The sequence below is a fragment of the Paracoccus sp. TRP genome (assembly GCF_000185925.1).
Classification (GTDB): domain Bacteria; phylum Pseudomonadota; class Alphaproteobacteria; order Rhodobacterales; family Rhodobacteraceae; genus Paracoccus; species Paracoccus kondratievae.
Map to the genome: position 1 here is coordinate 1 of NZ_AEPN01000029.1, position 51,849 is coordinate 51,849.

The following is a 51,849-nucleotide window of genomic DNA, read 5'->3' on the forward strand; positions in this document are numbered from 1 at the left end:
CGGGTCACGTCTCGACGGAAATCAACATGTCGGCGGAAATGGTCCAGCGGTACTGCCGTCACGAGGACACGAAGGCCGACGCTCACACCATTCTGAGGGATTATCGTGAACGCAAACGGTAAAACTTCGCAAAACTGGACAGCAGAAGCCCAAGGAAAACAGCGCCGCATGAGGGGAATAATAAAGTGCAGGATTCTGTTGCCAGGCTCCTGCGGGCCCCGCCTTACGCTGCTAGGCGCAAGGGCTTAAGTTTCGGTTACCCGAGCTGCTTACGCAGCCAGAGCGACCGGAGCACGGTTGTCGTTGGCAACTGTACTTTTTGCACCGATAACGGTGGTAGCTCACCGAGACAAAGCAACAGCTTTAGACGTTCGTCGATCCTGTTTCGGCCCCAGATGCCCCCAACGAGGGTTTTTGGTGGAGCCGCCGGGTACCGCCCCCGGGTCCGATCCGCTTATTACCTGCGCGTTTATGCCCATAGCCCGGGCGAACCCGAGCAGGCGGAATATAGGCGCGGCCCAGCAGACACGCAAGGGAGCGGATGTCAGGGAGATGGGGCCGACCGCCGCTGCATACCTGACTGGCCGGTCATTACCGCATAGGGAGGAACACGTGCCGGTGAGTTCCGTGCTGAGGAAATCGACCGTCGTCCACACGGGCACCCATCTGTGGCGTGATCCCGCTCACATCGTCCGGGATCCCATCCCGCGTTTACGTCGAACGTGTGGGTGATGCGCGCGGCCAGGATGCGCTGACCGGTCTATCGCCACGCGTGCGGGGAACATTCTGCAAAATCACCGCTTGGGCGGCGGTTATTTGGCTTGTTCCCGCGCGGTAGCTGATGCGCCCTGCCGGGGCAGAGCGCATCAGGCGGCGATCAGAAGCCGGCCTTGATTTTTTCGAACTCTTGCAGCTGACGCTCGCGCTGCTGGGGATCGTTCGGGGTTTGCGAAAGAATCGGGGCGTCGACGGGCGAAAGCCCCTCTTGCACCGCAGGCTCGTCCTTGATCGTCTCCATGGCGACGTTGGAGGTGTGGCCATAGCCGATCGTGTCAAGCAGGCCCTTGCCTGCCTCGGGTGCCAGCCAAGCGTTGATAAAGTCATAGGCCTTGTCTTCCTTGCCCGGCCCGTTCTTGAGGTTGATGAACCCGCAGAAGAAGGTCGAGCTGCCTTCTTTGGCCGCACGCTGGAAACCGACCGGGAAGCCGTCGTTTTCCAGCAGAACCACCGCGTCGTTCCAGGACCAGGCCACATCTACCGCGCCCGATGCCATCAGCTGTGCCTGTTCGGCCGGATCGGCCCAATAGGCGGCGACGTTCTGATGGGCCTGACGCAGCCAGTCGGCGGCCGCCTTGAACTGTTCATCCGTCACCTGCGTCCAATCCGTGGTGCCGGTGGCGAGATAGGCCAGCGCCCAGGTATCGTCGGCCGAATCGGGCAGCGAGGTGCGGCCCTGATATTTCGGGTCGATAAAGACGTTCAGGCTGGCGACATCCTCGGCCGGGACGGTGTCCTTGTTATAGGCGATGGCGGTCGCACCCCAGTCGGTCGGGATGTACCAGACGCCCTGATCGTCCTTGAAGATCGGAGAATTCAGGAACTTCGCGTCGATGGTCTCGAACGCAGGGATCTTCGAGACGTCCCAGGGCTCGATCAGGCCGGCATCACGGTATTTCGACACCATCTGCGAGCAGGGGTGGGCGACATCCGCCTTGAAGCCGGACGAGAGCTTTTGATAGGCCTCGTCATCATCGCCGTAAAAGGCGAAGGTCGGGCTGTCGCCATGCTGGTCGATATAGCCCTGAAAGATCACCGGCTCTTCGAACCCGGCCCAGTCAAAGACCGTCAGTTCAGGATCGGCGGCCCATGCAGCGGTCAGGCTGGAACTGGCCAGCGCAAGGGCAAGGGCGGGGAAGCGGAGAGGTTTCATGTCGGAGCTTTCCTTGAGGCACTCTGGCTTGACGCTAGCCGCCTCACGCCAAGCTCGCAAGCATGACAGAGCCTACCAGCGGCCCGAGGCCCCGCCACCGCGCGATGAGCCGCCGCCAAAGCCCGGGGACCCGCCCGAGTGGCTGCGATAGCCCGGTGTCCGCTCGCTGCGCAGCACGGTGCCGGTCGGTCCATACCAGACGGTCTGCGGGCGCAGACGCTCACGGCTTTCGGACCAGCCGCAGGCCGGGCACCGCCGCGTCACGGTTTCATGCGAGACCATATGCCCGCCTTCCGGCAGCGGGGTCTCAAGGGGGGTGGCCTGTGTCTCCAGTCCACGCCGGCGGCATTGCGGGCAGCGATTGCGCCGCCATGCCTGCCGCGCAATGCCGCCAAGGATCACAAGCCACGCCCCGCCGAACAACAGTGGCACGATGCGGTCGACAATGCTTGTTTTCGGGGCGCGGACCGGCTGTCCTGCCGCTGTCGGTCGGGCGATCAGGTCGATTGCTGCCAAGGTGCCTTCGCGGATGCCGCGCGACATTTGCCCGTCACGAAAGGCAGGCAGCATGGTGTTGCGCATGATTTCCTGGGCAAGGATGTCGGCGTCGTTTTCATAGCCGCGTCCCAGCTCGATCCGCGCTTCGCGGTTTTCAGACAGCACCAGCACCATGAAGCCGTCGTTGCGGGTCGCGTCGCCGACGCCCCAATGGTTGAAAAGCCGGGTGGCAAAGGCTTCAAGCCCGTCCGTGCCGCCGTAGCGGGCGCGGTCAGGCAGGGTGACGACCGTGCCCTCGACCCCGGTTTGATCGCGCAGGGCGGTCAGCGCCCCATCAAGCGCCCGGGCATCTTCGGGTGTCAAAAGCCCGGCAAAGTCGTTGATCTGCGGGTCCTGCCAGTCAGGCAGCGTTTGCGCCCCGGCGGGTGTCAGCATCGCAAGCCAGAGGGCCGCCATCATCCATGCTGCCACCAGAAAAAGGCGCGGCCTGCGTTCGGGGGTAAGCGTCCGATCCGGCATCCGCGCGCCCCTCATTCCGGCAGGATCTCGGGTCCGCCGGTGATCTGCGGGTCGGGCTGGCCAATCAGTCGATCGTCACGGCCCCTGAACTCGACCGACCGCAGGATGGTCTGGATTGCGGCAATCCGGGCGCGGCGTTTGTCATCGGCGCGGATTACCGTCCAGGGCGCGATGCCTGAGTGACTGCGCAGCAGCGTGTCGCGGATCGCCGCGCTGTAATCGTCCCATTTCGCCAGCCCGTCGACGTCAATCGAGCTGAGCTTCCATTGCTTCAGCGGATCACGCTCGCGCGCCAGGAAACGGCGCAGCTGCTCGGCCCGGCCAACCTCGAGCCACAGTTTGACCAGGATAACCCCGTCATCGACCAGCATGTTTTCAAACAGCGGCAGTTGGCGAAAGAAGGTCTCACGTTGCGCATTCGAGCTGAAGCCAAAGACTTTTTCGACCACACCGCGGTTGTACCAGCTGCGGTCGAAAAGCGCGATCTCGCCCCGGGCGGGCAGCCAATCGACATAGCGCTGGAAATACCACTCATCCGCCTCGCGCTCGTTGGGTTTCGGCAGCGCGACGATATAGGCTGAGCGCGGGTTTAGGTTCTCGCGCACGCGCTCGATCGTGCCGCCCTTGCCGGCAGCGTCGCGCCCCTCGAACAGCACGATCATGCGCTTGCCCTCGCGGATGACGTCATGCATCAGCCGCACGAGCTGCAATTGCAGCCCGGCCATCTGTTCATCATAGTCCTTGCCCTTCATTTCCTCGGGGTAAGGATATGATGGGTCAAGCACCTGTTTGTCCTTGCCTGCCGCGATGGCCTTGCGCAGCGCGGCGGGGGCGTCCTTTTCCAGATAGCGCGTGATGGCGCCGACGAAAGGCAGGTCCGGCAGATTGTCATTTGCGTCTTTGCCGTTCCGTGTCATGGGATCATGCCTCGCCGATGCGGTTCAGGTCAAAATAGGTCGTCTGATAGATCTCGTTGATCCAGTTACCGTAAAGCAGATGCGCATGGCTGCGCCAGCGGTTCATCGGTGCCTGCGACGGGTCGTCGTCGGGGTAGTAATTCACCGGCACGTCGATCGGCTTGCCTGCCGCGACGTCGCGGTCGTATTCGTCCTTCAGCGTCGTGCTGTCATATTCAAAGTGGTTAAAGACATAGAGCGCGCGATGCGCCGCATCCTCGATCAGGCAGGGCCCGACCTGATCTGATGCGATCAGCGTCTTTAGCCCCGACCTTGCATCGACGTCGGCCTGGCTTACCTCGGTCCAGCGGCTGACAGGGACCAGCACATCATCGGAAAAGCCCCGCAGATAGGGGCTGGCCGGCGCAAGGTTGCGGTGGCGGAAACAGCCAAAGGCCTTTTCCTGCAATATGTGTTTCGGCAGCCGGTTAAAGTGCCATGCCATCGCCATGCCGCCCCAGCAGACGCCAAAGGTCGAATGCACATGGGTCTGGGTCCAGTCAAAGACCCGCTTCAACTCATCCCAATAGGTGACTTCTTCAAAGGGCAGGTGCTCGACCGGCGCGCCAGTGATGATCAAGCCATCGAATTTTTCGCCCGTCGCCTCGACCTCGCAAAAGCGGCGGTAGAAGGCTGCCATGTGATCAGCGGCGGTGTTGCGGCTTTCATGATCCGACATGCGGATCAACTGAAAGTCGATCTGCAACGGCGTCGCGCCGATCAGCCGGGCGAACTGGTTCTCGGTCTGGATCTTTTTCGGCATCAGGTTCAGCAGCCCGATGCGCAGGGGCCGGATATCCTGGGTCGCGGCCCGGCCCGGCGACATGACCATGACGCCTTCGTTCGACAGGATGTCAAAGGCAGGCAGGTCATTAGGCAGGGTGATGGGCATCATGCGTCCTTTCAGTCGGTGACTGTCTTTCGATCGCCTGGCCGATCAGGGCGATCAGATCCTCCGGGGTTTTTACGGTCGCGACCTCTTCGGCCAGCAGCGTCACGCCGCGCCGGGCCATGGCCTCGTAACGGGGCTGGCGATGCGCAAGCGCCCGGGCATAGGTCCAGCGGATAAAGTCGTCGGGGTTGACCTGATCCTCGCGCAGGCCCTTTTCGACCCGGTAATCGGTCCAGGCGCGGTCAAGGAACGCGGGCTGGTAATACATCGGTTTCGGCGCGCGGTCGAAGCGGCGCACCAGTTCCTCGGTATGCGCGTCCGAACCCTTGATCCAGATCAGCAGTAACTCCCGTTCCAGCGCATCAAGCACCGGGTCGCCATCAGCGAACGGCTCCACCACTTCGCAGACCGAGCCGCCAGAGTCGCAAACGAAATGCTCAAGCCCGTAGATTTCTTCGGCACGGCGGATGAAATGCCCGGTGTCCAGCAATGCCGCGATCTCGGCGGTGCGGTGCTGGGCCTGGCGGCGCATGTATTCTTCGAACTCAAGTCCGCCGCGGGTGACGCTGCCCGGTTTGCCCAGATAGGTCGACAGCGGCGCAAGGTTCTCGAAGGTGATGTTCGAGGCGATATAGACCGAATCCGACAGCAGCAATTCGCGCAGAAAGGGGACCTTCATCGCCTCGCGCTTGAAGTTGTCGGCAATAAGCTCGCCCATGTAGCGGGTGCCGATGCGGTAATCGACCGAATAGTGGAACCAGTCACCCGAGGCGCGCAGCATCGAGGCAAGGAAAGTCTTGCCCAGACCCGACATGCCAAAGAACAGCACGCGCTTTTTCGGGGCGGCCAGCCATTCGGCTTTGGTCTGGTACAGCATGGGCCTTCCTTTTGCTGGGCTTGGCGATAGTTAGTCCCCCAAGGGGCCGAGGAAAAGGGGGCCGTGCAAGCTGGCCCTGATCCTGCGGCGGGGGTGCCGCACAGACCTGCGGCCTGTCACCTGCTGGCGGGCTCAGCGCGATGTGATCCGCCCCTGTCGCCGCGTCAGTGAATCCGCAGTAGCGTCGGACGGCCAATCGCGCTATGCTTTCAGTCAGACCCGGCAAACGGGCGATCAATTCGAGGCAGTGACGGCGGTATCCCATGACCGAGATGGTCTTTGGCACCACGCCCGTGCGGGCTGGTGATCCGATTCTTCCCCGATGGTGGCGCACGGTGGACCGATGGTCCCTGGCCTGCGTGCTGGGGCTATTTGCGGTGGGGCTTCTTTTGGGGCTGGCGGCTTCGGTGCCGCTTGCCGAAAAGAACGGCCTGCCGCAATTCTATTACGTCAGCCGTCAGGCGGTCTTTGGTGCCATGGCGCTGGGGGTGATGTTGGTCGTCTCGACCTTTTCGCCCCGGCAGGTGCGTCGGCTTGGGGTCCTGTGCTTTGCCGTTGCAATGGCGGCGATCCTGCTTTTGCCCTTTATCGGCACAGACTTCGGCAAGGGCGCGGTGCGCTGGCTGCGGCTGCCGGGTGGCATGTCGGTGCAGCCGTCCGAGTTTCTGAAGCCCTGCTTTGTCGCCATCTGCGCATGGTTCATGGCAGCAAGCCAGGAGGTCGGAGGTCCGCCCGGCCGTGCCTATTCGGCGGTGCTGGCAGGCGTGGTCGTGGTGCTGCTTGCGCTGCAGCCTGACTTTGGTCAGGCCTCGCTGGTGCTCTTTTCGTGGTGCGTGATGTATTTCATCGCCGGCGCGCCGCTTTATCTGCTTTTCGGCGTGCTTGGCATGGCGATGATGGGGGGCGTCTTTGCCTATGGCGCCTCTGATCACTTTGCCCGCCGGATCAACGGCTTTCTTGCTGCCGAGGTCGATCCGCGCACCCAGCTGGGCTATGCGACCAACGCCATTCAGGAGGGCGGCTTTTTTGGCGTTGGCGTGGGCGAAGGCTCGGTCAAATGGTCGCTGCCGGACGCGCATACCGACTTTATCATCGCCGTCGCGGCCGAGGAATATGGCCTGATCCTGGTGCTGATCATCATTGCGCTATACGCGACCATCGTTATCCGTTCGCTTCTGCGCCTGCAGAATGAACGCGACCCCTTTGCCCGTATCGCCGGGACGGGACTTGCCTGTGCCTTTGGCGTGCAGGCGCTGATCAACATGGGGGTTGCGGTGCGGCTGCTGCCTGCCAAGGGCATGACGCTGCCCTTTATCAGCTATGGCGGCAGTTCGGTCATCGCTTCGGGGATTGCGGCGGGGATGCTGCTTGCGCTGACCCGCACCCGTCCTCAGGGTCGCATTGGCGACGTGCTGGGCCGAGGTCGGGGATGAGCGCCGTACAGACTCAAGGCCAGCCGCTCTGCCTGATTGCAGCAGGCGGTACCGGAGGCCATATGTTTCCCGCTCAGGCGCTGGCCGAGGTCCTGCTGGAACGCGGCTGGAGGGTAAAGCTGTCCACCGATGAACGCGGCGCGCGTTATGCCGGGGCCTTTCCGCAAGAGGTCGTGCGCGAGGTCGTCAGCTCGGCCACCACCGCACGTGGCGGGGCGCTGGCCAAGCTGGCCGTGCCGTTCCGCATTGGGGCGGGGGTCCTTGCCGCTATCCGCGCGCTGCGTGCCGACCGGCCCGCCGTGGTCGTAGGCTTTGGCGGCTATCCGACCATTCCGGCCATGTCGGCGGCGCTGGCGCTGCGGATCCCGCGCATGGTTCATGAACAGAACGGCATCATGGGGCGCGTCAACGCAGCTTTTGCCCGCCGCGTTGATCGCGTCGCCTGCGGCACCTGGCCGACCCGGTTGCCATCCGGGGTGAAGGGCCTCCATACCGGCAACCCGGTGCGACAGGCGGTGCTGGATCAGGCGGGGGCTGCCTATACGCCTGCCTCCGAAGAGGGGGCGCTGAACCTTCTGGTCATTGGCGGCAGTCAGGGCGCGCGCGTGCTTTCCGACACCGTGCCCGCTGCCGTCGCCGGCCTGCCTGATGCGATGCGCGCCCGGCTGTCGGTCAGCCATCAGGCCCGCGCCGAGGATGTCGAGCGCGTGACCGCTGCCTATCTAGCCGCCGGCATTCCCGCCGAGGTGCGCCCGTTTTTCGAGGACGTGCCGCAACGGCTTGCCTCGTGCCAGTTGGTGATCAGCCGAGCCGGCGCCTCGTCGATTGCGGATATCACTGTGATCGGCCGTCCGGCCATCCTGATCCCTTATGCCGCCGCCACCGGGGACCACCAAAGCGCCAATGCCCGTGCGCTGGCGGATTCGGGCGCGGCGATCCTTTTGCCCGAATCCGTGCTTGACGCCGAAAGCCTCAGGCGCGACATGCGGGATATCCTTTCCGACAGCGCCCGCGCCACCGGCATGGCAGCGGCGGCGCTTTCGCTGGGTCGCCCGGATGCGGCGCAGCGCCTTGCAGATCTAGTGACGGAACTGACCCGATGAACGCAGCGACCAAACTTCCCGGCGAACTGGGCCCCATCCACTTTATCGGCATCGGCGGCATCGGCATGTCTGGTATCGCCGAAGTGCTGATGACGCTGGGCTATACGGTTCAGGGGTCGGATGCGAAACGCTCAAGGATCACCGACCGGCTTGAGGCCCTTGGCGCCACCGTTTTTGAAGGGCAGAGAGCCGAGAATATTGGCGATGCGGGCGTCGTCGTCATCTCGACCGCGATCAAGAAGGGCAACCCCGAACTGGAAGAGGCGCGCCGCCGCGGTCTGCCCGTCGTGCGCCGGGCCGAGATGCTGGCCGAACTGATGCGGCTGAAATCCAACGTCGCCATTGCCGGGACCCATGGCAAGACCACGACGACGACCATGGTGGCGACCCTGCTGGACGCCGGCGGTTTTGACCCGACCGTCATCAACGGCGGCGTGATCCACGCCTATGGTTCGAACGCCCGTGCCGGGGCTGGCGAATGGATGGTGGTCGAGGCTGATGAATCGGATGGCTCGTTCAACCGTCTGCCCGCGACCATCGCCATCGTCACCAATATCGACCCCGAGCATATGGAGCATTGGGGCAGCTTTGACGCGCTGCGCAAGGGCTTTCAGGATTTCGTCTCGAACATTCCCTTTTATGGCCTTGCCGTCTGCTGCACCGATCACCCCGAGGTGCAGGCGCTGGTCGGCCGGTTGACGGACCGCCGCGTTGTCACCTTTGGCTTTAACGCTCAGGCCGATGTGCGGGCGATGAACCTGCGCTATGAGGACGGAGTAGCACATTTCGATATCGCTCTGCAGGCCGAGGCCGATCTGAATGGCGGCGATGTCCCGGTGATCGAGGGCTGCACCCTGCCGATGCCGGGCGATCATAACGTCTCGAATGCGCTTGCGGCCGTGGCGGTCGCCCGCCATCTGGGCATGAAGCGTGCCCAGATCCGCGAGGCGCTGGCCCGGTTCGGAGGCGTTGGCCGCCGCTTTACCCGCGTTGGCGTGGTGAACGGGGTCACGATCATTGATGATTATGGCCATCATCCGGTCGAAATCGCGGCGGTGCTCAAGGCCGCGCGGCAGGCGACCAAGGGACGCGTCATCGCAGTGCACCAGCCGCATCGCTATTCGCGGCTGTCGAGCCTGTTTGACGATTTCTGCACCTGCTTCAACGAGGCCGACGTCGTTGGCATTGCCGAGGTCTATGCCGCGGGCGAGGACCCGATCCCCGGTGCCTCTCGCGATGATCTGGTTGCGGGGTTGATTGCCCATGGCCATCGCCATGCCCGGGCTGTGATCGACGAAACCGATCTGGCGCGGCTGGTCCCCGAACAGGCGCGGCCCGGCGATATGGTGGTCTGCCTTGGGGCGGGCACTATTTCGGCCTGGGCGAATAATCTGCCCGAACTTCTGGCGGAGAAAGCGGCGTGATCGCCCTTGCAAGCCATCCTGCCACAGCGGCGCTTGCTGCTGTCCTTTGGGGCGTGATGGCCTGTCTCTTGCCCTTTGTGCGGCTGCGCTGGCGCTATTCGGCCTTTTGGACGCTGGTTCTTTGCGGGGTGCCGGTGCTGGGCTGGCTGACCTATCTGTGCGGGCCGGGTTTTGGCGTGCTGTTCTTTGCACTTGGCCTGTCCCTGCTTGTCTGGCCGCCGTTTGACCCCCGGCGTCGGCGCCGTGCGCTGGTCCAGCGCGGTCTGCGCTGAGCGCGAGGCTATGGGAGAGGTCTGGCTGATCGTCGCCGGGGTCGTGGTGCTGACCGGCATCATTGGCGCATTGCGGGTTGCCGCCCGGACCGGAGGCAAGCTTGCGATCGACTTTGCCTTGCTGCTTGGCTCGGCCCTGTTGTGCTACATGATCGGCGCAAGCAAGACCGGCGGTCATTTGCCCGGCCTTGCGGGCATGCTGATGAGTCTGCTGATGCTGATCGCGGCAGGTGGGCTGCTGCTGGGGGCAGGGGTGCGCTGGCTCTTTGACGGGATCGCCCGGTCAGCGCCGAAACGCCCACCCGTCGGCAGCTGGGACATCTGGCTGTTGCTGGTCCTGTCGACCCTGGCGGTGGGTTTCAGTATCGCTGAGTGACTGCTTTCCCCTGGCTGCATTGACGGCATCCGCAACGCTGATTAACGAACCGACATGACCCAGACGCTTCCTTCGCCGCGCGGCGCACTGACCCCGAACCGAGTTCTTGCCGATCTGACCTGGCTGCGCGTCGGGGGCCCTGCCGATTGGCTGTTCCAGCCCGCGGATGAGGCCGATCTGGCCGATTTCCTGGGTGATCTCGATCCCGAGTTGCCGGTTTTCCCGATGGGCGTCGGATCGAACCTGATCGTGCGCGACGGCGGTATTCGTGGTGTGGTGATCCGGCTGGGACGTGGCTTCAACGCCATTTCATGCCAGGACGGGACTGTTACCGCCGGGGCAGCCGCGCTTGACGCCCATGTCGCGCGCCGCGCGGCCGAGGCGGGGCTGGACCTGACCTTTCTGCGGACCATTCCCGGCAGTATTGGCGGTGCGGTGCGGATGAATGCGGGCTGTTATGGTTCTTATGTCGCAGATCACCTGATCTCGGTCCGTGCCGTCGCCCGTGACGGCAGTCTGCACGAAATCCCGGCCGCGGATCTGCGCCTGGCCTATCGCCATTCGGAAATTCCCGAAGGCTGGGTGATCACCGAGGCCCGCTTTCGCGCCGGGCAGGGTGACCCGCAGGCACTCGCGGCCCGGATGGATGAGCAGCTTGCCCGTCGTGACGCAAGCCAGCCCACGCGCGACCGCAGTGCTGGCTCGACCTTCCGCAATCCGGCAGGCTATTCCTCGACCGGCCGTGCCGATGACAGCCATGAATTGAAGGCATGGCGCCTGATCGACGAGGCGGGCTTGCGCGGCCACCGCCTGGGCGGTGCGCAAATGTCTGAAAAGCACCCCAATTTCCTGCTGAATGCCGATGGCGCCACGGCCGCCGACCTTGAGGCGCTAGGCGAGCTGGTGCGCCGGAAGGTGCGCGAGACGAGCGGCCATCAACTGGAATGGGAAGTCATTCGTATTGGTGAGCCGTAACTTGCCTGCCTGTCCCGAAATATCGCGCCCGATGCGAAAAGGGACTTTTGTGATTCGGCCATAACAGCTATCCTCACCGAACAAATACCCGGATCAACCGGGGACATGAGGCGGAAATTGGCGGGCAGGTCGAGCAGGACAGCCCCGAAAGTCGTGGTCCTGATGGGCGGCCCCTCGGCAGAGCGCGAGGTGTCACTGTCCTCTGGGCGTGAATGCGCGAAGGCGCTGCGGCAGGCGGGCTTTGAAGTCGTGGAACTGGATGCGGGCAGGGATCTGCCCGCGCGTCTGGCCGAGTATGCGCCTGACGTGGTCTTTAACGCGCTGCACGGCCGCTGGGGCGAGGATGGCTGCGTTCAGGGCCTGCTAGAGTGGCTGGGCTATCGCTATACGCATTCGGGCGTGCTGGCCTCGGCGCTGGCCATGGATAAAAGCCGCGCCAAACAGGTGCTGCGCCTTGCCGGGCTGCCGGTCATGGATAGCGTGATCGCCTTGGCCGATGAGGTGCGCACCCGTCATGTCATGGCCCCGCCCTATGTGGTTAAACCGAATGACGAGGGCTCTTCGGTCGGCGTGTATATCGTGCACGAGGCCGCGAACGGTCCGCCACAGCTCTCGGACCAGATGCCCGCGCGGGTGATGGTGGAAACCTATGCCCCGGGCCGGGAACTGACCGTCGCTGTGCTGAGCGACCGTGCGCTTGGCGTCACCGAGATCGTGACCAGAGGCTGGTATGATTATGATGCCAAATACAAGCCCGGCGGTTCGACCCATGTGATCCCGGCTGATATCCCGGCCGAAATCGCCGCCGCCTGCCGCGACTATGCCGTCCGCGCGCATCAGGCGCTTGGCTGCCGGGGGCTTACCCGGACGGATTTCCGCTGGGACGAAAGCCGCGGGCTGGACGGGCTGATCATCCTTGAGGTGAATACCCAGCCCGGCATGACGCCCACCTCTCTGGCCCCGGAACAGGCGGCCCATACTGGTATGGACTTTCCCGCGCTTTGCCGCTGGATCGTCGAGGAGGCGCTGTGCAGGGCCTGAATCCCTTTCACCGTGGGCATGGTGACGGTGGCCGTCCGGCCCCGGTGCGGCACGTTCCTGCGCGTCCTGCCCCGGCGCTGAACCGCGCACCGCGTCGCGATCCTGCGCCTTCGCGCCTTGCCTATCGCCTGAACCGGATGATGCTGCGTCCGCTGGTGCGGCGGCTTGTCCATATCGGCCTGCCGGCCTTTCTGGCGGCAATGGTCGCGGGGCTGTGGCTTTCCGATGAAACGCGCCGCGCCAATCTGACCGGTGGTATCAACGCCATCGTTGATCGCATCCAGCACCGCGAGGAGTTCATGGTCAAGATGATGACCATCGAAGGGGCCTCGCCGGTCGTGGACAAGGGCTTGCGCGCCATGTTGCCGGTCGATCTGCCGGCCTCCAGCTTTGACATCGACCTTGAAAAGCTGCGCGAGCGGGTGCTGAAGCTTGACGCGGTCGAGGCGGTTGATCTGCGCATCAAGCCGGGCGGGGTGCTGTCGGCGGTGGTGACCGAACGGGTGCCGGTGGTGCTGTGGCGCCATGCGCGGGGGATCGAGCTGCTTGACAAGACCGGGCATCGCGTTGCCTCGGTCACCTCGCGTGAGGTGCGGGGCGATCTGCCGATCATCGCGGGTGAGGGCGCAGACCTTGCCGCCCCCGAGGCGCTGGCCCTGATCGACGCGGCCGGGCCGATCCTGCCCCGTCTGCGCGGGCTGGAACGTATTGGAGAGCGGCGCTGGGACTTGGTTCTGGATCGCGGCCAGCGCATCAAGCTGCCCGAAGACAAGGCCCTGCAGGCGCTTGAGCGTGCCATTGCGCTGGACCGCGCCCAGGACATGTTTGAACGCGACATCGCGGTGATCGATCTGCGGCAGGAGGCACGGCCGGTGGTGCGGCTGGGGCTTGAGGCCCAGAACGCCATTCGCCGCGCGCGCGGCCAACCCGAGATCGGGCCTGACGGCAAACCGGTCGAAGCCGCCGGAGAATCCGGTGGAAAGAGCACGAAAAAGAGCGGCTAACAGCTTGGAGAGGCAGGAAGATATGAAGGATCTGTATCAGGGCCAGCGGGCAATGCGAAACATGCGCCGCCAGGCGATGCAGCGCGGCGTCATCGCGGTTCTGGATATCGGGACCTCGAAAATCGCCTGTCTTGTCCTGCAATTCGACGGTCCAAGTCAGTTCCGCGAAACCGATGGCGTCGGCCCTATGGCCGGTCAGTCGAATTTCCGGGTTATCGGTACCGCCACCACCCGTTCGCGCGGGATGCGCTATGGCGAGATCGAGACCATGGCCGAGACGGAACGCGCCATCCGCACGGTGATCCAGTCGGCGCAAAAGGTCGCCGGAACCCGGGTAGATCACGTCATCGCCTGTATCTCGGGCGCGCGTCCGGCAAGCTATGGGCTGGCGGGCGAAATCACGCTGCCTTCGGGCAAGGTCACCGAAACCGACGTGGCGCGGGTGCTGGCCTCATGCGACGTGCCCGATTTCGGGCGCGGGCGAGAGGTGCTGCACGCCCAGCCGGTGAACTTTGCCATCGACGGGCGTTCTGGTCTGTCGGACCCGCGCGACCAGTCGGGCAGCCGCCTGGCCTGCGACATGCATGTGCTGACCATCGACGGTGATGCTGCCGGGAACCTCGTCCATTGTATCCGGCGCTGCGACATGGAGCTGGCGGGCGTGGCCTCGGCCTCTTACGCCGCAGGGCTTGCTGCGCTGGTCGAGGATGAGCAGGAACTGGGCGCGGCCTGTATCGATCTGGGCGGCGGTACCACCGGCGTGTCGGTGTTCATTAAAAAGCACATGATATTTGCCGATGCGGTGCGCTTTGGCGGCGATCTGATCACCCAGGACATCGCCAAGGGTCTGCGCGTCAGCTACGCCGTGGCCGAGCGGCTGAAGACCCTGCATGGCGGGCTTGAGGCCACCGGCCGTGATGACCGCGAAATGATCGAACTGGGCGGTTCGACCGGGGACTGGGATACCGACCGCCGCAGCGTCAGCCGTGCCGATCTGATCGGCATCATGCGCCCCCGCGTCGAAGAGATCCTTGAGAAAGTGGGTGAGATCCTTGAGGCAGCGGGGTTTGATTGCATGCCCGCGCGTCAGATCGTCCTGACCGGCGGGTCAAGCCAGATCCCGGGGCTGGACGTCCTTGCCTCGCGCATTCTGGGACAGAATGTCCGTATCGGCCGGCCGCTGCGCATTCAGGGCCTGCCGCATAACGCGACCGCGCCGGGCTTTTCCTCGGCCATCGGGCTGGCGCTGCTGACGGCCCATCCGCAGGATGAATGGTGGGATTTCGACATGCCCGCCGAACATTATCCGGCGCGCAGTCTGCGCCGGGCCTATCGCTGGTTCCGCAACAACTGGTGATCAGGCAGAACCCGGATGCGGTGGTGTGGGCGGGCGTCCCCACCACATGCTGGAGTTTGGGCAAGATACCGCCGAGAACCCCGGCGATTACCGCCATATTTGGTATGCGACCTGTGTTTTTCGGGTGACGCTCGGAGAGAATCTGGCTAGGCTGAGAGCCATAGGGGATTCGACCGGACTGCGCAGATGTCCGGCGCAACAGATGTAAGGCAGGCGAGACATGGAACGGCAGATCCACCTGATGCTGAATGATGACCAGGAACTGAAGCCGCGCATTACCGTCTTCGGCGTCGGGGGCGCGGGCGGAAACGCAGTCAACAACATGATCGAAAAGCAGCTTGAGGGCGTCGAATTCGTCGTGGCGAATACCGATGCGCAGGCGCTGCAGCAGTCCAAGGCTGAAAGCCGCATCCAGCTGGGCCCGAAAGTGACCGAAGGTCTGGGCGCGGGCGCCAAGCCGACCATCGGTGCCAAGGCGGCCGAAGAAACGATCGAGGACATCGTCGATCACCTCATGGGTGCGCATATGTGCTTTATCACCGCCGGTATGGGCGGTGGCACCGGCACCGGCGCTGCCCCGATCATCGCTCAGGCCGCGCGTGAGATGGGCATCCTGACCGTCGGCGTTGTGACCAAGCCCTTCCAGTTCGAGGGCACCAAGCGGATGCGCCAGGCCGAGGAAGGGGTCGAACAGCTGCAGAAAGTTGTCGACACGCTGATCATCATTCCCAACCAGAACCTGTTCCGTCTGGCGAATGAAAAGACCACCTTCACCGAAGCCTTCGCCATGGCTGACGACGTGCTTTATCAGGGCGTCAAAGGCGTGACCGACCTGATGGTGCGTCCGGGCCTGATCAACCTCGACTTCGCCGACGTGCGCGCGGTGATGGACGAGATGGGCAAGGCGATGATGGGCACCGGCGAGGCCTCGGGCGAGAACCGCGCCGTTCAGGCCGCCGAGAAAGCCATCGCCAACCCGCTGCTGGACGAAATCAGCCTCAACGGCGCCAAGGGTGTGCTTATCAACATCACCGGTGGCTATGACCTCACCCTGTTCGAAATGGACGAGGCGGCCGAGAAGATCCGCGAGAAAGTCGATGCCGATGCCAATATCATCGTCGGTTCGACCCTCGACCCCCAGATGGAAGGTTCGATCCGCGTTTCGGTCGTGGCGACCGGCATCGACGCTTCGGTGGCCGAAATCCCGGCCCCGCGCCGTGGTATGCGCGAGCCGCTGACCCAGACCCCTTCGGTCACGCAGAAAGCGGTCGAAGAAGATATCCCGGTTCCCCCGCGCCGTACCGCTCCGGTCGCCGAATCGACCCTGCACCAGCCTGTTGCGCGCCCTCAGCCCACCGCGCCTGCCGCGCAGCACGAAGACGACGACATGCCGCGCCCGGCCTATCAGCCGGAACTGCGCCAGACCCCCGCTGCGCCTCAGGCCGGCGATGTTCTGAACGGTGACGCTGGCGGTTTTGTCGCGCCGACCCGCCGCCCGCAGGCCCCGGCCGGTACCCCGTCGGACGAGGTGATGCAGCGTCTTGCGCGCGCCGTGCAAAAGGCGCCTGAGCGTCAGGCCGCCCAGCAGGCGGCCGCCGAGCAGCCGCGTGGTCAGGGCCGCATGGCCGGTCTCAGCCGGATGCTTGAGCGCATCTCGGGTCATACCGAACAGGCGGAAAAGCCCGCGCCCTCGACCATCGCCGAACGTGTCAGTGAGCGTGTGGCTGCGCGGAATCGCAGCGGTTTTGATGCTGGGTTCGATGATCTGGCCAGCCCGGATCGTTCGGACGACAATGTTGAAATTCCCGCGTTCCTGCGCCGTCAGGCCAATTGAGCAGATCACAAAATTTCTGTGGCAGAATCATGGGGGACCGCTTCGGCGGTCCTTTTTATTTGCAAAATCAATGGTCTGCCCGGGTCTTGAGGCTATGTTACAGTCCGGGGGAGTGATTGTTTCACGCCGTTACAAAACGTTAATTGAGCAATCTGCAGGGCGTGCCTAACTCAATCTGGCGGCCGTGGGGAGATTCTCCCGGCGCGGGTCGTCAACAGAGAACGGCGGGGAAGAACATGCAGATCACCATTGCTCAGAAAGCGCAGTTCCGTGGCGTCGGGCTGCATTCCGGTGCAGCCGTGCGGCTGGTGATCCTGCCTGCGCCGGTGGATCATGGCATTGTGTTCGTGCGTACCGATCTGGACGGCGCCCGCATTCCTGCCCGTTGGGACCATGTGACGCCCTCGCAGCTTTGCACCCTGCTCGACAATGGCGAGGGGGCGACAGTCTCGACGGTCGAGCATGTGATGGCGGCGCTGACCGGGACCGGAATCAACAACGCTGTGGTCGAGGTGAACGGACCCGAGGTGCCGATTCTGGACGGTTCCTCCGCACCCTTCGTGCGTGGCATTCTTGAGGCGGGTCTGCGGCAGCAGAACGCCCCGCTGCGCGCCATTCGCGTACTGCGCGAGGTCGAGGTTCAGCAGGGTGAGGCTTATGCACGCCTGTCTCCTGCCGATCACCTTGAGATCCATTTCGACATCGACTTTGTCGATGCGGCCATCGGCCATCAGGAAAAGCGACTCGACATGGCCAACGGCACCTTCGTGCATGAGCTCATGGACAGCCGCACCTTTTGCCGCAAGGCAGACGTGGTGAAGATGCAGGAAAGCGGTCTGGCGCTTGGCGGTACCTATCTGAACGCCGTGGTTTTTGATGGCGACAAGGTGCTGTCGCCGGGTGGGCTGCGCCACCGGGACGAGGCTGTACGCCACAAGATGCTGGATGCGGTCGGCGATCTTGCGCTGGCCGGGGCGCCGCTGCTGGCGCGCTACACAGGCCACCGCGCGGGCCATGCCATGACCAACCGGCTGCTGCGGGTCCTGTTTGCCCAGCCGGATGCCTGGGAATGGGTGACGCTGACCCCGACGATGGAAAGCCGGCTGCCCGGTGCAGGGGTGCTGGCCTCGGCTCAGCGAATCGCTGCTGCTACCCGTCAGCTGGCCGTCGCCTGAAGGTGATGGCCGGCTTCAGCCTGCATCGCTGTTTTTCCGGTTTTGGCATTTTGCGCAACCAGATTTTCTGTGCTAGGACGACCAGGCTGCACGGGCTGTTTCCTGATGCGGCGGCATGAATTTCTGACGGGCAGGGTAGAATGACAGGCATCAGATCGGGTTCCTTGGTCGCGGCTGTGCTGTCGTTGGGCCTTCTGGCAGGATGCGCGGGCGGGGGCGGCAAAGAACCCGAATCGTTCGAGAACTTCACTGCCGAAGAAATCTACAAGCGCGGCGAGTACGAGCTTGAGAATTCGCGCAAGCCCAAGGATGCGGTGAAGTATTTCTCTGAGGTCGAGCGGCTTTACCCTTATTCCGAATGGGCCAAGCGTGCGCTGATCATGCAGGCCTATTCCTACCACCGTGCCCGCCAATACGAAGAGGCGCGGGGCGCGGCCCAGCGGTTCATCGACACCTATCCGGGCGATGAGGACGCAGCCTATGCGAAATACCTGCTGGCGCTGTCCTATTACGACCAGATAGACGAGATCGGCCGCGACCAGGGCCTGACCTTTCAGGCGCTGCAGGCGCTGCGCGAGGTGATCGAGCAATATCCCGATACGGAATATGCGCGTTCCTCGATCCTCAAGTTCGACCTGGCCTTTGACCATCTCGCCGCCAAAGAGATGGAGATTGGTCGCTACTACCTCAAGCGCGGCCATTACACCGCTGCGATCAACCGGTTCCGCGTGGTGGTCGAGGACTTCCAGACCACCTCGCACACGCCCGAGGCGCTGATGCGGTTGGTCGAGGCCTATCTGGCGCTGGGTCTGAACGATCAGGCTCAGACGGCGGGGGCGATTCTCGGCCATAACTTCCGCTCCTCGCCCTTCTATGCCGATGCTTATGCGCAGCTGCGCGGTCGCGGCCTGTCGCCCGAGGCGCGTGGCGACAGCTGGCTGACGCGTGTCTATCGGCAGGTCATTCAGGGCAAGTGGCTGTAAGCGGGCGATGCTGCGGCATCTCGATATCCGCGATATGCTGCTCATCGACCGGCTGGAGCTGGAGTTCCGGCCCGGCCTGAACGTGCTGACCGGAGAGACTGGGGCGGGTAAATCGATCCTGCTTGATTGTCTTGGGTTTGTCCTCGGCTGGCGCGGTCGTGCCGATCTGGTCCGGCAGGGCGCGACTCAGGGCGAGGTGACGGCCGTCTTTGACCTGCCGCCCGATCATCCCGCCCGCACCCTTCTGGATGAGGCGGGTTTTCCGGTCTCGGATGAACTGATCATCCGCCGCGTGAACGGTGCCGATGGGCGCAAGACCGGCTGGATCAACGACCGGCGCGCCTCGGGTGAGGTGTTGCGGACCCTGTCCGAGGTGCTGGTCGAGCTGCATGGCCAGCATGATGACCGCGGACTTTTGAACCCGCGTGGCCATCGCCTGTTGCTTGATGCCTTTGCCGGGGCGGACCTTGGCCCGACCCGCGCGGCATGGGCCGCCCGGCGCGAGGCGCGGGCCGCATTGGCTGAGGCCGAGGCCGCTTTGGCAGCTGCCAAGGACGAAGAAGAGTTCCTGCGGCATGCGGTGGCTGAACTCGATAAGCTTGATCCTCAGCCGGGCGAAGAGGACACGCTTGATACCCGCCGCCGCGCCATGCAAGGGGCCGAGCGCATCCGCGAGGACGTGGTTCGCGCCCTGCAGGCGTTGGGCACAGAGGGGGCCGAGGGCGCGATGCTGGACGCCGCGCGCTGGCTTGACGGCGCCGCCGAACGTGCCGAGGGGCGGCTTGAGGGCCCCGCAGCCGCCCTGCAACGGGCGCTGATCGAACTGGGTGAGGCGGTGTCAGGCGTCGAGGCGGCTCTTGATGCGATGGAGTTTGACCCGCGCGAGCTTGAGGCGACCGAAGAGCGGCTTTTTGCGCTGCGGGCGCTGGCGCGCAAACATGGCGTTCTGGCGGATGATCTGGCGGTGCTCGCGGATGAACTGCGTGGCCGTCTGGGTCGGATCGACGCGGGCGAGGATAATATTGCCCGCCTGCGCACCGCCGTAGACGAGGCCGATGCGCATTATGACGCCGCCGCCTCTGACCTTACGCAGCAGCGCATCGCGGCGGCCAAGCGGCTCGATGCCGCGATGGCGGCCGAACTTGCCCCGTTGAAAATGGAACGCGCGGTCTTTGCGACCCTGATATCTGAGGGCGATCCGGGGCCAGAGGGACGCGATATGGTCGCCTTTACCGTTGCGACCAATCCCGGTGCCCCTGCCGGGCCACTGGACCGCATCGCCTCGGGTGGTGAGCTGTCGCGGTTTCTGCTGGCGCTCAAGGTTTGTCTGGCGCGCGGTAATGATGCGCTGGTGCTGATATTCGACGAGATCGACCGCGGTGTCGGCGGGGCTACTGCCGATGCGGTTGGCCGTCGCCTCGCCCGGCTGGCCGAGGACGCACAGGTCCTGGTCGTCACCCACAGCCCACAGGTTGCGGCCTTGGGCGGCCATCATTTCCGGGTGGCGAAGTCGGTTCAGGGCGGCATGACCACTTCAGAGGTGGCGGCGTTGACCGACAGCCAGCGTATCGAAGAGATCGCGCGGATGCTGTCGGGCGAGGAAATCACCCCCGCCGCGAAAGAGGCTGCGCGGTCGTTGCTACGCGGCTGATCGTCGGGCTCTAGTCCATGATCTTGTCGACCTGTCGGATGATGGACAGGACACGCGCGCTTTCCGGATCATAGCGGATCAGTTTTCCATCGACGATGCCATAGCGGCTGCCGGCGGGGGCCTGACTCATTCCGTAAAGGCCGGGGCGCGTCACCTGATGCAGACGTGCGCTATCCAGCTGGTCGCCGACACGCAGCGCCGAGGATTGGGATTGGCCGACGGCCTGTGATTTGCCCGCCCCTTTCGCCTGCCCCGCCGGTTCCGCAAAGCTGGGCGGAACAAGGGCGGTAAGCAGGCAGACGATAAGAATCAGGCTCTGGCGATTGCGTGACATGGGTCCAGCCTAGCACAAGAAGCTTGCTTGTAGGTTAAACGCCGCAAGCTACCGATTGGCTCCCTCACGAATGCGAGAAATCCAGGCCCCCGGGGTGCGGGCGGTGTCAGTCGTGGCGGTGCCTTGCCTCGAATCTTGGCAGCATGGCTGAAAAATCCCTGCCTTTTCCGTCCTCTTCGTCGACAAAGCGGGCGTAAAGCTCGGCGGCAAGCTCACCCATCGGCGTGTCGGCATCGGCGGATTCGGCGGCCTGCTGGCTTAGCCGCAGGTCCTTCAGCATCAACTCGGCGGCGAAACCGGGCTTGTACCCATTATCTGCGGGCGAAGTCGGACCAACCCCCGGTGCCGGGCAATAGGCGTTCATCGACCAGCTGTAACCCGAAGAGGTCGAGACGACATCGAACATCTTTTGCCGGTCCAGCCCCAGTTTGTCAGCAAGGGCAAAGGCTTCGCATGTGGCGATCATGGTCACGCCAAGGATCATGTTGTTGCAGATCTTTGCCGCTTGTCCGGCGCCAGATTCGCCGCAATGGACCGCCTTTTGCCCCATGATGTCGAAAAGCGGGCTGACCTTTTCAAAGGCAGCAGAGCTGCCGCCGACCATAAAGGTCAGCGTGCCGGCGCCTGCGCCCCCGACCCCGCCCGAGACCGGCGCGTCAAGTGCGCCGAGCCCTGCCGCCTGCGCATCGGCCGCGACTGCACGTGCGCTATCCACGTCGACCGTCGAGCAGTCGCACAAGACCGCGCCCGACTGCATGGCGGGGATTACCTCGGCGGCAACGGCACGCAGGATGGCGCCATTAGGCAACATGGTGATGACGACCTCGGCGCCCTGCGCCGCCTCGGGGGCACTGGCGGCCTTGGTCACGCCCTCGGGCATCGGTGCCGCCAGGTCAAAGCCGGTGACCTCATGGCCTGCCTTGGCAAGATTGGCTGCCATTGGGCCACCCATATTGCCCAGACCGATGAATCCGATCTTCATTTGCTCTCCTCCCAGATGAGTTCATCTGCGCCCAGCGGCGCCAGCATTTCTGCGACATGCGCGGGACTCGCGTCGGCGGACCAGCGCGGGTTGCGGTCCTTGTCGATAATCTGCGCCCGCACCCCTTCCAGAAAGTCGCTGCCGGCGGTGGCGCGGGCGGTAAAGCGCAATTCGCGCGCAAGGCTGTCGCGCAGGGTGGCATCCTTGCGTGCCGCCCGCACCAGCGCCAGCGTCGCCGCCATCGACAGGGGCGAGTTGCGGCGCAGGGGTTTCAGGGCGGCCTCATTGCCAGCAGTTTCCAGCGCGGCGACAATCTCGGCCACGGTTTCGCCGGCAAAGGCAGACAGGTCCACCGTTGCAAGCGGCGCCTCGGGCGCGGGGTGGGCGCCGATCGCTGTCACATCGCCGCTTTCGGCCAGCCGCTCGATCAGCGCGGGCCACTCGGCCTCGGGGATATAGCTGTCGGCAAAGCCGGTGAATATCGCATCACCCGCACCCATCCGCGCGGCGGTCAGCCCCAGATATTCGCCGCAGCGGCCCGGAGCATGGCCAAGCAGCCAACTGCCGCCGACATCCGGGATCAGGCCGATGCCGCATTCCGGCATGGCGATCTGGGTCGTGTCGCCGACGATACGATGGCTGGCATGGCCGCCGACACCGACACCGCCGCCCATGACAAAGCCCTGCATAAAGGCGACGATGGGCTTGGGATATTCCGCGATCCGCGCATTCATGATGTATTCGTCGCGGAAGAACTTGCGTCCGACGCGGTGGTCCCCGGCCAGACCGGCGCGATAGACCGCTGCGATATCCCCGCCCGAGCAAAAGGCGCGCTCGCCCTCGGCGTCGATGATGACCAGCGCCACCTCGGGGTCGTCGCGCCATTCCCTAAGCGCGGCGTCGATTGCCAGCGCCATTTCATGGCTCAGCGCGTTCAGCGCCTGGGGCCGGTTAAAGGTCAGCCGTCCGGCGCGGCGGTCCTTGCGGATGATCATATCATTCATTCAGTCACGCTCCGCCAGCAGGGCGCGGCCTATGATCAGCCGCATGATTTCATTGGTGCCTTCCAGAATCTGATGTACGCGCAGATCGCGCACGATCTTTTCCAGCCCGTAATCGGCAAGATAGCCATAACCGCCATGAAGTTGCAGGCACTGATTGGCGACATCAAAGGCGCGGTCGGTCACATGCAGTTTGGCCATGGCGCAGAATTTGGTTGCGTCACGCTCTCCGCGGTCCAGCTTCCACGCCGCCTGGCGCAGAAAGATGCGCGAGGATTGCAGTGCTGTCTCCATCTCGGCCAGACGGAATTGCAGCGCCTGAAACTGGTCGAGCGTCTGGCCAAACGCGCGTCGCTCACCCATGTAGCGCAGCGTCTGTTCAAGCGCGGCCTGAGCGCCGCCAAGCGCGCCTGCCGAGATATTCAGCCGCCCGCCGTCAAGCCCGGCCATGGCATAGGAAAAGCCGCGGCCTTCCTCGCCGATCAGGTTCTCTTCGGGGATGATGCAATCGTCGAACTGGACCTGCGCCGTCGGTTGCGCCTTCCAGCCCATTTTGTGTTCAAGCGCGCCGAAACTAAGGCCGGGGGTGCCGGCCTCGACCACCACCGTCGAGATGCCGCGCGGACCGTCCTGCCCGGTGCGCACCATGACCAGATAGCAATCCGAGTAGCTGCCACCCGAGATAAAGGCTTTGGTGCCATTGAGCTTCCACCCGCCGGGGACACGCTCCGCCCGGGTGCGCAGCGCCGCCGCGTCCGAGCCCGAGCCCGGCTCGGTCAGGCAATAGGAGAACACTTTCTTCATGCTGCACAGGTCGGGCAGCCAACGGGTCTTGTTGGCCCCGGTGCCGAATTTGTCGATCATGCCGCCACACATATTGTGGATCGACAGGAACGAACCGACCGAAGGGCAGGCCATGGCCAGTGCCTCAAAGACCAGTGTCGCGTCCAGACGGCTTAGCCCGGTGCCGCCATGTTCTTCGGCGACATAGACGCCGCCAAAGCCCAGTTCGGCCGCCTTTTGCCACAAGTCGCGGGGGATGGTGCCGGCCTCTTCCCAGGCGCGGGCGTGGGGGGCAATCTCAGTGGCCCCAAAATCCCGGGCCATGTCAAAAATCGCCTGCTGTTCCTCGCTCAGCGCGAAATCCATGCTCACTCCCTCATGTCTTTCGTGTGATATGCCGTGCCGGACATGGCCGGAAAATGTTGCGCAAGTATTGCAAGCCCTGCGCAAAGGGGCGGGGCGGTTGTCCCGGCCCATTCCTGCCCCGGTGGTCCGGGATGGAAGGGGGCGTTTCCACCCCCCTCGCTGCCATCAGTCCATGGCCTTGAAGTTCAGCGCAACGCCGTCCTTGATCCCCGAGAACCAGCGCGCGGTCACTGTCTTGGTCTTGGTGTAAAAGCGGAAGGCGTCCGGGCCATATTGGTTCAGGTCGCCAAATGCCGACTTTTTCCAGCCACCAAAGGTGTAGTAGCTAAGCGGCACCGGGATCGGGAAGTTGATCCCGACCATGCCGACGTTGACGCGGCTGGCAAAGTCGCGCGCCGTGTCGCCGTCGGCGGTATAGATCGCGGTGCCGTTGCCATAGTCGTTGTCCATGACGAGACGCAGCGCATCTTCATAGGTCTTGGCCCGCACGGTCGAAAGCACCGGGCCAAAGACCTCTTCCTTGTAGATGTCCATCTCGGGCGTGACATTGTCAAAGAGCGACGGTCCGCAGAAGAAGCCGTTCTCATAGCCCTGGATTTTCAGCCCGCGGCCGTCCACGACCAGTTTCGCGCCCTGATCCACGCCAGAACCGATCAGGCGGTTGATGCGCTCTTGTGCGGCCTTGGTGATGACGGGGCCGTAATCGACATCCTCGCCAGCGGTATAGGGGCCGACCTTCAGCTTTTCGATCTTGGGCACCAGCCGTTCGATCAGCGCATCGGCGGTCTTGTCGCCGACCGGCACCGCGACCGAGATCGCCATGCAGCGTTCGCCCGCCGCGCCGAATCCGGCGCCGACCAGTGCATCCGCCGCCTTGTCCAGATCGGCGTCGGGCATGATCAGCATGTGGTTCTTGGCGCCGCCAAAGCACTGCGCACGCTTGCCGTTGGTCGCGGCGCGGCCATAGATATATTGCGCGATCGGGGTCGAGCCGACAAAGCCCACCGCCTGAACGGTCGGATGGTCAAGGATCGCGTCGACGATCTCTTTGTCGCCATTGACCACCTGCAGCACGCCATCGGGCAGCCCGGCCTCTTGCGCCAGCTTGGCCAGCATGATCGAGGTCGAGGGCACGCGCTCGGACGGTTTCAGGATCATTGCGTTGCCGCTGGCCAGCGCCGGGCCCATCTTCCACAGCGGAATCATCGCCGGGAAGTTGAAGGGCGTGATGCCCGCGACCACGCCCAGCGGCTGACGCATCGAATAAAGGTCGATGCCCGGGCCGGCGTTGTCGGTATATTCACCCTTGAGCAGCGCCGGGGTGCCCATGCAGACCTCGATAACCTCAAGGCCACGCTGCACATCGCCGCGCGCGTCGGGCAGGGTCTTGCCGTGCTCGCGCGCGACCAGCTCGGCCAGTTGCTCCATATTGTCCTGGATAAGCTGACCGAATTTCATCATCACCCGCGCGCGGCGCTGCGGGTTGGTGGCGGCCCAGCCGATCTGCGCCTTTTCGGCGCTTTTGACCGCGGCGTCCAGCTCTGCCGGGGTTGCCAGCGGCACGCGGGCGATCACTTCGCCGGTGGCGGGGTTATAGACATCGCTAAAGCGGCCCGAGGTGCCTTTGACCTCTTTGCCGTCGATCCAGTGGCTGAGTTCTTCCATGAATGCCTCCCAGGAATGCCAGTCGGAGCGGATGATAGACTTGCAGCATTGCCGAAAAAAGAGGAAGTCTGGCAAAATCGTTTTGCATTTCTGCAAAGGGGTAAGATGGACTGGGACGATCTGCGCATCTTTCTGGCGGTGGCGCGCGCTGACAGCCTGTCGGGCGCGGGGCGCCGTCTGGGCATTGATGCCTCTACCGTCGGGCGGCGTGTGGCGCGGCTTGAAGCATCGCTGGGGGCCAAGCTTTTCGTCAAAACCCCGCAGGGATACGGGCTTGCACCCGAGGGTGAGCGGCTTTTGCCCCACGCCGAGGCGGTCGAGGCGGCGCTAAGCGAGGCTGAAGAGGCGCTCTCGGGTCCCGGGGACCTGACCGGGCAGTTGCGCATCGGCGCGCCAGACGGTTGCGCGAACTATCTTCTGCCGCAGGTCTGCGCCAAGTTGTCGCAGGATCACCCGCGGCTGGAGATTCAGATCATCGCCCTGCCGCGCGTCTTTAACCTGTCGCGGCGCGAAGCGGATATGGCCATTGCCGTTTCCCAGCCGCAGGCCGGGCGGCTGGTGGTGCAGCGTCTGACCGATTATCAGCTGCACCTTGCCGCGCATCAGGATTATCTGCGCGCCCATCCGCCGATCCGCTCACGCGAGGATCTGCATGGCCATCGCATGATCGGCTATATCGCCGACATGATCTTTGACCGGGAACTGGATTATCTGCCTGAAACCGGGATGGAATGGGCGGCGCTGACTTCGAATTCCGTTTCTGTGCAGATGCAGGCGATCCGGGCAGGGGCGGGACTTGGGATCGTGCATGATTTTGCCATCCCCTTTTGCCCCGGAGTGCGGCGGGTGCTGACCGATCAGGTTTCGCTGACACGCAGTTTTTGGTTGATCCGTCATGCTGATGACCGCCGCTCGCAACGCATGAACCGGCTGGCCGAGGCGCTGGCGCAGGGGATCCGCGCCGAGGTCGCGCGCCTTCAGGCTTTGGTCGTGCCCTGAGACGCTGCACTGCAACAGCAGTCTTGACGCAAGGCCGGCTTGAGGTGACGCTGATGGTCACGAGCTAAGCCAGCCCGACCCGAGGAGGAACCGCGATGCTAGTTACTCAGATCCTGTCGATGAAGCCTAGCGGCGATATCATCACCGTCGCACCGGATGCCAGCGTGGCCGATGCCGCCAGGCTGCTTTCGGAAAAGCGCATCGGTGCGGTCGTGGTCTCTGAGGATGGGCGCATTCCGCTGGGCATCCTGTCCGAACGCGACATCGTGCGCGAACTGGGCAGGCGCGGTGCCGCTGTCCTGACCCTGCCGATCAGCGAATTGATGACCCGCAAACTGATTACCTGCACCACGGGCGAGGATGCGTTGGTCATTCTGGACCGCATGACCCAGGGGCGTTTCCGTCACTTGCCGGTGGTGAACGACGAAGGCGAAATGGTCGGTCTGGTTTCGATCGGCGATACGGTTTCGGCCCGGCTGAAAGAGTTGGCGGCCGAGAAAGAGGCGCTGACCGGCATGATCATGGGGAACTGATTGCCGGGGAGCCTTTTTTGCTGTTATGGCAAAAAAGGCTCACTGCCTTGCATTTTCTTGCAAAACTCTGTTTGACTGCCGGCATCAGGCGAGGAGAAGGACCTTTTCATGCGCATCGGGCTATACCCCGGCACCTTCGATCCTATCACCTTGGGACATCTCGATATTATTCAGCGCGCGCTGGAACTGGTGGACAGGCTGGTGATCGGCGTTGCCATCAACCGCGACAAGGGACCGCTGTTCGAGCTGGAAGATCGCGTCGCCATGGTGCGCGAGGAATGTGACCGCATCGTAGCCCAGCGTGGCGGTGAGATTGTCGTCCATCCCTTTGAAAACCTGCTCATTGATTGCGCCCGCGATGTGGGGGCCAAGGTGATCGTCCGCGGTCTGCGGGCAGTGGCCGATTTCGAATATGAATTCCAGATGGTCGGTATGAACCGGGCCATGGACGACAGCATCGAAACCGTCTTTCTGATGGCCGATGCCCGCCGTCAGGCGATTGCGTCAAAGCTGGTCAAGGAAATCGCCCGGCTGGGGGGGGACGTATCGAAATTCGTCTCGCCCTCTGTCCGGGATGCGCTGGTCGGCCGGTTCACGCGCTAAGGCTTTTGCTGTTTCTTTATGTTTGGCCTGCTAACCTTTGTCCAGGCGACGGAGGAGCGGTTGGCCATGCACGATTCGGAACCAAAGCCCATTCCCATCCCGATCCCCGAACCGGGGCGGTCGCCGCTGCCTGATCCCGCACCGGATCCCGGCCCGGATGAAATTCCATTGCCTGCTGTGGTCGGGTTCGAGGCCATCCCTGCGGCCCTGGCTGAGGGCTGGCGGGATTTCCGGCGTGCTCCGGCCTTTGGGCTGCTGTTTGCTGCCTTTTACGTCGCGGGCGGGCTGGTCCTGTCCGCCGTAACCATGGCTGCAGGACGGGAATGGTGGCTTATCCCCTTTATCGTCGGGTTTCCCCTGATCGCGCCCTTTGCTGCTGTGGGGCTTTATGAGGTCAGCCGCCGGATCGAGGCGGACCAGCCGCTGATCTGGCGCGAGGTGGTGGCGGTGGTCATCGCGCAAAAAGACCGGCAGATTCCCTCAATGGCCATGGTGATCCTACTGCTCTTTATGTTCTGGGTCTTTGCTGCCCATACCATCTTTGCCCTGTTCATGGGCGCATCGGCGCTGACAAATATCTCCTCATCTGCCGAGGCGGTGTTGCAGGGACGGGGGCTTGCAATGCTGGCCACCGGCACGCTGGTCGGAGGCGGGCTGGCTGCGCTGCTTTTCTCGATCTCTGTGGTCGGGCTGCCGCTGATCCTTGATCGTGAGGTGGATCTTATCTCGGCCATCATCGCCAGCTTTCAGGCGGTGGCGGTCAATTTTCCGGTCATGCTGGTCTGGGCTCTGGTGATCGCCGGGCTGCTGTTTACCGCGATCCTGCCGCTGTTTCTGGGGCTGTTTGTCGCGCTACCGGTGCTGGGTCACGCAAGCTGGCACATGTACCGGCGGCTGATGCCGGACGACGCTTGGGAGTGAGAAAGGGCGGCCAATGGGCCGCCCAGGATCCGGTCACAGGTCGACAGACCTTTTATTCTGAGTCGTCGCTAACCGGGCGCGCGACGGGCGGCGCCAGCTTCGGCGTCACGCCATTGGCCAATGGGTCCTCTTGACGCTGGACCGAACCTTCGAAATGGGCCCCGGATTCGATCGCGATGGTCTTATGGATGATGTCGCCTTCGACCCGCGCAGTGGCGGTCAGGCGAACTTTCAGCCCGCGGACGCGGCCAACGACACGGCCGTTCACCACCACTTCTTCGGCGACGATTTCCCCACGGATGGTGGCGCTTTCGCCGACGACCAGTTGATGGGCGCGGATATCGCCTTCCACGGTGCCCTCGACCTGAATGTCACCTTGGGTCTGGATATTGCCGGTGACCGTCAGGTCCGCCGCCAGCACCGAAGGCGGCGTGCGCGTGCGCGCAGTGGTCGCGGGGATATCGTAACTCGTGTCGACGCGCGCGGGTTCGGGCTCGGGCGTAGGCTGGGTACGGGGGCCTGGTTCGGTAACACGGGTCTTAGAAAACATTCTGGGCTGCCTTGATGAATCGCATAGGGTCCACGGCACGGCCGTTCACGCGAACTTCGTAATGAAGATGCGAGCCGGTCGATCTGCCGGTATTGCCCATATCACCGATCAAGCTGCCGCGCGATACCTTTTGGCCAACCTTGACCCGAATCTTGGACAAATGGCCAAAGCGGGTTTCGGTGCCCAGCTCATGCTGGATCTTGATCAGGTTGCCATAGCCGCGCTGCCAGCCGGCAAAGATGACCGTGCCTTCGCCTGTCGCATAAACCGGCGTTCCGACCGGAGCGGCCATGTCGATGCCCTCATGCGAGCGGCCCCAGCGGCGGCCAAAGGGCGAGGTATAGCGAAAGGCCGATTTGACCGGCATCGCCAGCGGCATTTTTTCGACGGCGATACGATAGCTGTTCATCTGATCCAGCGTGATCAGGATCTCGTTCGCCTTGGCCTCGCCCTGAGTAATGGCAGCATTGCCGCTGGACGAATAGCTGACCGGGTTCAGGGGGCCGCCCTGGCCGGAATAGCCCTGACGGACTTTGCGCAGGACCTCGTCCGGGTTCATGCCAACGCTACGGAACATATCGTCAAGCGGTTTGACGGAGACACTGACAGCGTCTTCCAGCTGCGAAAGGATCTGATCGTTCCGGGCAACGATCTGGTCACGCTCTAATGCAAGCGCATCGGCCACGCGGCGCGCGTCCTCGGCCTGCTGCACGGCATCGGCGCGGGCGTTGGCGGCCTGCTCCAGCTCACCGGCAAGGATGTCCAGGGCGGCCTGCAACTCGGCGGTGCGGACGGGTGCTGCCTCACTGTCGGCGGCGTTAGCCTCGCGGCTGGCCTTTACGGCCTGTTGCAGGCTGGCGTGAACGGCGTCGAGGCCGGTTTGCAGCTCACGCCGCTGCGCCTCGGATTCCAGAAGCAGCGATTGCATGCGCGAGACCTGATCCAGTGCGACGGCAAAGCGGTTCTGCGCTGCCACAGCTTCGGCGGCACGGCGATCACGTTCGGCCGAAAGATCGGTCAGCCGCGCCTCAAGTGTGGACTGGCTATGCACTGCGCCATTACGCGCACCGCTGGGGGCAATCGCATCAATGACAAGGATAGAGCTGGCGACGATCGACCAGCCAAAAACCAGGGTGATACCGCCGATCGCAGCAAGTTGGGTTGCGGGCCGCAGTCGCAGAAAACGGGTGCTCTTGTCCGATTTGAGAAAAAGGCGCTGCTCTGGCAGCCAGCGTTCAAGCACCGAATTCAGGCGACGGGTGATGCGCAATGTCCCAGGTCCATTGTTGTTCCGACCGTGCTGCAGGGGGCAGTTTTGGTCTTGGCTGGGCAGAGATAAATCCGACCTGTGCTCAAAGCGCAACAGGGGCGGGCCGCTTAGGCAGGGTTTGGGCGGATTGATGCCGATACGCCGGGCGGTTGCAGGTGGATATCCGCCGGTGGTGGTGCGGTGAAGTCTTGCAGCCCTAGATAGAGAATCTGGGTTTTGCTGATAACGAGATGGAATCGCTGTATATTACTGCGATTGCTGAATTTTTGCCGGGACCGATGAAATTGCATGGGTGGTTTTGCCACAGGCTCGCCATCCCGACTGTTCGCCGGGCACCAGCCGTCCCCGGCATCGGATCGGGCACGATGGCCAGCACTGATTCTGCCCGGCGACCTAAATTTTTGACGGAACCAGTGCAGGGTTTCGGCGTTTTAGCCGGTTCAGGCGATCTCATAGGGCAGGGGGCCGGGCCGATCCTGCGGGATGCGGATATGGCGGTCCACCGGAGGCACTGACCGTTGGTGGCAGTTCGACCGTGGGCAGATGCGGCATGACACCCCAATCGGTTCAAAAAGCTGCGGGTTCCCGATATCCAGCCCGTCTGCATAGACCATCTCGCGCGCATGGCTGATCTCGCATCCCAGCCCGATGGCAAAGCGCCGGACGGGCGCGCCAAAGGCCCCGCCGGGTTTCGAGACATCGCGTGCGAGCAGCAGATAGCGCTTGCCGTCCGGTGTTTCGGCCAGCTGGCGCAGGAAACGGCCCGGGGTCTCGAACGCCTGATGCACATTCCACAGCGGGCAGGCGCCGCCGAAACGGGCAAACTGCATCCGGGTGGCCGAATGGCGCTTGGTGATCGTGCCAGCCTGATCGACGCGGACGAAAAAGAACGGCACGCCGCGATCTCCGCCGCGTTGCAGGGTAGAGAGGCGATGGGCGACCTGCTCAAGCGAGGCGTGGAACAGATGGGCCAGCCTTTCGAGGTCGTGACGCTCGGCCCGCGCGGTTTGCAAAAAGCGCGCATAGGGCATCATTGCGGCCCCGGCGAAATAGTTCGCCAGCCCCAGTCGCGCGATGTCGCGGGCCGAGGTGCTGCGGAAGCGCGCAAGCTCCAGCGTCGCTTCAAGCAGGTCACCACGCGTTTCCAGCGCCAGCAGGTGCAATAGCTGAAAGGCCTGTGTCGCGGGTTCGGCGGCGGCGTTCAGCGTGACTCGTTTGCCTTCGCGCAGATAGACCGGGGCGCTGCCAAGCTCGGCCATGGTGACCTCGATCCCGCGTTCGGCCAGTGCGGCGATAGCGCGGTCAAGCGGGCGCAGCTCGGGGCGAATGCGGGCGAAATGCTCGGCCGCGCGGTCCACCGCGTCGATGTAATTGTCGCAGTAGTGAAAGAAATCCCGCACCTCTTCCCAAGGTGAGGGGGTGGCGTTTTGCGCTCCGGCGCCAAGCGCCTCGTCCAGGGCCGCCAGTCGTTCCTGCCCCTCGCGGTGGGCGCGGTAAAGGTCCAGAAACGCGCGTGCCAACGCTGGCGCATTGGTTGCGGCAAGTCGCAGATCGGCGCGGGGCGGAGGCGAGTCGAACAGCGGATCAGCCAGCGCCTCGGCCATATCCATGACCATGCGTTCGGCATCACCCACCGCCATCGCACCCAGATCGACCGAGAATTCCGACGCGAGCTTCAGCAGCACCCCGGCCGAAACCGGGCGATGGTTGTTTTCCATCTGCGACAGATAGGGCAGCGACACGCCCAGCCGGTCGGCGAAGGTGCGCTGGGTCAGGCCCGCGCGTGCGCGGGTTTCGCGCAGGGCAACGCCAGCATAGATCTTTTGCGTGGCCATGGGACTCCTCTTTGCAAAGCAACCAATACGCTTTGCAAAGGTGTTCCGGCAAGAGGGTCAGCCGCCCGAGATGACCTGTCTTTCACGGATCATCACCCAAATGATGAAGCCGATCGAGGCGATGGCCGAGCCCGCCATGATCGTCAACAGCGGCACTGCGCCCGATTGAGCGTCAAGCAGCATCCCGGCCAGCGCGGCCAGTCCCGCCCCGCCTGCAACGGCCATCGAGCCACCAAGCCCGCTGGCCGTGCCGGCAAGCTCGGGCCGCACGCTCATCATTCCGGCATTGGCGTTCGGCAGCAGCATGCCATTGCCCAGGCCCATAAAGGCGACCGAGCCGAAAAAGACCAGCGGTGTCAGCCCGCCCAGCATATCGACCACCAAAGCTGCGGTCAGGAAGGCAGAACAGATCACCGCTCCGGCAAGGATCATCCGGTTCATGCCGATCCGGGTCGAATAGCGCGCGGACAGGAAATTCCCCAGCGCATAGCCGATAGAGGGGCCGGCGAACCAATAGCCGACCTCGGCCGGTGAAAGATGCAGCACCACCTGCCCGACGAAGGGCGCGCCGCCGAGATAGGCGTAGAACGAGCCGGCGCTAAGCGTCGCAGTCAGCGCATAGCCCCAGAACCGGCGCGAGCGGGCAAGGATGGGATAGGTCACCAGCTGCTGGGCCAGCGGCACCCCCCCGCTGCGCGCGGTTTCCTTAAGGTCGACCGCGCATAGCGTCATGACGGCAAACCCGGCCAGACCCATCGCGACAAAGCTGGCGCGCCAACCCAGGGTTTCGTCCAGGATACCACCAAGCGTGGGCGCAACCATCGGCACCAGCGACATGCCCATGGTCACATAGCCGATCATGCTGGCGGCCTGTTCAGCCGGGACCATGTCGCGCACCACGGCGCGGCTGATGACAAAGCCGGTGGTCACCACCGCCTGAATTAGCCGGAACAGCATGAACCAGCCCGCAGTCGGTGCAAGCAGCGCCCCGATAGTCGCAAGCAGAAAGATCGCAAATGATCCAAGCACGACAGGGCGGCGGCCAAAGCGGTCGCTGATCGGGCCGCAAAGCAGCTGCAGCACCGCGCTGACCCCAAGAAAGGCCGAGACGGAAAGCTGCATGAAGCCGTATTCCACGCCAAAATCCCGCGCCATGGCCGGCAGCGAGGGCAGGAAGATATTCATCGAAAGGGCGCCCGCCGCCGAGATCGAGACCAGGGTCAGAATGCTGGGACGGCGCGGGCTGGGGGAAGCCATGCTGTTCATGCACGCACCTTTGCCCCTCTAGGCGGGCAAAGGCAATCGGCTGTTTGACACGGCCCTGTCAGATTTAATGGCCCGAACCGCCGAAATTGTGAAAGATCAGAAAGGCGCCAAGACAGATGCAGGCAAAGCCCGCCGCCACGTTCCAGGTCAGCTTTTCGCCAAGCCACACCCAAGAAAACAGCACAAAGACCGACAGGCTGATCACCTCTTGGATGGTCTTTAGCTGAGCGGCGCTGAAATGGCCGTAGCCGATACGGTTTGCGGGCACCTGCAGGACATATTCGAAAAAGGCTATGCCCCAGCTGATCAGAATGACCAGAAAAAGGGGCGTGGCCTTGAACTTCAGATGCCCGTACCAGGCGACCGTCATGAACAGGTTTGATGCGGTCAGCAGACCGATCGTCGTCACAGAGACGGGCAGGTTCATTCAGACCGGTCCCAACTGCGGTGTTTTTCCAGATTGCCAAAGCGGGTGAAGCGGCCCTCAAAGGACAGCTCGACCGTGCCGATGGGACCGTGGCGCTGCTTGCCGATGATCACTTCGGCTTTGCCATGGCAGGCCTCCATGATCTGTTGCCAGGAGGCCATCTTGTCCAGATCGTGATCGGCGGGCTTTTCGCGCTCGCGGTAATACTCCTCGCGGAAGACGAACATGACGATATCAGCGTCCTGTTCGATACTGCCGGATTCGCGCAGGTCAGAAAGCTGTGGGCGCTTGTCGTCGCGCGACTCGACCTGACGGGACAGCTGCGACAGGGCGATGACGGGGATGTCCAGCTCTTTGGCGACAGCCTTTAGGCCCTGGGTGATCTCGCTCACCTCATTGACGCGGCTGTCCTTGGCCGAGGTGGCGCGCAGCAGTTGCAAATAGTCGACGATCAGCAGATCCAGCCCCATGGTGCGCTTAAGCTTGCGGGCACGGGCGGCAAGCTGGTTGATCGGCAGCGCCGGGGTGTCGTCGATGTAAAGCGGGCAGTTTTGCAGATCGTGGGCTGCTTTGACAAAGCGGCGAAACTCATCCTCGGTCATGTCGCCGCGGCGGATCGCCTCGCTTGGTACTTCGGCGGCCTCGGAAAGGATACGTGCGGCGAGCTGCTCGGCCGACATCTCAAGGCTGAAGAAGCCGACGACACCGCCCGCAACCGTGCCATGGGTGCCGTCGGGCAGTTCGCCCAGCCGATGCGCCCGCGCGACGTTAAAGGCAATGTTGGTTGCCAGCGAGGTTTTCCCCATCGAGGGCCGCCCGGCAAGGATGATCAGGTCCGAACGGTTCAACCCGCCCATCTTGTGGTCAAGGTCGATCAGCCCGGTCGAAATGCCCGACAGCCCGCCGCCACGGCTGAAAGCGGCATTGGCGGCGTTCAGCGCGCCCGTCACCGCGGCAAGGAAGCTTTGGAAACCACGCTCGGCCACGCCCTGTTCGCCGAGCTTGTAAAGCACCTGCTCGGCCTCTTTGATCTGCTCTTCGGCGGAATCATCGACTGCGATGGTCGCCGCGCGGGACGAGATATCCTGCCCCAGCGAGATCAGCTCGCGCCGCAGGGCGAATTCCCGGATCATTTGCGCATAGTCGCGCGCGGCGTGGGATGAGATCGCCGCCCCGGCAAGACGGGCCAGATAGGCCGGTCCGCCCAGTTCCTTAAGCCCGGCGTCATGTTCCATGAACGCCTTGATGGTCACCGGGCTGGCCAGCGCGTTGCGGGCGATGCGCTCGGCGCAGATTTCATAGATGCGGCGGTGGACAGGGTCGTAGAAATGCTTGGCCTGAACGATGCGCGAAACGTGGTCATAAACCTCGTTATTGGTCAGGAGCGCGCCAAGAAGCTGCTGCTCGGCCTCGATCGAGAACGGTACTGCTTGCTCGGCTGCGGCCTCGGCGATTTCGCCGGGCTTTCTGATCTCAACGGCGCGTAACTCGCTCATCCCATCAGCTCCGGATATTCGACTCGGTGGGCATCGTTATCCACCTTATGAAGGGCCGGGTCTACGGCGTTGTAGGGCCGGCCAAGGCTAGGCGAAAAGCCGCCCCCTGCGCTAACGAAAGGGGCAACTGGTTACTGGTATAGCAGAAAAACCCGCACCGGGCTGGCGCTGATGGGCGCCAACCCGGTTTTTTGACGAAGGGTTATTCCGGCGGTACCGTCAGGCGACCGTGCCGGATCAGGGGTGGGCTGCCTGCCAGGCACGCGGATCGGTCAGGAATTTCTCGACCTCGGCCAGCGTTCCGGCGTCGTAAAAACCTTGCGCTTTGGCCTCGGCCAGCACGTCCCACCAGGTGCAGAGATAGTGCAGCTTGACGCCATGATCGGCCAAACGCTGCTCGGTCTCGGGGAAGATGTCGTAGTAGAACACGACCGCCGTATGCCCGCAGGTCGCGCCGGTTTCGCGGATGGCATCGACAAAGCTTAGCTTCGAGCCGCCGTCGGTGGTCAGATCCTCGACCAGAAGCACGCGCTGGCCTTCGGTCATCGCCCCTTCGATCCGGGCGTTGCGGCCATAGCCTTTGGGCTTTTTGCGCACATAGGTCATCGGCAGTTCAAGCCGTTCGGCGACCCATGCGGCAAAGGGGATGCCCGCCGTCTCACCCCCGGCGACGTTATCAAAGGCGGCAAAACCGGCCTCGCGCAGTACGGTCGCGGCCATGAAATCCATCAGCGTCGAGCGGATGCGCGGAAAGCTGATCAGCTTGCGGCAATCGATATAGGTCGGCCCCTTCAGCCCCGAAGCATAGGTAAAGGGCTCGGCGGTGTTGAAATGAACCGCCTTGATCTCCAGCAGCATGCGCGCGGTCAGCCGGGCGATTTCCTCATGCGGGGGAAAGGGCAGGGTCATGCGGGGTCCTCAACGTGCCAGTAAAGCGGGAAGCCGGGGTCAAAGACGGTGACGGTCTCGTCTCCGGCGGGGATATGGGTGGGGTATTCGGCAGGGGTGTCGCGCCGGACCAGCCGGATGCGGTCCTCATTCGGGGCAATGCCGTAGAAAGCTGCGCCATTGAGCGAGGTAAAGGCCTCAAGCTGCTCAAGCGCTCCCTCCTCCTCGAACACTTGCGCAAGGATCGACATGGTGTTCGGGGCGGTAAAGCAGCCGGCGCAACCGCAGGCCGATTCCTTGGCGTGGTCAGGGTGCGGCGCCGAGTCGGTGCCAAGGAAGAAACGCCCATCACCCGAGGTCGCCGCCTTGCGCAACGCCAGCCGGTGGGTTTCGCGCTTGGCGACGGGCAGGCAATAGTAATGCGGCCGGATACCCCCTGCGAGGATATGGTTGCGGTTGATGATCAGGTGGTGGGTGGTGATGGTCGCGCCGATACTCTCGTTGCCCAGGACGTAATCAACCCCGTCCGAGGTGGTGATATGTTCCATCACCACACGCAGGCCGGGGGTGGCGCGGCGGATCGGGTCAAGAACGCGGTCGATGAACACCGCCTCGCGGTCGAATATATCCACTGACGGATCGGTGACCTCGCCATGGAAAAGCAGGGGAATTCCCGCCTCGGCCATGGCGTCCAGGACAGGGCGCACCTTGTCGAAATCGCGCACGCCCGAGGCAGAATTGGTCGTTGCCCCGGCCGGATACAGCTTGACCGCCGAGATGATTCCCTGCGCGTGGGCCGCAACCACGTCGGCGGGATCGGTGGCCTCGGTCAGATAAAGCGTCATCAAGGGACGTAACGTCACTTTTCCCGGCAGCGCCGCCTGGATACGGTCGCGATAGGCTGCAGCCTGCGCGCCGGTCACCACCGGCGGCACCAGATTCGGCATGATGATCGCCCGGCCAAAATGGCCGGAAAAAGAAGCCACTGCCTGCAGCATGGCGCCGTCGCGCAGATGCAGATGCCAGTCGTCGGGGCGTCGGATAGTTACGGATGTGGTCATGATTCCCCTCTATACCGGGTGCGGCTTCATGGCCATAGGGCAAAGGCGGCTGCAAGGAACCTCTTGGCTTTTGCCCGCGATAGGAGCAAATTTTTCTGCCTACCCGCTGTTTCAGAGGAAGTCGTGATGGGTTTCGGAATGATGAATAGGTCGGCGATGCAGACGCTGCAGCTTTGGCAGCAGATGGCGCGCATGACCTGGGAGGCACAGATGGTCATCGCATTGCGCACGGCCGGGCTGATGGGCATGGTGCCGCAAGATGCCTCTGAGCCTCAGCGTATGGTGATGGAAAAAGCCAATGCCGCATCCGAGGCGCTACATGCAGCGTTGCGTGCGGCCGGACGGGGCGAGCGCGCGGATCGGGTCATGGCGGCGGCGCTGTTGCCGTATCGTCGGCGCACGCGGGCGAATATGCGCCGCCTGTCACGCAAAAACTGATCCTGGCCCTGCCCGATTCCTGGCCGGGCATGATGAGACGCGAAAATGAAAAACGCGCCCAGTTATGTCGGGCGCGTTCCATCTTTTCAGGCTGACCTGCGACGGTTGTCCGACGCTGGCCGACAATCCTCAGATCAGCTTGCCCATGGCGACCGCAGTATCCGACATACGGTTCGAGAAGCCCCATTCGTTGTCGTACCAGGTCAGGATGCGGCAAAGCTTGCCTTCCATCACCTTGGTCTGATCCATGTGGAAGACCGAGCTGTGCGGATCGTGGTTGAAGTCCGACGAAACCAGCTTTTCTTCGGTATAGCCAAGGATGCCTTTCAGCGGGCCGTCAGCAGCGGCGCGGATCGCGGCGTTGATTTCCTCGACCGAGGTGTCGCGGCTGGCTTCAAAGACAAGGTCCACGACCGAGACGTTGGGGGTCGGCACGCGGATTGCGACGCCGTCCAGCTTGCCTTTGAGTTCGGGCAGCACCAGGCCCACGGCCTTGGCAGCGCCGGTCGAGGTCGGGATCATCGACAGCGCGGCGGCGCGGGCGCGGTAAAGGTCCTTGTGCATGGTGTCCAGCGTCGGCTGGTCGCCGGTGTAGCTGTGGATCGTGGTCATAAAGCCGCGGACGATGCCGATGCTGTCATTCAGCACCTTGGCGACCGGCGACAGACAGTTGGTGGTGCAGCTGGCGTTCGAGACGACGAGGTCGTCCTTGGTCAGCGTGTCGTGGTTGACGCCAAAGACGATGGTCTTGTCGGCATTGTCGCCGGGGGCCGAGATCAGCACCCGCTTGGCGCCGGTCGACAGGTGCGGTTGCACCTTTTCTTTCGACGCAAAGATGCCGGTGCATTCCATGATGACGTCGATGTCGCCCCAGGGCAGCTCGGCCGGGTTGCGGATCGCGGTGACCTTGATCGGGCCGCGGCCGACGTCGATCGAGTCGCCTGAGACCTTGACCTCGGCAGGGAAACGGCCATGGACCGAGTCATAGCGCAGCAGATGCGCGTTGGTTTCGACCGGACCCAGGTCGTTGATCGCCACGACCTCGATATCATTGCGCCCCGATTCAATGATCGCGCGCAGCACGTTCCGACCGATCCGGCCAAAACCGTTGATCGCCACCTTGACAGCCATGTGTGTCCTCCGCCGCTGATGATGTTGCGGGCTGCAAATAGCCCGCATTGCCGGGTAAATGCAAATGCCAGAAACCAATGGGGGCGCTAACCCAGCCGAAAATCCGATGCCGTGGCGCGAAATCTCTGCACAAGGTCGCAAGACCTGTTGCTGAAGAGGCGCGGAAAGGGACGCAGCCATGCCCATTCATGCGGCCCGCCGCCCGATTGGAAGCAGATGGAACGAATCGCCCCGGCGCGGCGTCTAACGCCAGAAGCTGAGATATTCGATCAGGCTGACGAGCTGTTTTCCCAAAAACACCGGCAGGCCCCAATGAAGAAACAGCGCATCCACCGCGAAAAGGCCGATGATCAACAGCCCCAGCACCAGTGCGATCTGATTGGTCATGCCATACCTTCCGCGATTGTTCCTGTCCGCGTTCTCTGCCCCATGGTGTGAGCCCGCACGGACGCCGCGCCCTTCTGCTAGGGCAGCCGCCTCTGGCAGGCAAGCCCCGGTTTGGTTTCCCCCCGAGGTCGGGATCTGGCGTCTTGCAGAGACGGTTCTGATCGTCCCCGCGATGCGGTGGGGTTTCGGTATCAACCTTGGCGGATGCCGCGCGACATATGCCCGTTCGGTGCTTTGGCTTGCTCATTTGCCTGGCGCGATCATGCAGAGGGTTCGGTTGTTTCGGTCTCCTGACCATCGTCCTGTTCTTCCTGCGAGATCAGGAACAGATCGCCCGAAGCTTCCATCTGCCGGATAGCGAGGACGACCTGATCCATCGCCTCTTCTGCATCCTGCGCTGAAACCTTACCAACGGTTTCCATTTCGTCGCGCAGCGATTCTGCCAGCCGTGAAGGCAGTCCGCCAAGCAGGAAATCGACTGTCGCGCGCGCATCCTCGGGCGCGCCCGCCAGTGCCTTGATCAGCACGGCATTGTCCACTTCGCGCGTGACGCGGGGAATATCGCGGGGATCAATGCGGCGCGGGATATGCGCCCAGGTAAAGATGGTCTTGCGTACCTCTCCGGCAAAGGCGGCATCATCATCCTCGAGCCCGGCCAGTACGCTGTCGCGCATGCGCGAGGGAGAAAAGTTCAGGATAGCGCCGACCTTTTCATCGGCCTTGCCCTCGATAGCCGGGCGGGGCAGGGCGTCGACCGCCTGGATCAGGGCCCGCCCGATCCGTTGCAGCGCATCAGCCCTGATGCCGCCGGTCAGCGACATCGTATAGGCGATACGCCGGGCCAGGGCCGGGTCCAGCAGGGCAAAGACCTCGGCCGCCCGCGGAACCGGCAGTTTAGAAAACATCACTGCTGCGATTTCGGGCGCTTCGGTCCGGGCAAGCTCGGCCAACACCTCGGGCGTCAATGTGGCGATGCGGTCCCAGGGGTCGCCCGTGCCGTTCAGGGCGGCAAGCCGCCGCAAGCGGTCGGTGGTGTCGGGCGACAGGTGGCCGTCAAGAAGCGCCAGCGTCCCGTCGATATCGCCCGGGAAAGACAGGCCCACCGATTCCAGATGGTCGCAGAATTCGGCGACGATGGCGTCACGCGTCTGCTTGTCGATGACCCCCATCAGGGCCATTTCCTGAGCCAGCACTGTCTGCAAGTCCTGCGGCAACCGGGCAAGGTCGATGTCCTCGCCCTCGGCCAGAACCAGCCGTACGATCACCGCTGCCTTTTGCCGCGGGCTTAGACCCGCCGTCCCGATAGCCGGAACGCCCATGAATTGCCCCCGATTCCATAACCTTCGGGGGCAATCTGACAGCAAAAGACAAACTGCGGGTTAATGGGCGCCGTTTTCTTCGAAAACGCGGGCAAAGATCGTGTCCACGTGCTTGGTGTGATAGCCAAGGTCGAACTTCTCTTCGATCTCGGCCGGGCTCAGTGCCGCGGTCACTTCGGGATCAGACAGCAGCTCGGTCTTGAAATCGGCACCCTGTTCCCAGACTTTCATGGCGTTTCGCTGGACCAGCCGATAGGCGTCCTCGCGGCTGACACCGGCCTGGGTCAGCGCCAGAAGAACACGTTGAGACATAACCAGTCCTTTGAACTTGTTAAGGTTTTTCAACATGTTTTCGGGGTAGATAACCAGTTTCTCGACCACGCCGGCAAGCCGGTTCAGGGCAAAGTCCAGCGTGATGGTGGCGTCGGGGGCGATACCACGCTCGACCGAGGAATGGCTGATGTCGCGTTCATGCCAAAGGGCGACGTTCTCCATCGCGGGGATCACGGCCATGCGCACCAGCCGGGCAAGGCCGGTCAGGTTTTCAGTCAGCACCGGGTTGCGCTTGTGCGGCATCGCCGACGAGCCTTTCTGGCCGGGGCTGAAAAACTCTTCGGCCTCAAGCACCTCGGTACGCTGCATGTGGCGGATTTCGATGGCGATGTTTTCGATCGAGCTGGCGATGACGCCCAGCGTGGCAAAGAACATCGCGTGGCGGTCGCGCGGGATGACCTGGGTCGAGATCGGCTCGGGGCGCAGGCCCATCTGCGCGCAGACATGTTCTTCGACGCGCGGGTCGATATTGGCAAAGGTCCCGACTGCGCCCGAGATCGCGCCGGTTGCGACCTCTTCGCGGGCGCGTTGCAGGCGCTCGCGCCCCCGGGCCATTTCGGCATAAAAGCGGGCAAAGGTCAGGCCCATGGTAGTCGGCTCGGCATGGATGCCATGGCTGCGACCGATACGCACGGTGTCCTTATGTTCATAGGCGCGCTTTTTCAGCGCAGCCAGAACCTTGTCCATATCGGCCAGCAGGATGTCCGCCGCCCGGACCAGCTGTACATTCAGCGTGGTGTCGAGCACGTCCGAACTGGTCATGCCCTGATGGACAAAGCGCGCCTCTTCGGCGCCGATATGCTCGGCCAGATGGGTCAGAAAGGCGATCACGTCATGCTTGGTCACCGCCTCGATCTCGTCGATGCGGGCGACGTCGAATTCGACGTCTTTTGCTTTCCAGACGGCCTCGGCATTCTCGCGCGGGATCACACCCAGATCGGCCTGGGCGTCGCAGGCATGGGCCTCGATCTCGTACCAGATGCGGAACTTGGTTTCGGGCGACCAGATGGCGACCATTTCGGGGCGGGCATAGCGGGGGATCATGCGGGGCTCCTGATGTTTGCCGGGCTTTTAGCGGCAAGGCCCCCGCCCCGCAACCACGGGCTGGCGAGGGTCCGCGCCGGCCCTGATGGAAAAAAGCCGCCCCAAGAGGCGGCTTTCCCTGTCACTGTCCCGAAAACGGATCAGCAGCTGTAATACATCGCGTATTCGATGGGGTGGGGCGTATGCTCATAGGCATAGACCTCTTCCCACTTCAGCTTGATATAGCCTTCCAGCTGATCGCGGGTGAAGACATCCCCGGCGAGCAGGAAGTCCATGTCCTTTTCCAGCTCTTCCAGCGCTTCGCGCAGGCTGCCGCAGACCGTCGGGATTTCAGCCAGTTCTTCGGGCGGCAGGTCGTAGAGGTCCTTGTCCGAGGCCGGGCCCGGGTCGATCTTGTTCTTGATGCCGTCCAGGCCGGCCATCAGCAGCGCGGCAAAGGCCAGATAGGGGTTGGCGGCCGGATCGGGGAAGCGGGCCTCGACGCGCTTGGCTTTCGGCGATTCCGTCCACGGGATACGCACGCAGCCCGAGCGGTTGCGGGCCGAGTAGGCGCGCAGAACCGGAGCTTCAAAGCCCGGGATCAGCCGCTTATAGCTGTTGGTCGAGGGGTTGGTCAGCGCGTTCAGGGCCTTGGCGTGCTTGAGGATCCCGCCGATGAACCACAGGGCTTCCTGGCTAAGATCAGCATATTTGTCGCCGGCGAACAGCGGCTTGCCGTCTTTCCAGATCGACATGTTGACGTGCATCCCCGAGCCGTTGTCGCCTTTCATCGGCTTGGGCATGAAGGTCGCGGTCTTGCCATAGGCGGCAGCGACGTTGTGGATGACGTATTTGTATTTCTGGATGTTGTCGGCCTGCTGGGTCAGCGTGCCGAAGATCATCCCCAGCTCGTGCTGGGCGGTCGCAACTTCGTGGTGATGCTTGTCGACCTTGATGCCCATGCGCTTCATGGTCGAAAGCATTTCGCCGCGGATGTCCTGCGCCGCATCGACCGGGTTCACCGGGAAATAGCCGCCCTTGTGGGCCGCGCGATGGGCAAGGTTGCCGTCTTCGTAAACGGTATCAGTGTTCCAGGCGGCGTCGACCGAGTCGAGCTCGAACGCGACCTTCTGTGGGGTCACCGAATAGCGCACGTCGTCAAAGAGAAAGAACTCGGCCTCGGGGCCGAAGAAGGCCGTGTCGCCGATGCCGCTCGACTTCAGATAGGCTTCGGCCTTGACGGCGGTGCCGCGCGGGTCGCGGGCATAGGGTTCGCCGGTGTCCGGTTCGACCACGTTGCAGTGCAGGCACAGGGTTTTTTCGGCGTAGAACGGGTCGATATAGGCCGAGGACGCGTCCGGCATCAGTTTCATGTCGGACTGGTCGATCGATTTCCAGCCAGCGATCGAGGAGCCGTCGAACATGAAGCCTTCTTCAAAGAAGTCCTCGTCCACCAGATCGGCGACCAGGGTCACATGCTGCAGCTTGCCCTTGGGATCGGTGAAGCGGACATCGACGTATTCGACCTCTTCCGCCTTCATCAGATCCAGAACGTCCTTGACTGTCATTTGGGTCCTTCCTCCATCAGTCTGACCGGCGCCGCCGCCGGGCATGGATACCAGTTGAATATTTCCGTGTCTTTGATCCTGCGCGGGGTCGCGGATCAGACCGCGTCGTCGCCGGTTTCGCCGGTCCGGATGCGGATGGCCTGCTCTACGGGCAGGATGAAGATCTTGCCATCGCCGATTTTCTCGGTGCGCGCGGCCGAGATGATGGCGTCCACAGCGGCTTCGACCAGGTCGTCAGGCAGGACCATCTCGATCTTCACCTTGGGCAGAAAGTCCACCACATATTCCGCGCCGCGATAAAGCTCGGTGTGACCTTTCTGCCGGCCGAAGCCCTTGACCTCGGTGACCGAAAGACCCTGCACGCCGACTTCCTGAAGGGCCTCTTTCACATCGTCCAGTTTGAAGGGCTTGATGATGGCTTCGACTTTCTTCATCGCCTGATCCTTCTCTCGCGACTTGCCTGGGACCTGATTGGCGGGGTTGGTGATGCGCGTCCATGCGGCTTGACGGGGAAAGCAGCATGCAGACAGCAAATCCCGGGCATGTGCCCGTTTATTGTGCAGGTTGCCTGAATTATGTGCGACAGAATGGCCGGGCGGCGCGAGATCCTGACGACTCGACAGATGCGTGCGCTGGAAGGAACCGCGATCAACAGTGCCAGCGTGACCGGAGCCGCGCTGATGGAGCGGGCCGGTGCGGGTGTTGTGACCGAGGTTCTGACCTTTTGGCCCGAATATGCACAGCAGCCGGGGCGAGCGGTGATTCTCTGCGGGCCGGGCAATAATGGCGGCGACGGTTATGTCATCGCCCGCCAACTGGCATCGTGCGGCTGGCAGATCCGGCTGGCGGCGCTTGCGCCCCCCGTGACGCCTGATGCACGCGCCGCGGCGGCGGGCTGGATCGGGACGGTTGCGGCGCTTGACGATATTGGCCCCGAGGACTTTCCGCCCGGCACCCTGTGTATTGATGCGCTTTTCGGAACCGGGTTGACGCGCCCCTTGCCTGATGAATGCGCTGCGCCTTTGCGGCTGGCTGCTGCCTGTGGCTGTCCCATCGTCGCGGTTGATATCCTTAGCGGGCTTTGCGCTGACAGTGGCCGGGTGCTGGGTGGGCTGGATCTGCCGGCGGTGGCCCTGACGGTCAGTTTTCAGCGCGCCAGGCTTGGGCATCTGCTGGCACAGGGGGGCGAGCTTAGCGGTGCGTTGCGCCTTGTCGATATTGGTCTTGATTCGTGGATGAAGGGGGTGGATGGACCTGCCCTGCTGGCTGGTCCTCAGCCCGCGCTGGCAAAGCGCGCTGGCCACAAATACGACCACGGCCACGCGCTGATTCTGGGTGGAGGGTCGGGGCAGGGCGGCGCAGCGCGGCTGACGGCGCGGGCGGCGTTGCGGGTGGGTGCGGGCCTGGTGACGCTTGCCTGTCCGCCCGACGCGTTGGCCGAGAATGCGGCGCGGCTTGATGCGGTGATGTTGCGCCCGGTCCCCGATCGTGCCGGGCTGGAGCGGTTACTTGAGGATCGCCGTTTCAACGCGCTGGCTTTGGGTCCGGCGCTGGGGCTTCAGCGCGCGCGCGATCTGGTCCCGGTGGCGCTGGCGTCACAGCGGGCGGTATTGCTGGACGCCGATGCACTGACCGCCTTTGCCGATGCGCCCGGAACTCTGTTTTCGGCGCTGCATCCGGGCGTGGTGCTGACCCCGCACGGAGGTGAGTTTGCCCGGCTATTCCCTGATCTGGCCCGTCAGCTTGTCGCCCCGGCCCCAACTGGTCCTGCGTTTTCACGACTGGACGCGGTCCGACAGGCGGCGGCGAGGGCTGGCTGCACCGTATTGCTCAAGGGGCCCGACACGGTGATCGCTACCCCGGGGGGAGAGGCGCGCATTGCCGCCGCTGTCGGAGAGGCCGCTGCGCCATGGCTTGCAACAGCGGGCTCGGGCGATGTGTTGTCTGGCATCATCGCCGGTCTGCTGGCGCGCGGGTTCCCGCCGCTTGATGCTGCGGCGACGGGGGCCTGGCTGCACGCCGAGGCCGCGCGTGATTTTGGCCCTGGCCTGATCGCCGAGGACCTGCCCGGGCGGCTGCCTTCGGTGCTTCGTATGCTTGGCTGTTAAACTTTCCTCTCGCCAGCCGAAAACGGCTTTGCTAAGAGGGGCGCCAATCCGTGGATGGCCGGTTTCGGTTCGCGCGGATCAGGATGCGGGTGTGGCGAAACTGGTAGACGCACCAGATTTAGGTTCTGGCGCCGCAAGGCGTGGGGGTTCAAGTCCCTCCACCCGCACCATTAAAAGCCCAGCAAACGCTAGAAATTCCTTGTTTTGCTGGGCTTAGTCCGTTCTACTGTTACAAAGTATGTTACAAAACGGACCCTGCCATGGCTGGCGCACAACGATACCTCTTGAACCGATCCGGCAGATTCTTCGCGCGGCTGGTGGTGCCGAAAGACCTTCGACCCATTGTCGGCAAGACCGAACTGCGGGCACCCCTTGGGCCGGATCGCAGGACCGCAATGAAGCTGCTGCCGGGCGCGGTGGCGCATCTACAGCACCAGATCGCCCAGGCGGAGCGGAAGGCGGCACCGGCCAACAGCCCCGCCGCCCCAGCGCGCTATCCCCTCGCCCCGGATCAGATCGCGCTTTCGCACTACCAGCAACGTCTCGCGTTTGACGACCAGATGCGCAACAGCCCGTCATACGCTGTTGTCTCAACCATCGGGATTGATGACGGCTTTGTTGAGCAACTGCGGGCGGGCGTGGCCGGCAGGCTGTCCGATCAGGAACTGGCCGACCTCATGGAAGCGCGGATCGAGCGTTTCCGGGCTGCTGGGAACCTCGACGCTGCGCCCGGTTCGGACGAATGGCGCACCATCGCCCGCGCCCTCTGTAGCGCCGAGCTAGAGGCTCTGGCGCGCGTCGTGGAGCGCGACGAGGGCGACTTTACCGGCCGGCCCTCTACGCCCCTGCTGGTCAACGCCAAGCTGCCCGAGGGCGAACCCGAGCCGGTGAGCCTTGCGAAACTCTGGAATGACTATGTGAAAGCCCGCACCACGGCAGGATTCATGAAGGACGGCGGTCGGCGTCAGCGCCCTGTGATCGAGAGCTTGCGAAAATTTCTCGGACATAGCGACGCCCGCAAGGTAACGCGCAAAGACCTTATGTCCTGGCGCGACGATCTCTTGAACAGGATCAGCGCAAAGACCGTTGCGGGCATCTATCTTTCGACCATTCGGACCCTATGGGCTTGGGCTGTTGAGAATGACCGCTTGTCCGAGAATGTTGCCGAGAACGTCAAGCAGGCGAAGCCCAAGCGCCAGCGCAGCCGTGATCCAGGGTATTCTGACAAGGAGGCAATTGCTATTCTGAAAGCATCGCTCGCCTATCAGCCGACGCCCGATCCCTTCGGCCATATCCGTGAACATGAAACCACCATCGCGGCTAAGCGATGGGCACCCATCTTGTGCGCGTTCTCCGGTGCGAGGATCAGCGAGATCCTGCAACTGCGGAAGGCCGATGTTTTCCAGGAGGGCGACCGCTGGGTGATGCGGATAAGCCCCGATGCCGGCACGGTGAAGGTGGGCGACTTCCGAGATGTGCCCATCCATCAGCAGATTGTCGCGTTGGGTTTCCTCGACCATGTGAAAGCTGCCAAGACCGGCCCGTTGTTCAATTCCTCGACCGATCCGGCGAAATCGGCCCGTTCGGCACAACGGCAATCCGAGCGCTTGGCGGCTTGGCTCCATGAGAAAGAGCTTGTTCCCCAAGGGCTGCAACCCAACCACGCTTGGCGGCACCGGCTGAAAACGCAAGCGCGTGACCTGGGGCTAGATATGCGGATTGTGAACGCCATTCAGGGGCATTCAGATAAGGACATGTCGGATGGATATGGGACCGTCAGCCTCACCGCCAAGGCCCGTGTGATCGACGCACTACCTGATTACGATCTAAAAGCTACTTGAGAATAGCTCTCATTTAGGCTTGCAAGCAGATTCTTGCATGTGGTAATTTATTACCACAGTTATTGCGAGTATCTGGTAATGAGTTTTCTATCCCGCCTTGGCCGAGTGTTCGGCCAAGGCGAAACCACCGAGAAGAAATCTTTCCGCCTGACCGATCCCGAGGCGCATCAGCTATTCGGTGGCATCCCGTCCGCGTCCGGTGTTCAGATTAGCCCGCATGGTGCCATGCGGGTGCCTGCTGTCCGCCTTGCGGTGACGAAGATCGCCGGCGAGATCGCGACAATCCCCTTCAAGATCTACCATGACGATCCGCGCGGGGCCGCGAAGGATCATCCGGCCTATGTCTTGGTGCATGACTGGGCGTCCGATTTCAAATCCGCCGAGGCGCTACGCGAGCAAGTGACGACCGACGCGCTGCTGTTCGGTCATGGTTATGCCCTGGTCCGTCGCAACAGCGAGGGTAAGCCGATCTTCCTGGCCCGCATCGCGCCTTCGCTGGTGAAGGTGAAGTATGATGTCTATGGCGAGCCGACCTATTTTATCAGGCTCGACGGCAAGAATGAGACTGTCCACGGGCCGCAAGACGTTCTGCATGTTTCTTGTCCCGGCGGCGTTTCCCCGATTCAGCACGCCCGCGAGGCCATCGCGCTATGCGCTGCCGCCGAAAGCCATCTGGCAGGTTTCTATCGCAATGGCGGGCGCCCTTCGGGCGTGATCAAGCACCCGAACAAGCTGGAAGACGAGACGATCAAGAAGATCTCCACATCCTGGTTCAATACCCACAGCGGCGAACAGGCGGGTAAAACCGCCATCCTCGACGAAGGCATGGAGTTTCAGGAGATCGCATTGAAGCTGGCCGACGCGGAATTTTCCGAGGTCCGGCGCGAACAGATCCGCGAGATCGCCCGAGCCTTCGGCGTCCCGCCGGCCATCCTTTTCGAGACGAGCCGGGCCACCTGGAGCAATTACGAACAGTCCCGCCGCGACTTCATCGACAGCACCCTGCGGCCTTGGTTCGCTGCGTGGGCTGCTGCCTATACTCGGTGCCTGGTCAATCTGGAGGACCGCAAGGACTATGTGATCGAGGAAGTGGTGGATGGTCTGGCAGGTGCAGATCTTGCTGCGAGGACCACAGCATTCTCGCAGCTTCGCGCCATGGGCGCTTGGACCGCGAACGATGTTCGCCACGCGCTGAATAAGCCGCCACTGCCTGGCGGCGATGAGCTTGCCAATCCCTTCACCACTTCGGGCGGCACGACCGCACCGGCATCGAAACCCCAAGAGGAAAACCCCGATGAATGACACCACGCAAAGCCCGCTGGAAATGCTGGCGGCGCTGGAAATCGCCCTGGCATTGGTCAATGCCGGCATTCTGACCGCCGACGAACTGCGCGCCATGATCGGCCTGCCGGTTAAGGCCGACGCATGATCGGCATCAACGCCTTTTTCGGCGACAAGGAACGCCCTTTCACCCTGACCGATCCCATGCTGATCGAACTGGAGGCCAAGACCGGCGCCGGTATCGGCGTCTTGTTCCAGCGCCTGATGGCGAACCAGTTTCACCTGGGCGACCTGTCCGAGATCCTGCGCCTTGGCCTGATCGGCGGCGGCACCAGCCCCGAGGAAGCCGACCGGCTGGTCAACGCCTATGCCAAAGATCGCCCGATCTCCGAAATCCTGCCGCTCGCGCTGGACGTGATCACCGCCCGGTGGCTGGGTGCCGACGAGGTGAAGGCCGATGCCTGACACCTTCGAGCGCATAGAGACGAAGGCTAGCCTCTCCGTCGCTGAAACGGGCGAGATCACCGGCATTGCCTGGCCGTTCGGCACGGTGGATCTGGAGGGCGACACGATCACCAAGGGCGCCTTCGACCGCCCGGCCAGCCTGCCTATGCTGGCCGAGCATGATGCCGCCCAGACTATCGGCATATGGTCCGAGATCACCGAGACCGACGAGGGACTGCACGTCAAGGGCAAGCTGCTAATCCACGATGTGCCCCGCGCCCGCGAGGTGGCCGACCAGATCCGCGCTGGCGAGATCGGCGGGCTATCCATCGCCTTCGTCACGAAATCAGCGAAGCGATACCAGAAAGGTCGAGAGATCACCGAATTGTCGCTGCGCGAAATCAGCGTCGTCAAGGCGCCCTGCAATCCGGGGGCGACCGTTCGCACCCTGAAATCCGCCCCCACGATCAAGGAGAATTCAAGCGTGGAGAAAGAAGAACAGGCCCAAGAGGTCAAAACCCAGCCGCCGGCCAACGATCAGCCCCAGGTCGATCTGAAAGCCTTCAATCGCGTTGTCGAACGGCTCGACAAGCTGGAGGCGAAAGGCTTCCTCGGCACCCCGGCTATCGCGCATGGCGAGAATGTCGAGAAGAAGGCCTTCACCACATTCCTGCAAGGTGGTGGCATCGACCGCAAGGCGCTGACCGTCGCGAACGATGCGCCTGGCTATGTGCTGGCGCCCGAGGAATTCACCAACGAGTTCATCCGCAACCTGGTCGAATTCTCGCCGGTCCGCTCCATCGCCGATGTGCGTCCGGCTGGCTCGCACAAGATCGTGGTGCCCAAGCGCACCGGCATCACCAACGCAGCATGGCGCGGTGAAACCGCCGCCCGCACCGCCAGCGAGCCGGCCTTCGGCGAGATGGAAATCGACATCAAGGAGATCAACACCTTTGTCGATCTGTCGCAATGGATGATCGAGGACAGCGCCAACGTGCTGTCCGAGGTCGAGCTTGCGCTGGTAGAGGACTTCGGCGCCAAGGAGGGCCTGGCTTTCGTGAACGGCTCCACCGCCGTCGAACCGCAAGGCTTCATGCAGGAGGCGACCGTGGCACATACGCTGAACGGCCACGCCACCAACCTGTCGGCCGATGCGCTGATCCGGCTCATGTATGCCATGCCCGCGACCTATCGGAACCGTGGCACCTGGGTCATGAACGGCACCACGCTTGCCGCTGTTCGCCTGCTGAAGGATGGGCAGGGCAACTATCTGTGGCAGCCCAGCTACCAGGCCGGCCAGCCCGAAACCATCCTCGGCCGTCCGGTGGTCGAGATGAAGGACATGCCCGACATCGCCTCCAACGCCTTCCCGGTGATGTTCGGTGACTTCAAGGCCGGTTATCGGATCTATGATCGCGTGGAGCTTGCCATGAAGGAAGATCCTTACACGCAGGCGACGAATGGCATGGTCCGATTCCACGCCCGCAAGCGCGTCGGCGCTGCGGTGGTGCGGCCCGACGTGTTCCGTAAACTGCGCATGGCTGCTGCCTAAGCATGGCGCCGGTGCAGCCTGCTTATGAGACGATCCTGGAGCATCACGGTCATGTCGTGGTGCTGCGGGCGTCCCTGCGGGCTGCCATCGACCTGGATGCGCTTCCTGGTGGCTTCAATGCCACCGTGGAGGGCGTCATGGGGCAATCCTATACCTCCATCCGTGACGTGCTGCTCGCAAGCGCCACGGACAGAGCGGCGGCGGTTTCTCTCTTGGCCGCCGCCGCTCACAAACCCCTCGCGCCCTTCATGGCCGAGGCGCAGGCAGCTTGCCTGTCGATCTTTGCCGCGTTCCTGCCCCAGGACTCAGGCACCGCATCGACACAGGGCGCCAGCGCCAAGCTTGTCACGATGCGCGACTACCTGGGCGAACTGTTCCGGTTCGGCACCGGCTGGCTTGGCTGGACGCCCGCCGAGGTCTGGAATGCCTCGCCTGGCGAGTCGAGGCTGCTTTCCTCGCCCATATCGACCGTATGGTTAAAACCACGCCCGGCGCATCCTTGACCGAGGGCGCCTCCGGCGCCCAGACCATCAGCGGCAACCCCGGCTCGACCAGTTATACGCCCAAGCTTCTGGAGCAACTGCACGACGAGAACAACGTGGATCTTGACCCGAACTTTGACCGTCAAGGGTTGCGTGCCCTGAAAGCCCGCCACGGTGCCTAAGCCACCTCGTCTCTGCTCATGCGGCCGCATCGTCGCGCATGGCACCCTCTGCGCTTGCCAGGTCGAGCGGCAGCGCGAACGCAAGCGCCGATATGACCGCACCCGGCCGAACAGCCGCCAACGCGGCTATACAAGGGAATGGGAGAAGGCACGGGCCGAGTTCTTGCGCCTTCATTCCTGCTGCGCGACGTGTGGGGCCGATGCGACCCTTGTTGACCACATCAAGCCCCACAGGGGCGATCAGGCGCTGTTCTGGAACTGGAACAACTGGCAGGCGCTATGCACGTCCTGCCACAGCCGGACGAAGCAGAGTCTTGAAAGGAATGCAAAGATCAGGGATGGTTAGGTGTTCGCAAGTCTAAGGTAGACACGTCACTGATGGAAAACTCAGCCTTCGCTCTACGCGCCAAGCACATCTTTACTTGCATTGCCGCATCTCTCGCATCTTCGTTGTTAGGTTGTGTTGACAAAAAGGATTCC

General features: G+C 63.2%; 51 protein-coding genes, 1 tRNA gene and 1 other RNA gene. 28 read left to right on the forward strand and 25 right to left on the reverse strand.

Annotation, left to right across the window (positions count from 1 at the left end; translation table 11 throughout):
• Positions 1–184 precede the first annotated feature (184 nt).
• From ssrA to PARACOCCUSGL_RS0114490, 6 genes are all read right to left on the reverse strand, one after another.
• Positions 185–537, reverse strand: a transfer-messenger RNA (tmRNA) gene (ssrA, locus tag PARACOCCUSGL_RS21555).
• A gap of 340 nt (positions 538–877) precedes the next feature.
• Positions 878–1,930, reverse strand: coding sequence for an ABC transporter substrate-binding protein (locus PARACOCCUSGL_RS0114470; RefSeq protein ID WP_010397961.1), 1,053 nt, complete (start codon positions 1,928–1,930; stop codon positions 878–880).
• A gap of 72 nt (positions 1,931–2,002) precedes the next feature.
• Entirely contained in the window at positions 2,003–2,947 is a 945-nt protein-coding gene (locus PARACOCCUSGL_RS0114475) for a YgcG family protein (RefSeq protein ID WP_010397963.1), read from the reverse strand.
• Positions 2,948–2,958: 11 nt separating this feature from the next.
• Positions 2,959–3,864: a polyphosphate kinase 2 gene (gene ppk2 / locus PARACOCCUSGL_RS0114480; RefSeq protein ID WP_010397965.1), complete on the reverse strand. Its 906-nt coding sequence runs from the start codon at positions 3,862–3,864 to the stop codon at positions 2,959–2,961.
• 4 nt (positions 3,865–3,868) lie between these two features.
• Complete coding sequence (metA, locus tag PARACOCCUSGL_RS0114485) at positions 3,869–4,795, reverse strand: homoserine O-succinyltransferase (protein ID WP_010397967.1); 927 nt, start codon at positions 4,793–4,795, stop codon at positions 3,869–3,871.
• Positions 4,776–5,672, reverse strand: a complete 897-nt coding sequence (locus PARACOCCUSGL_RS0114490; protein WP_010397969.1) for a hypothetical protein — start codon at positions 5,670–5,672, stop codon at positions 4,776–4,778. Before PARACOCCUSGL_RS0114490 ends, metA begins: the two co-directional genes overlap by 20 nt.
• A gap of 263 nt (positions 5,673–5,935) precedes the next feature.
• Here PARACOCCUSGL_RS0114490 and PARACOCCUSGL_RS0114495 point away from each other — a divergent pair, with 263 nt between their 5' ends.
• The 13 genes from PARACOCCUSGL_RS0114495 (at position 5,936) to recN (ending at position 20,300) form a co-directional block, all read left to right on the forward strand.
• Positions 5,936–7,105 (forward strand): putative peptidoglycan glycosyltransferase FtsW, encoded by a 1,170-nt coding sequence (locus tag PARACOCCUSGL_RS0114495; RefSeq protein WP_010397972.1) that lies wholly within the window; start codon positions 5,936–5,938, stop codon positions 7,103–7,105.
• Positions 7,102–8,208, forward strand: a complete 1,107-nt coding sequence (murG, locus tag PARACOCCUSGL_RS0114500; protein WP_029372338.1) for an undecaprenyldiphospho-muramoylpentapeptide beta-N-acetylglucosaminyltransferase — start codon at positions 7,102–7,104, stop codon at positions 8,206–8,208. The genes PARACOCCUSGL_RS0114495 and murG overlap by 4 nt, the downstream gene beginning before the upstream one ends.
• Positions 8,205–9,632: a UDP-N-acetylmuramate--L-alanine ligase gene (gene murC / locus PARACOCCUSGL_RS0114505; RefSeq protein ID WP_010397977.1), complete on the forward strand. Its 1,428-nt coding sequence runs from the start codon at positions 8,205–8,207 to the stop codon at positions 9,630–9,632. Before murG ends, murC begins: the two co-directional genes overlap by 4 nt.
• Positions 9,629–9,904 (forward strand): DUF2484 family protein, encoded by a 276-nt coding sequence (locus tag PARACOCCUSGL_RS0114510; protein WP_010397979.1) that lies wholly within the window; start codon positions 9,629–9,631, stop codon positions 9,902–9,904. Before murC ends, PARACOCCUSGL_RS0114510 begins: the two co-directional genes overlap by 4 nt.
• Complete coding sequence (locus tag PARACOCCUSGL_RS0114515; protein ID WP_227493514.1) at positions 9,876–10,280, forward strand: hypothetical protein; 405 nt, start codon at positions 9,876–9,878, stop codon at positions 10,278–10,280. Before PARACOCCUSGL_RS0114510 ends, PARACOCCUSGL_RS0114515 begins: the two co-directional genes overlap by 29 nt.
• Positions 10,281–10,334: 54 nt before the next feature.
• Entirely contained in the window at positions 10,335–11,255 is a 921-nt protein-coding gene (gene murB, locus PARACOCCUSGL_RS0114520) for a UDP-N-acetylmuramate dehydrogenase (RefSeq protein WP_010397982.1), read from the forward strand.
• 105 nt (positions 11,256–11,360) lie between these two features.
• The gene (locus PARACOCCUSGL_RS0114525; RefSeq protein WP_050804199.1) at positions 11,361–12,296 is read left to right on the forward strand and encodes a D-alanine--D-alanine ligase; all 936 of its coding nucleotides are present in this window, start codon (positions 11,361–11,363) and stop codon (positions 12,294–12,296) included.
• Positions 12,284–13,300 carry a cell division protein FtsQ/DivIB gene (locus PARACOCCUSGL_RS0114530; protein ID WP_010397986.1) on the forward strand — a complete coding sequence of 339 codons (1,017 nt, stop codon included), beginning with the start codon at positions 12,284–12,286 and terminating at the stop codon, positions 13,298–13,300. Before PARACOCCUSGL_RS0114525 ends, PARACOCCUSGL_RS0114530 begins: the two co-directional genes overlap by 13 nt.
• A 22-nt stretch (positions 13,301–13,322) precedes the next feature.
• The gene (gene ftsA / locus PARACOCCUSGL_RS0114535) at positions 13,323–14,657 is read left to right on the forward strand and encodes a cell division protein FtsA (protein ID WP_010397988.1); all 1,335 of its coding nucleotides are present in this window, start codon (positions 13,323–13,325) and stop codon (positions 14,655–14,657) included.
• 220 nt (positions 14,658–14,877) lie between these two features.
• Complete coding sequence (gene ftsZ / locus PARACOCCUSGL_RS0114540) at positions 14,878–16,491, forward strand: cell division protein FtsZ (protein ID WP_010397991.1); 1,614 nt, start codon at positions 14,878–14,880, stop codon at positions 16,489–16,491.
• Between the two features lie 236 nt (positions 16,492–16,727).
• Positions 16,728–17,666 carry a UDP-3-O-acyl-N-acetylglucosamine deacetylase gene (gene lpxC, locus PARACOCCUSGL_RS0114545; RefSeq protein ID WP_010397993.1) on the forward strand — a complete coding sequence of 313 codons (939 nt, stop codon included), beginning with the start codon at positions 16,728–16,730 and terminating at the stop codon, positions 17,664–17,666.
• Between the two features lie 140 nt (positions 17,667–17,806).
• Complete coding sequence (locus tag PARACOCCUSGL_RS0114555; RefSeq protein WP_010397995.1) at positions 17,807–18,649, forward strand: outer membrane protein assembly factor BamD; 843 nt, start codon at positions 17,807–17,809, stop codon at positions 18,647–18,649.
• 7 nt (positions 18,650–18,656) lie between these two features.
• Positions 18,657–20,300, forward strand: a complete 1,644-nt coding sequence (gene recN, locus PARACOCCUSGL_RS0114560; protein WP_010397996.1) for a DNA repair protein RecN — start codon at positions 18,657–18,659, stop codon at positions 20,298–20,300.
• A 10-nt stretch (positions 20,301–20,310) separates the two neighbouring features.
• Here the strand turns inward: recN and PARACOCCUSGL_RS0114565 are convergent, their stop codons facing one another.
• The 5 genes from PARACOCCUSGL_RS0114565 to PARACOCCUSGL_RS0114585 form a co-directional block, all read right to left on the reverse strand.
• Positions 20,311–20,634, reverse strand: a complete 324-nt coding sequence (locus tag PARACOCCUSGL_RS0114565) for a hypothetical protein (RefSeq protein WP_010397998.1) — start codon at positions 20,632–20,634, stop codon at positions 20,311–20,313.
• Between the two features lie 106 nt (positions 20,635–20,740).
• Entirely contained in the window at positions 20,741–21,616 is an 876-nt protein-coding gene (mmsB, locus tag PARACOCCUSGL_RS0114570) for a 3-hydroxyisobutyrate dehydrogenase (protein WP_010397999.1), read from the reverse strand.
• Positions 21,613–22,620, reverse strand: coding sequence for an enoyl-CoA hydratase/isomerase family protein (locus tag PARACOCCUSGL_RS0114575; protein WP_010398002.1), 1,008 nt, complete (start codon positions 22,618–22,620; stop codon positions 21,613–21,615). The genes mmsB and PARACOCCUSGL_RS0114575 overlap by 4 nt, the downstream gene beginning before the upstream one ends.
• A complete protein-coding gene (locus PARACOCCUSGL_RS0114580; RefSeq protein ID WP_010398005.1) occupies positions 22,621–23,766 on the reverse strand; it encodes an acyl-CoA dehydrogenase family protein in 1,146 nt (381 codons plus the stop codon). It abuts the gene before it with no gap.
• 165 nt (positions 23,767–23,931) lie between these two features.
• Positions 23,932–25,431 carry a CoA-acylating methylmalonate-semialdehyde dehydrogenase gene (locus tag PARACOCCUSGL_RS0114585; RefSeq protein WP_010398007.1) on the reverse strand — a complete coding sequence of 500 codons (1,500 nt, stop codon included), beginning with the start codon at positions 25,429–25,431 and terminating at the stop codon, positions 23,932–23,934.
• A gap of 105 nt (positions 25,432–25,536) precedes the next feature.
• On the opposite strand from PARACOCCUSGL_RS0114585, the gene PARACOCCUSGL_RS0114590 reads away from it, so the two are divergent.
• The 4 genes from PARACOCCUSGL_RS0114590 (at position 25,537) to PARACOCCUSGL_RS0114605 (ending at position 28,487) form a co-directional block, all read left to right on the forward strand.
• A complete protein-coding gene (locus PARACOCCUSGL_RS0114590) occupies positions 25,537–26,430 on the forward strand; it encodes a LysR family transcriptional regulator (RefSeq protein WP_029372343.1) in 894 nt (297 codons plus the stop codon).
• Positions 26,431–26,525: 95 nt separating this feature from the next.
• The gene (locus tag PARACOCCUSGL_RS0114595; RefSeq protein WP_010398012.1) at positions 26,526–26,963 is read left to right on the forward strand and encodes a CBS domain-containing protein; all 438 of its coding nucleotides are present in this window, start codon (positions 26,526–26,528) and stop codon (positions 26,961–26,963) included.
• A gap of 108 nt (positions 26,964–27,071) precedes the next feature.
• On the forward strand, positions 27,072–27,566 hold the full coding sequence (gene coaD / locus PARACOCCUSGL_RS0114600) for a pantetheine-phosphate adenylyltransferase (protein ID WP_010398014.1): 495 nt from the start codon (positions 27,072–27,074) through the stop codon (positions 27,564–27,566).
• A gap of 66 nt (positions 27,567–27,632) precedes the next feature.
• Positions 27,633–28,487, forward strand: coding sequence for a DUF2189 domain-containing protein (locus tag PARACOCCUSGL_RS0114605; RefSeq protein WP_237701528.1), 855 nt, complete (start codon positions 27,633–27,635; stop codon positions 28,485–28,487).
• Between the two features lie 52 nt (positions 28,488–28,539).
• Here PARACOCCUSGL_RS0114605 and PARACOCCUSGL_RS0114610 read toward each other — a convergent pair whose 3' ends face one another.
• From PARACOCCUSGL_RS0114610 to pyrC, 8 genes are all read right to left on the reverse strand, one after another.
• On the reverse strand, positions 28,540–29,037 hold the full coding sequence (locus PARACOCCUSGL_RS0114610) for a polymer-forming cytoskeletal protein (protein WP_010398018.1): 498 nt from the start codon (positions 29,035–29,037) through the stop codon (positions 28,540–28,542).
• A complete protein-coding gene (locus PARACOCCUSGL_RS0114615) occupies positions 29,027–30,307 on the reverse strand; it encodes a M23 family metallopeptidase (RefSeq protein ID WP_010398020.1) in 1,281 nt (426 codons plus the stop codon). Before PARACOCCUSGL_RS0114615 ends, PARACOCCUSGL_RS0114610 begins: the two co-directional genes overlap by 11 nt.
• 440 nt (positions 30,308–30,747) lie before the next feature.
• Complete coding sequence (locus PARACOCCUSGL_RS0114620) at positions 30,748–32,142, reverse strand: short-chain fatty acyl-CoA regulator family protein (RefSeq protein WP_010398023.1); 1,395 nt, start codon at positions 32,140–32,142, stop codon at positions 30,748–30,750.
• A 57-nt stretch (positions 32,143–32,199) separates the two neighbouring features.
• Positions 32,200–33,408: a multidrug effflux MFS transporter gene (locus PARACOCCUSGL_RS0114625; protein ID WP_010398025.1), complete on the reverse strand. Its 1,209-nt coding sequence runs from the start codon at positions 33,406–33,408 to the stop codon at positions 32,200–32,202.
• A 64-nt stretch (positions 33,409–33,472) separates the two neighbouring features.
• On the reverse strand, positions 33,473–33,835 hold the full coding sequence (locus tag PARACOCCUSGL_RS0114630; RefSeq protein ID WP_010398028.1) for a DMT family protein: 363 nt from the start codon (positions 33,833–33,835) through the stop codon (positions 33,473–33,475).
• The gene (locus PARACOCCUSGL_RS0114635) at positions 33,832–35,331 is read right to left on the reverse strand and encodes a replicative DNA helicase (protein WP_010398031.1); all 1,500 of its coding nucleotides are present in this window, start codon (positions 35,329–35,331) and stop codon (positions 33,832–33,834) included. The genes PARACOCCUSGL_RS0114630 and PARACOCCUSGL_RS0114635 overlap by 4 nt, the downstream gene beginning before the upstream one ends.
• A 237-nt stretch (positions 35,332–35,568) precedes the next feature.
• Positions 35,569–36,240: an orotate phosphoribosyltransferase gene (locus PARACOCCUSGL_RS0114640; protein ID WP_010398033.1), complete on the reverse strand. Its 672-nt coding sequence runs from the start codon at positions 36,238–36,240 to the stop codon at positions 35,569–35,571.
• Positions 36,237–37,280 (reverse strand): dihydroorotase, encoded by a 1,044-nt coding sequence (pyrC, locus tag PARACOCCUSGL_RS0114645; protein ID WP_010398036.1) that lies wholly within the window; start codon positions 37,278–37,280, stop codon positions 36,237–36,239. Before pyrC ends, PARACOCCUSGL_RS0114640 begins: the two co-directional genes overlap by 4 nt.
• 138 nt (positions 37,281–37,418) lie before the next feature.
• Between pyrC and PARACOCCUSGL_RS0114650 the strand changes: the two genes are divergently transcribed.
• A complete protein-coding gene (locus PARACOCCUSGL_RS0114650) occupies positions 37,419–37,718 on the forward strand; it encodes an antibiotic ABC transporter (protein WP_227493512.1) in 300 nt (99 codons plus the stop codon).
• Positions 37,719–37,847: 129 nt separating this feature from the next.
• Here the strand turns inward: PARACOCCUSGL_RS0114650 and gap are convergent, their stop codons facing one another.
• The 6 genes from gap to PARACOCCUSGL_RS0114680 form a co-directional block, all read right to left on the reverse strand.
• On the reverse strand, positions 37,848–38,849 hold the full coding sequence (gene gap, locus PARACOCCUSGL_RS0114655; protein ID WP_010398039.1) for a type I glyceraldehyde-3-phosphate dehydrogenase: 1,002 nt from the start codon (positions 38,847–38,849) through the stop codon (positions 37,848–37,850).
• A 243-nt stretch (positions 38,850–39,092) separates the two neighbouring features.
• Positions 39,093–39,236 (reverse strand): hypothetical protein, encoded by a 144-nt coding sequence (locus tag PARACOCCUSGL_RS22195; RefSeq protein WP_010398041.1) that lies wholly within the window; start codon positions 39,234–39,236, stop codon positions 39,093–39,095.
• Positions 39,237–39,496: 260 nt separating this feature from the next.
• Positions 39,497–40,555: a flagellar motor switch protein FliG gene (locus tag PARACOCCUSGL_RS0114665; RefSeq protein WP_010398042.1), complete on the reverse strand. Its 1,059-nt coding sequence runs from the start codon at positions 40,553–40,555 to the stop codon at positions 39,497–39,499.
• Between the two features lie 60 nt (positions 40,556–40,615).
• Positions 40,616–41,932, reverse strand: a complete 1,317-nt coding sequence (gene purB / locus PARACOCCUSGL_RS0114670) for an adenylosuccinate lyase (protein WP_010398044.1) — start codon at positions 41,930–41,932, stop codon at positions 40,616–40,618.
• Between the two features lie 140 nt (positions 41,933–42,072).
• Positions 42,073–43,479, reverse strand: coding sequence for a type I glutamate--ammonia ligase (glnA, locus tag PARACOCCUSGL_RS0114675; RefSeq protein ID WP_010398047.1), 1,407 nt, complete (start codon positions 43,477–43,479; stop codon positions 42,073–42,075).
• Positions 43,480–43,574: 95 nt separating this feature from the next.
• Positions 43,575–43,913: a P-II family nitrogen regulator gene (locus tag PARACOCCUSGL_RS0114680; protein WP_010398051.1), complete on the reverse strand. Its 339-nt coding sequence runs from the start codon at positions 43,911–43,913 to the stop codon at positions 43,575–43,577.
• Positions 43,914–44,054: 141 nt separating this feature from the next.
• On the opposite strand from PARACOCCUSGL_RS0114680, the gene PARACOCCUSGL_RS0114685 reads away from it, so the two are divergent.
• The 10 genes from PARACOCCUSGL_RS0114685 to PARACOCCUSGL_RS21560 all read left to right on the forward strand — a co-directional run bounded on the left by PARACOCCUSGL_RS0114685 (position 44,055) and on the right by PARACOCCUSGL_RS21560 (position 51,715).
• On the forward strand, positions 44,055–45,587 hold the full coding sequence (locus PARACOCCUSGL_RS0114685; protein WP_029372350.1) for a bifunctional ADP-dependent NAD(P)H-hydrate dehydratase/NAD(P)H-hydrate epimerase: 1,533 nt from the start codon (positions 44,055–44,057) through the stop codon (positions 45,585–45,587).
• Positions 45,588–45,672: 85 nt separating this feature from the next.
• Positions 45,673–45,757 (forward strand) — tRNA-Leu (locus PARACOCCUSGL_RS0114690).
• 90 nt (positions 45,758–45,847) lie between these two features.
• Positions 45,848–47,428: a DUF6538 domain-containing protein gene (locus tag PARACOCCUSGL_RS0114695; protein ID WP_138918360.1), complete on the forward strand. Its 1,581-nt coding sequence runs from the start codon at positions 45,848–45,850 to the stop codon at positions 47,426–47,428.
• A gap of 39 nt (positions 47,429–47,467) precedes the next feature.
• Positions 47,468–48,730 (forward strand): phage portal protein, encoded by a 1,263-nt coding sequence (locus PARACOCCUSGL_RS0114700; RefSeq protein WP_138918361.1) that lies wholly within the window; start codon positions 47,468–47,470, stop codon positions 48,728–48,730.
• Entirely contained in the window at positions 48,723–48,857 is a 135-nt protein-coding gene (locus tag PARACOCCUSGL_RS22625) for a hypothetical protein (RefSeq protein WP_010398060.1), read from the forward strand. Before PARACOCCUSGL_RS0114700 ends, PARACOCCUSGL_RS22625 begins: the two co-directional genes overlap by 8 nt.
• Positions 48,854–49,174: a gene transfer agent family protein gene (locus tag PARACOCCUSGL_RS0114710; RefSeq protein WP_010398064.1), complete on the forward strand. Its 321-nt coding sequence runs from the start codon at positions 48,854–48,856 to the stop codon at positions 49,172–49,174. The genes PARACOCCUSGL_RS22625 and PARACOCCUSGL_RS0114710 overlap by 4 nt, the downstream gene beginning before the upstream one ends.
• Positions 49,167–50,705, forward strand: coding sequence for a phage major capsid protein (locus PARACOCCUSGL_RS0114715; RefSeq protein WP_010398065.1), 1,539 nt, complete (start codon positions 49,167–49,169; stop codon positions 50,703–50,705). Before PARACOCCUSGL_RS0114710 ends, PARACOCCUSGL_RS0114715 begins: the two co-directional genes overlap by 8 nt.
• A gap of 11 nt (positions 50,706–50,716) precedes the next feature.
• Positions 50,717–51,208, forward strand: coding sequence for a phage tail assembly chaperone (locus tag PARACOCCUSGL_RS0114720; RefSeq protein WP_158004476.1), 492 nt, complete (start codon positions 50,717–50,719; stop codon positions 51,206–51,208).
• Complete coding sequence (locus tag PARACOCCUSGL_RS22060) at positions 51,205–51,369, forward strand: hypothetical protein (RefSeq protein ID WP_010398069.1); 165 nt, start codon at positions 51,205–51,207, stop codon at positions 51,367–51,369. The genes PARACOCCUSGL_RS0114720 and PARACOCCUSGL_RS22060 overlap by 4 nt, the downstream gene beginning before the upstream one ends.
• Positions 51,362–51,715 carry an HNH endonuclease gene (locus tag PARACOCCUSGL_RS21560; RefSeq protein ID WP_010398071.1) on the forward strand — a complete coding sequence of 118 codons (354 nt, stop codon included), beginning with the start codon at positions 51,362–51,364 and terminating at the stop codon, positions 51,713–51,715. Before PARACOCCUSGL_RS22060 ends, PARACOCCUSGL_RS21560 begins: the two co-directional genes overlap by 8 nt.
• Positions 51,716–51,849: the final 134 nt, after the last annotated feature.

Bases quoted from the DNA above. Each gene is read 5' to 3' on its own strand.
- PARACOCCUSGL_RS0114470 (WP_010397961.1), bottom strand. From the start codon at position 1,930: ATGAAACCTCTCCGCTTCCCCGCCCTTGCCCTTGCGCTGGCCAGTTCC.
- PARACOCCUSGL_RS0114475 (WP_010397963.1), bottom strand. From the start codon at position 2,947: ATGCCGGATCGGACGCTTACCCCCGAACGCAGGCCGCGCCTTTTTCTG.
- ppk2 (WP_010397965.1), bottom strand. From the start codon at position 3,864: ATGACACGGAACGGCAAAGACGCAAATGACAATCTGCCGGACCTGCCT.
- metA (WP_010397967.1), bottom strand. From the start codon at position 4,795: ATGCCCATCACCCTGCCTAATGACCTGCCTGCCTTTGACATCCTGTCG.
- PARACOCCUSGL_RS0114490 (WP_010397969.1), bottom strand. From the start codon at position 5,672: ATGCTGTACCAGACCAAAGCCGAATGGCTGGCCGCCCCGAAAAAGCGC.
- PARACOCCUSGL_RS0114495 (WP_010397972.1), top strand. From the start codon at position 5,936: ATGACCGAGATGGTCTTTGGCACCACGCCCGTGCGGGCTGGTGATCCG.
- murG (WP_029372338.1), top strand. From the start codon at position 7,102: ATGAGCGCCGTACAGACTCAAGGCCAGCCGCTCTGCCTGATTGCAGCA.
- murC (WP_010397977.1), top strand. From the start codon at position 8,205: ATGAACGCAGCGACCAAACTTCCCGGCGAACTGGGCCCCATCCACTTT.
- murB (WP_010397982.1), top strand. From the start codon at position 10,335: ATGACCCAGACGCTTCCTTCGCCGCGCGGCGCACTGACCCCGAACCGA.
- PARACOCCUSGL_RS0114525 (WP_050804199.1), top strand. From the start codon at position 11,361: ATGAGGCGGAAATTGGCGGGCAGGTCGAGCAGGACAGCCCCGAAAGTC.
- ftsA (WP_010397988.1), top strand. From the start codon at position 13,323: ATGAAGGATCTGTATCAGGGCCAGCGGGCAATGCGAAACATGCGCCGC.
- ftsZ (WP_010397991.1), top strand. From the start codon at position 14,878: ATGGAACGGCAGATCCACCTGATGCTGAATGATGACCAGGAACTGAAG.
- lpxC (WP_010397993.1), top strand. From the start codon at position 16,728: ATGCAGATCACCATTGCTCAGAAAGCGCAGTTCCGTGGCGTCGGGCTG.
- PARACOCCUSGL_RS0114555 (WP_010397995.1), top strand. From the start codon at position 17,807: ATGACAGGCATCAGATCGGGTTCCTTGGTCGCGGCTGTGCTGTCGTTG.
- recN (WP_010397996.1), top strand. From the start codon at position 18,657: ATGCTGCGGCATCTCGATATCCGCGATATGCTGCTCATCGACCGGCTG.
- PARACOCCUSGL_RS0114565 (WP_010397998.1), bottom strand. From the start codon at position 20,634: ATGTCACGCAATCGCCAGAGCCTGATTCTTATCGTCTGCCTGCTTACC.
- mmsB (WP_010397999.1), bottom strand. From the start codon at position 21,616: ATGAAGATCGGATTCATCGGTCTGGGCAATATGGGTGGCCCAATGGCA.
- PARACOCCUSGL_RS0114575 (WP_010398002.1), bottom strand. From the start codon at position 22,620: ATGAATGATATGATCATCCGCAAGGACCGCCGCGCCGGACGGCTGACC.
- PARACOCCUSGL_RS0114580 (WP_010398005.1), bottom strand. From the start codon at position 23,766: ATGGATTTCGCGCTGAGCGAGGAACAGCAGGCGATTTTTGACATGGCC.
- PARACOCCUSGL_RS0114585 (WP_010398007.1), bottom strand. From the start codon at position 25,431: ATGGAAGAACTCAGCCACTGGATCGACGGCAAAGAGGTCAAAGGCACC.
- PARACOCCUSGL_RS0114590 (WP_029372343.1), top strand. From the start codon at position 25,537: ATGGACTGGGACGATCTGCGCATCTTTCTGGCGGTGGCGCGCGCTGAC.
- PARACOCCUSGL_RS0114595 (WP_010398012.1), top strand. From the start codon at position 26,526: ATGCTAGTTACTCAGATCCTGTCGATGAAGCCTAGCGGCGATATCATC.
- coaD (WP_010398014.1), top strand. From the start codon at position 27,072: ATGCGCATCGGGCTATACCCCGGCACCTTCGATCCTATCACCTTGGGA.
- PARACOCCUSGL_RS0114605 (WP_237701528.1), top strand. From the start codon at position 27,633: ATGCACGATTCGGAACCAAAGCCCATTCCCATCCCGATCCCCGAACCG.
- PARACOCCUSGL_RS0114610 (WP_010398018.1), bottom strand. From the start codon at position 29,037: ATGTTTTCTAAGACCCGTGTTACCGAACCAGGCCCCCGTACCCAGCCT.
- PARACOCCUSGL_RS0114620 (WP_010398023.1), bottom strand. From the start codon at position 32,142: ATGGCCACGCAAAAGATCTATGCTGGCGTTGCCCTGCGCGAAACCCGC.
- PARACOCCUSGL_RS0114625 (WP_010398025.1), bottom strand. From the start codon at position 33,408: ATGAACAGCATGGCTTCCCCCAGCCCGCGCCGTCCCAGCATTCTGACC.
- PARACOCCUSGL_RS0114630 (WP_010398028.1), bottom strand. From the start codon at position 33,835: ATGAACCTGCCCGTCTCTGTGACGACGATCGGTCTGCTGACCGCATCA.
- PARACOCCUSGL_RS0114635 (WP_010398031.1), bottom strand. From the start codon at position 35,331: ATGAGCGAGTTACGCGCCGTTGAGATCAGAAAGCCCGGCGAAATCGCC.
- PARACOCCUSGL_RS0114640 (WP_010398033.1), bottom strand. From the start codon at position 36,240: ATGACCCTGCCCTTTCCCCCGCATGAGGAAATCGCCCGGCTGACCGCG.
- pyrC (WP_010398036.1), bottom strand. From the start codon at position 37,280: ATGACCACATCCGTAACTATCCGACGCCCCGACGACTGGCATCTGCAT.
- PARACOCCUSGL_RS0114650 (WP_227493512.1), top strand. From the start codon at position 37,419: ATGATGAATAGGTCGGCGATGCAGACGCTGCAGCTTTGGCAGCAGATG.
- gap (WP_010398039.1), bottom strand. From the start codon at position 38,849: ATGGCTGTCAAGGTGGCGATCAACGGTTTTGGCCGGATCGGTCGGAAC.
- PARACOCCUSGL_RS22195 (WP_010398041.1), bottom strand. From the start codon at position 39,236: ATGACCAATCAGATCGCACTGGTGCTGGGGCTGTTGATCATCGGCCTT.
- PARACOCCUSGL_RS0114665 (WP_010398042.1), bottom strand. From the start codon at position 40,555: ATGGGCGTTCCGGCTATCGGGACGGCGGGTCTAAGCCCGCGGCAAAAG.
- purB (WP_010398044.1), bottom strand. From the start codon at position 41,932: ATGATCCCCCGCTATGCCCGCCCCGAAATGGTCGCCATCTGGTCGCCC.
- glnA (WP_010398047.1), bottom strand. From the start codon at position 43,479: ATGACAGTCAAGGACGTTCTGGATCTGATGAAGGCGGAAGAGGTCGAA.
- PARACOCCUSGL_RS0114680 (WP_010398051.1), bottom strand. From the start codon at position 43,913: ATGAAGAAAGTCGAAGCCATCATCAAGCCCTTCAAACTGGACGATGTG.
- PARACOCCUSGL_RS0114685 (WP_029372350.1), top strand. From the start codon at position 44,055: ATGTGCGACAGAATGGCCGGGCGGCGCGAGATCCTGACGACTCGACAG.
- PARACOCCUSGL_RS0114695 (WP_138918360.1), top strand. From the start codon at position 45,848: ATGGCTGGCGCACAACGATACCTCTTGAACCGATCCGGCAGATTCTTC.
- PARACOCCUSGL_RS22625 (WP_010398060.1), top strand. From the start codon at position 48,723: ATGAATGACACCACGCAAAGCCCGCTGGAAATGCTGGCGGCGCTGGAA.
- PARACOCCUSGL_RS0114710 (WP_010398064.1), top strand. From the start codon at position 48,854: ATGATCGGCATCAACGCCTTTTTCGGCGACAAGGAACGCCCTTTCACC.
- PARACOCCUSGL_RS0114715 (WP_010398065.1), top strand. From the start codon at position 49,167: ATGCCTGACACCTTCGAGCGCATAGAGACGAAGGCTAGCCTCTCCGTC.